This window comes from Reticulibacter mediterranei, from assembly GCF_016587455.1.
In genome coordinates, this window is record NZ_BNJK01000003.1 from 286,718 (window position 1) to 344,388 (window position 57,671).

Here is a 57,671-nt window from a genome sequence, read left to right on the forward strand (position 1 = left end):
TGGCCTTGGAGAACACCGGATCAAAGGCGAGCACTGCGGGAAGTCCACTAGATACCGTCCTTAAAATCAATAACGTGCGGAGGCGTCAAGAACTCGTGTGTTGCTGTCTAGAAGAAGATCAAGAGACGACACATATTGTTCTGTGGGCACGTCGATACCACAGTGAATTCCAACTCAAAACTGCTTTTGATGAGCAGTGGCACCCTGCCACCCCACGCAATGTCTGGAGAATGACGCTCAGACCACCACAACCTACTGCCCAATCTCCCATTTCGTCAGCGAAAGTTAGGTGCTGGTCTTCCCCAATCCTGATCCTGGAGCCTTTTCATGTCCCAGAACAGACCTATTTCTCACCATACTTGCCCTTTTTCTTCCTACAGGTTTCGATAGAGCAAAGTTCAGAACACTATCTACCAGAGAACGACAGAGGCAAACATGGCTCAGCTACTCGCGCCAACCTCTCCTGTAAAAACATCCTCTTTTACGGGAGATCTTCCTCCTATCATCACAGCGATTGAGTTCTATGCAGGTGGGGGCGGCTTTTCTGAGGCCTTCAGAAAGATACTCGCCCAGATGGGATGGAGAGGAAAGCTTCTGCTTGCAGTCAATCACAACGCAGAGGCCATCAAAACGCACAAAGGAAATTTCCCTGAAACAGAGCACCGTCAGGCAAAGGTCGAGCACCTGATTATGGAGGAACTCTACGATGCCCAGGTTCTCTTCGGCTCCCCCGAATGCAAGTGGCAAACAGTGGCACGTGGAAAGAAACTTAAAAACCAGCGACGACGCAAACAGTTCGGACTCTGGTCAGACTGGCACGAGGTCAGCGAGGCCGAAAAATCACGTGCCAGTATGTGGCAAATGTATGAGGCCACAAAAGCAAAAATGAAACAGCAGCGGCCTTTTCAAATTGTACTGATTGAGAACGTCGTCGAAGCCGCGACCAAGTGGGCGGATCACGACGATTGGGTGGAGGACTTCAAAGCGCTCGGCTATCGCTACCAGGGAATTTTCATTAACGCAAAATTCTGCTCTGTGCCATCGAATCGGGATCGCTATTTTGCGGTCTTCACTCACGAAACGCTGCCCGAGCCAGATCTGGACCTCCGTCCCCGGGCAATTTGTCATGCATGTGGTCAGGTAGTAGAGGCTGTGCAGTGTTGGAAGCCAAAGGCTTCTGGCAGAAGAGGCAAGTATGCTAGCCAGTATGACTATCGGTGTCCTCAAATCACCTGTGGTCGCAAGGTGACTCCCTTTTTCCGACCAGCGGCAAGTTTCATCAACTTCGAGGATCAGGGCAAGCGCATAGGGGACCGTAAGCGAGCGCTCTGCGCCAAAACACGCGCCCGCATTCAGGAAGGCTTACAACGTTTTTGTCGAGATGGTCAGCCTATTCCACCAGAAGCCTATGATATTCCAACCACATTACCGAATGTGTTGCCCTTTCTCGTCAAATATAACTCGAACGGCAAGGCAGAAAGTATCTTCCAGCCATTAGGAACTGTTTCCTCAAGGGCCCGTTATGGTCTGGTCTTCTTGCCCAAAACCTGGTCTGCAGGAACGATACCCACGCTGGAAGACTGCACGTTTCGTATGCTCTCACCCGATGAGGTGAAGCTCGCTATGTGCATGCAGGAGGTACAGATCGCCTCCAGGAAACAGGCAGAAATTATTAAGCAATGTGGGCTGGCGGTTCCTCCGCCCCTGGCAATGACTCTGATGATACACCTCTTTCCTATTCTTTTGCACAGGAGCAGCCCCCTTTCAGAAGGAGAGATCTGTCCATCTGATTCGCACAAATTCACGCTTGAGACAGAAGCCTTTCCCATAGAAAGTGCGTCACAGCAGGAACAATAGAGCTAACAATCGACACGCACCTCTTCTGTCTGTAGGACACATCAGGGGACTCAAGCACTCCCGTTGTCTCAGTCAACGGTTTTCTCCTTTATCCAAAAAAATCTCCAAATGTTCTCTTCGTTAGTATCAACCAATAGAGGGAGGATTATGGCTTTCCAGCGCCTCATTATTCCAGCGGATCTTGATAACCGTCTTCGGCATCAAGCTTCCCGCACAGGACTCTCTAGCAACCTGCTGTGTCGGTGTGCCTTCTGCCTCTCGCTTCGAGAGCCTGGTATTCCTGACCTGTCCCTGTATGGAGGAAGTGGAGAAGGTCAAGGGAGGGAAATCAACCGATACACGCTCTTGGGCGAGTACGATCTTTTCTTTTTTGCGCTTCTGCGTGAACGCCTGACACTGGATCACCTGCCGCTCGACGATGAAGAAGCCATCGAGCGGCAGTTCAAGGCACATCTTTTCCGTGGCATTGGATTATTGTCTGTGCGGGTAAAAAGCCTGGAAGATATTGCCGATCTCGTCGGCGAGGCAAGTAAGGGTATCCAGGCCGCCAGTGAGGAGGACAATTTGCCTACATCAGTGCTTCGACTGGTGGGCGAAGGGCCAACATCGGTTGAGCAGGATGACTCACCACCAGCACTCGTCTCATCAGAGACGGCCCCAGTTCTCCTCATGGAACCTGCATCAACCCTGTGGAGGGGAGCACCGCCCCAGCTCCAGCACTCACTTACTACCGGCAGGCCAACGCTCTCGCTCGCTCTGGCTGACGATGTACAGACGCGGATCGCGAACGAAATGGTCGCACGCTATCATTATCTGCGCACACCAGTTGATGCACGCTGCTCCCTGCTGGCTTATCTTGTGTTGTTAGGGGGTCAGCGTATAGGCTGCCTCATTTTCGGCAGACCAGAGGCAACGAGGGTCGGAACATGGTATGGGAGCGCTGAAGATAAACGTACTGGTAGATGCCAGTTCAGTCGATGGGAGATTTTGAATCTTTCGCGCGTCTGGCTTGATCCGATCGTTCAGCCTGGTGGGTTGTGGTATGCGCCAGACATACTTCCTGGCTTTCATGATCGACAGGGAAAGTTCCACTCCACGCTGGCCAGCACTTGTGTCCAGGTGGTACTCGATTGCGTTGTCATCGATTATATGATCGCGTATCCGCCGGTTTGGACTGAGGAACCATACTGCCTGGCTCAATGTTTGAGCTATTGTGATCCCAGATATCATCGCGGTATCTTGTATCAGCAGGCCGGTTTTCAGCTCATGCGAGAAAACGCGCGTGGACTCCAAACCTACGCCAAACCGTTACGTCCCTCACGCCAGGAGAAGATGCCTATGTTTGCTTTCTGGCCGAGCATTCCCCGCGTTCCAAGCGTTTACGCAGCGAGCGTGAGGCTTCAACATGGCACCAGCAATCCTTGGAGCTTGACTAGACCATCCGCGAAAGCGATGCTAACGAGGAGGCCATCCACCGCACTTCCGACTCTCTACCTCAAGAGCGACCAACCGCTTTCGCCTTTTCACTACCCAACAGACAGGTAATCACCATCATCCTGTCCAAGCATACGCTCTGCCGAGAATTACTTCCCTTCGACATGTCCTGCACATAAGCCACACATCTGTTTATAGCCTACTTCTATTCTGTTGTCTCAAAATGTGTCATTATCCATGAAAAGATGACATATAGAAAAATAAGGAGAAATACATGAAATATTCCCGTTGACACTTTATTTCAATGCTAGCAATCTTTTTTTTGGCAAATATACAGAAAGAGAACGTGGAAGGAAAACAATACACTATGAGCAACACCGCATCATCTTTGATCCAGTCGGGCACCACACTGCTCGTCGCTGCCTTGCGCCACTACAGCCTCCTCTCTGGTCTCTTGTTGATATGCTATAATGCTTCAAAAGAGCCAAACATCGTAAGGAGGCAAGTCGAGACAGGCATGATTGAAGAACGTTCCTTGCCAACTGAGCAAATCGAGATACCCAAACTTCGTATTACTTTTGACATTGTGCTGGCAGATGATGGCGAACGCTACATCAGTGTACCAGCACTTTGTGATGCCATTGGCCTGGAGCCTGGTCCCCAAAGGCGCAGAATACGGCGGCAGCAGGAACTTTACGCAGGACTGCGTGTGCTCAAGCTTGCAACGTCTGGCGGAGAACAAGGAGTGAGCTGTCTTCAGGCCAACAAAGTCAGCATCTGGCTTGAAGGCATTCAGCATGCTCGGCTGAATAGCCAGCAAAAAGGGAGACTGAGTATCCTTCAGGAAGAGCTGGTCACACTAGCTCTCTCTACCTTTTCTGAGTTCTCTCTCATGCTCGCGAAAGCCTCAACAGAAGATACGGCTGTTGCCCTAGCGCCAGCAGCAGAGGTCGATGACCTACGAGAAGAGGTCATCGAGGAGGCTCTGCACAAGGCTTCTTCTATTGATCTCCCCCAACTGCCTGAACAAGAGGTTATTTTTGCTCAACTCATGCAGAGGCAACCAGGGTCACATATTGTTATCACGAGTACATCGCAGGATGCGGCATTCCGGGCTAGTTGCCTGGAAGGCATTGAACAATGGGTGACGACAGCAAACCCTCCGTACTTCCTTTCAAGAGAGAAGATCGTTGTCTATCTCGAAAATCCGACACATACCATTGACCGTGAATCTGCAGAGAAACGTATTCGTAGTTTTGGAGAGACCACAGTAACCACCGCTCGGATCGCGTTGGGAATCTGGTTTCTCGAACAAAATAACCCAACCCTCGCACAAAGCAACGGGACAGTCGCCATTCGACCAGAAGATATTCTGCAATGGCGCGGCATTGCAAAACATTCTCGCGAAGCCTATCCCGGTTCAGAAGCGCGTGTGACCGATGGGTATGAGCGAAAATATTATCAGCAGGTTCACCGCGACTTTCTCTACCTGCAGGATTGTTACATGTACAGCGATCAGGGGCTGCCAGTGACATTTGAAGGCCCCTACGCTCACGTTACCGTGATTCGCGGCCAACGAACCCTGTGGAGCAAGCCGAACGAGCCACTCGTGTATTTATTTGCCCCAGCTGGATGGATTACCTCGCCGACTGGACAGGCTTACACGCAGCTGGGCATTGCCTCCAAGCGAGTATTTGAGCTTCGCCCAAACAGGCATAAATACGCATTTCGCATTGCACTCTACTTGATAGAGCGCTGGGCGCAGTTAGCAGAGACCGGCAATTTTGCTGAGCCGATCAGGACAGATGACTTGCTCAGGTCAAGCATTCTCTCGCCCGATGCAGTGGATTTCGCGACGTTATCCCGAGGGATAGAACAGGCTTTGCTGAACATTCTCCCTACCTATCAGATTCTTGGGAAGGTTCAAAAATACGTTCCGCCTGCACACGTTTCGAGATCAACCAAAGAGGAATTTCTCTCCACCTATTGGAGCTTACCTCCCCATGACGAAATCCTCAAACAGTTGAGGATACTGCAGCAGACAACGCTCGGCCGCTTTCTGGGACGTTCCTCTCAGAGAAAACTTCCCTCCCCATGATCAACTGAGGGGGTGTCATCTGTACGCCGGGAAAACGACAGGGAACCGAAAGTAATGGTCTCCCCTTTTCTCTATGGTCCCCCCTCAAGAAAACAGCTAGAGGTGCTTCTCAAGCCTGTGGAACGCCATTCACTATAAATTTGGCACCCCCACGCTTGACTTGGCAATCCGACGCTTGACTTGGCAATCCGACGCTTGACTTTGGTCCCCCCTTACCTCACATTGCACCTACAAGCATAGATCCCTTCATACCGCTCTACAGGCAGTATGAAGGGATAATTCATTGTCTCCAGAAGCAATTTCGAGCGTGATACACGATAGCCGAATTTCCTGTAATGTTGTCACTGCATTGACAGCGATCAACTAGAGTTCTCTAGAAAACACAGGTACAATGCCTCTAGCAAGCGGGATGAGGAGTTCCCATCTTTACCCGTGTTTTTCCCAGGATATTCCCATCTTGTTCCTACCTTTGTCAGATATAGTGGTTCTGTGGAGGCATGAGAGGTGGCGCGCTCAACGTATGGTCTTCTGACGAAGGGAACACAGGACAGAAGGGATCGGCTGAAAACATGACGTGTGCAATGATAAGGGGCGTTGGTCGCATCTCGCAGCAAGGTACGTTCATTCTGAACATCAATAACCAAATACGTTCAGAACTAAACGCACTTGAACATAAATGTGTTATAATCAAGGAGGCAAAAAAAAAGAGGAACCCCCGCGCGCTACCTTGGTGTTCCATCTTTTTTGTTCGGGCCTCCAGAAAAGAAAGAAGGTCTACATCATGACGTAAACCACATGCTTCACTACCAGGTTCATCCGAGAGCAAACCACTTGAATCATTGAGCGTGATTCAGAAGGAAGCATATTTCCACTTTCTGGCAGATTATTCAATCTGTCGATAGTATAACACGCCCACAAAACTGCGTCAAATCTGCTTCCTTCTCTCCTATGAACCCGCCGCACTGCCCCTATATTCACTGCTTCTCGCTCTTCCTGAGAAGGAAGAGGCGAGATGTTTTGCCCAAAAATCACCAGTTGATAGATGTATCGTAGATTGGAGAGAAAGATCATGCAGGCTACTGACTATGCAACTCCAGTGCCCCCAACGAGTGATGCACAGGAGCGCCCCACCACTCTTCTTTATCAGAATTCCCCTGAAGGGATTCCTCTAGAGCGTGTTCATCCACTGATGCGCTCCCTTGTGGAGAGACTCATTTCAAAAACCATCGGAGGAGAACGCTTCTTGGACCATTTATTGCGTTATGCATCTCTTCATGAATCCAGCGATGTTGCGGTCATTGTCCTTCAGAGTATCAAGGCATTGGCTGCGTCAGATGAGTGGGAATGGGGCTTCATGACGACCCATAAAGTGATCCGCGTCCTGGAAGCCTTTGGCCTGCTTCGGCGTATCCGCCATCGAGATTCTATCGAGATCCACTTTTTCCTCGGAGAGCCTGACATTGAGCGCCCCCGCGCGATCGCCAATCTGAGCAAACTTCTCACTTCGCGCAACGCGAAGGTGCGCCAAGCCGCACAACGGGCAATGACATGTCTCAAACAGGGGAATCTTTTCTCCGGTGATCCGACGCAGAACGCTGTTGTCCTTCCACAGCAGGCGCTTGTGACGCAGGTCCTTGCAGGTCTCTTTCAGCTGCAAGGAGTGCATCAGATTGATCCTGGTCTGCTTTCTGAAGCGAGCCAACTGGTGGCTCACCTCTTGAACCCGAAACAGGTTGAGGCTCCAGTTGGGGAATTCGCCCAGGCATTGGGGAATTTTGTCCAGCATCCTGTACCATCCCCTCCTCGCAGATCTTGGAAGAACCGTACAGGATGCCACCAGAAAGGGAATTCAGCCCAACACGAGGGGAATTTTGAGCATGGTCAGGAAGAGGACGAGGCTCTTCCTGAAAAAGGAGAGAGGGGAGAGGGGAATTTTCTCTCGTCTGAATTCCCCTTCCCAAAAATGAGCGCGGTGCATCCTCTTCCTGAAGAGGGGAATTCGGTGCTGACTGCGAGCGTAAAGATTCCCCTTCAGGAAGCGAATTCCCCTCTTCCTGGCACAGAGGGGAATTCGGCAGTGCCAACGTTAAACGTAATAACATACTCTCAAGAGAGTGTAGAAAACGAGAACGTTACGCGCGAGGAGAATTCCCTTCGTGAGCAGCAAGGGAATTCTCTCGCTGAAGCAGTTGAAGGACATACGGCGAATAGAAAAGCCTATGTCCACTATCTGAGCGAGAATGATAAACGTACTATTCTCGCCGCGTTTATCTATACCCAACAGCAAATTCAGTCTCGGCAGTATAGCCGCAGACCGATTAATACCCCCGGAGCCTATTTTGATACCATGATGAAGGCCTGGGGCGCCACGAAATATGTCACCTATGAAACCGCCTGTGCTGCCTATCGGGACGCCTATGATGCCCAGCGTGGAGGAAGACAGAAACTGCCAGGTATTCCCTTCGACATCCAGGAGCTGGTACGCCGGTTCTGGGGGTGGTCCTACCAGGACATTGCGGTAGAGTTGCAGATCCACCCTCTGCCGACTCAGGTGAAGGATGAGCACGGCACCGCGCCGGCTTCGACACTGTGGACGAATCAGCCAGATGCCTTGGAGCCGCGTGTGCCGCATAGGTGGATGGATCAGAAAGAGGAGGCTCTTGCCCTCATCGAACGCATCAGGTGCGAGGCACCGACGGTTCCAGGTCTCAGTTATCAGATCAGCCAGGAACCACGGGCATATCGCATTCGGGGAACGGAACGGATGGTCTATCTGGTTGATGTGGTGATTGAGAACGTTCCTGATGTGTATGCTGAGGCTGCACAATGGCAGGAATACTACGAGAGTGTCCGTGAATAGGCTTTTCTAGCACAGGTATGGGGGAAAAACATGGAACCTACCAACCGCTTCGGTGGTGTGGGAGGGGGACAGAGACGAATCATTGGAGATCATCTGCCGTATTCTACTCCTGAAGGCGATGTGATAGAGGAGGATACGGGGAACATTCACTATCAGGGGACACCAGCGTTGCCACGGCGATCTGTGCCGACTCCAGCTTCCAGCACGTGTCCACGCTGCAAGGGAGCGGGCTATCTGCGCCTCGATGTGCCTTTTGGCCATCCCCATTTCGGTAGGCCGATTGCCTGTGAGTGCAAAGAAGCCGAACGCAAGGAGAAACGGCGTCAACACTTGCACGACCTGTCGAATCTCGACGCCTTCCATCGTCACACGTTCAGCACCTTCAACCCAAAGATTCCGGGCGTACGGGAAGCGTTTCAGGTCTCGGTCGAATATGCGCGCAATCCCGATGGCTGGCTGCTGCTGATCGGACCGAATGGTTGCGGCAAAACGCATCTGGCGGCCGCTATTGCCAACCAGAATCTTGACAACGGTTTGGTTGTGCTCTTCTCCGTCGTTCCCGATCTGTTGGACCATTTGCGCGCTGCCTTTGCCCCCAACGCAACGGAGGTCTTTGACCAGTTGTTTGCCAGGATGCGCGGGGCTGAGGTGCTGGTGCTGGACGATCTGGGGGCACAACAGAGTTCTCCCTGGGCCAACGAAAAGCTCTTCCAGCTCGTGAATTATCGCTATAACCAGAGTATGCCCACCATCATCACGGCGAATCCGCGCGGGCTGGATGCCCTGGATGAGCGAGTGCGCTCTCGCCTGGGCGATGTTAGTCTGGTCACCACGGTCACGATGCAGCATGTCAGAGATTATCGACCTTATAAGGTGGCGAGAAGGAATGTGCCATAAGGCTGCATGAGAAGAAAATGAGGATTTTTAGTTGAATATTAGAGAATCAGGCAGAAGACTATCTGGGAGGTGAAACGAAGGAAATGCTGTCCATGCAGTGGCTCACAGCCTGGGCGAGAGTGCGCCATACCTTTGTTGGCTGGTGACTGCTATCACGAACCTGGGGTCTTGCCAGATGGTGATGGAGGCCACATCAACCAGATGATGGACTCTGTTGATCGCGATCGATCTCTTGGCTGCAAGTAACATGTGTCCACGACTAGAAAGGAGATGGCCGTTCCCTCTGCTCTCGTCTGTTTCATCACGTAGGTCTTGCTCCGTGAATGTGGGCATACTCTTCACTACTCGCCCATCCAGCGGCCTGTCTCCTTCTTGCCATACACTGAGATGCTCACGAGAAAATACGCAAAAAAGCCAAGCGCCAGGCCAATTGCGTAGAGGCCAAAGAGGAGTTCACTTCTGAACAAGGCGGTGACGGCTGCACCGCCAATGGCGCTGATGACGGCGGCGATATCAGAGAGGGCCGCTACTCCCTCTTTGCGTCGCAGCGTCCGATAGGAGATCCACCCGACGACCAGACCAAAACAAATCGCTCCAATTCCGGCAAGTGTCGTTTCCATCGATCTCTCCTCCTGGGTGTATACATGCGTGCCTTTGACGACTCACTTCATGAGAGAGCATCAAAGATGTAAATTCGCAGAACAATAGGGTGTGTACGCTAGGCCAAGCAGGTTTCCTTTCGCGAGCAAATGTAATCGCATGTGCTGGAGTGCCTGGCCGACTGTCTTACCCGCTTGAAAAGCGGCGAAGAAGTGTTCGGCTGCCTCGGCTGCGATGTCTTGTTCGATAGAGATCTCTGTGCCAATCACGCCGGCAGCCGATGCCGTTGAGAAGGCATCGACAAAGTTGGCCAGCAGTTCTGGGGTCAGTTCCGCCGTATGGCAGCCGTTAATAAAGACCAATGGCGAGGTTTGTTCCCAATGTTGCTCCGGCCAGTCAGCGACCCGCCAGGTCGTGATATCGCTTGGCTGAAACCGTTCATCCATACCTACTTGCAGATAGGGAGTATGTTGGCTGGTTCCAACCAGTGACTCGCGGCCGCCATGACAATAGAAGTAGACGACCTCGACAGGGGCCGCTAAGGCCATCACCATTTCCTGGAGCGACGTGTGATCTTGCAGGGTGAACAGCGTGAGCTGCTCCTTCATTGTCTGGAGATGTTTTGCTGTGAGGTTTTGATCGAGCGACTGGCTTAGGCCTGCCACCAAAGTTGGTGGGCGGTTGGTCATGTGGATCAAGACGGGGAGGTTTCTGCCAGCAGACATAGAGGGAGGCTGCTCGATCACATGGCGAAATCCCCAGAACCCAAAGGGGCAGAGTGTATTCTTCGTCTGATGAAGATGTTCATAAGGGCATTGAGAGAGATCTGTGAAGCTTTGACGTTCGTTCCATGTGTCAAAGAGGGGGCAGATGTGATAGGGTCCCTGTGACGCAAGCGGTATATCATAGACCAAGGCCCAGGGGAAGGCCAGGGTACTACTCAGCGTGCGAGCAACTTGGATCGTCGCAGGGGCAAGCAAATTTTTTCTCCATTCCAACCTATCCTTCAGAAGGAGGGTCCAGAGTTGCCATCCGAGCGGTGCTAAATGTTCCAGATCGCGAAGAAAGGCCGCCTTCACTTTGGCATTGTTCCCATCAAGCCGGTTGCGTCGTTGTCGTTGACTTCCCAGCGCCCCACCATATTCTTCAAAGTGGACGTTGCGAAGTGCCTCTCGTGCCGCATCAACAGTGGTCCGGATTTGCCCCTCAGTTAAGTGAAACGCGAGGGGATCAGCGCCTTGACCATTGATAACAAGACGGTGGGAACCGTCGGCAGTATCATTGGTCAGGATATTCACTGTGCGAGGTGGAAGGAAACTGAGATCGCGGAGGTCAGAGGCCAATGTGTAATCAATAATGGAACTCTGACCTGCACCAGCCTGCTCTCTCTCGGCAATCTGTGCCGAGAGGAGTTGCGACTGTAGAAGGTTTTTTTGATAGTAGAGGGCAATACGTACTCTCGCTATTCGTGGTTGTGCTGGTGTTTGTATTGGGACGAACAGGTAAGGACGGCGTTCGTTTTCTCGGCAGTGGTGTTCTTTCCCTGGGGAACAATTACAGACCCAGCTTGGACCTAACTTGGGGAGAAACAGAGGATGGCGATGCAAAGGAATTCCCACATCGTCGCTTATCACAATCACTTCTAGCCAATATCCATGAGTCGTTGACGGGAGATGGGATACTGTTTGAAGCACGCTCTCATCGAGGAAAGGGCTAATATCCAGCCGAAGATCATAGGTCTTTCCTGTCTCCAGACTGGTCATCTTCGGTAGAAATATTTGATCTTTCTGCTTGACGATACACACATGCATGTAACGTTGCTGCGCCTCCTCGTCCGGCACGTTCTCTATCACGATGGCCAGGTGGGTTAGAGCTGTTTGCAGGATAGAGTTACCTCTTGCGATATGAAGCTCTTGCTCAACTGATCCGCTCGATTCATGCACTCCTCGCTCATGAATGGAGCGCTCCCTACATAGTAACGAAGCTATGGCGGCGAGGAAACACAAAGCGGCAGCGAGATAGAACGCGCTAGAGAGACTGGCTGTGAAGAGAGGCGAGATCAGATTTGGGAAGAACATGGATCCGAGAAGATGATCCCGATTCATTGGAGGGAGCGCTTGCAGCACGCTTGGCGGAAGCAGGGACACCATTGGATTGTAGCCCAAGAAGACGGCAAAGAGTGCTGCAAGCGGGGGCAAATGAGAGCTATTTTGGGCGACTGCTGTCGGGACGCCCGCCTGTGTCAATTCGTTGAAAAGCGTTGATGGCAACCCTGCTGCTAGCCCTGCCGTGATAATGCCGAAAAAACCACCAATGCTAATGAGAAACCCCAAGTCCTGGAAGGTTGCACGCATTACAGATGCTGCGCCGAAACGTTCACGGGGAACGCTATTCATGATCAAAAGGACATTTGGGAGGTTGAACATCCCCTGACCCAAGCCCAAGAGCAAAATCAGGATGACGAGCCAGATGGTGTTGGCATAAATGGGCAGTACTGTCAGCAACAAGAAACTCACCATCTGAATGAGCGCCCCGACCGTCGCGGAAAGATGCATGCGAGAGCGATTGAAGAGATAGCCACCGAAAGGAGCCAAAACGAAGCCGACCAGCAATGGGCACATATAGATACCAGCCCATAATGGTATTACTTTATAGGTATAGCCATGCAATGGTAACCAGATACCTTGTAGCCAGATGATGAGCAGAAACTGTAAGCCGCCACGGGTAAGACTTGCGAGAAAATTGCTTACGTTTCCAGCAGTGAATATCCGAATCTTAAAAAGGTTTAGTTGGAACAGGGTATTTTCTACATGGAACTCAATCCAGATAAAAACAGCCAACAGGATCACGCCGATAGTTACCGCTCCAATGGCTAGTGGATTGTCCCAGCCAACGGAACCGTTATATGGCTCAATCCCAGAGGTAATACCCAGTAGAAGAAGAGTCGCTCCCCCTATAAGGGGAATAGTGTCAGCCCTGTCCATTGTATGATTGCCGCCATTGGTGACGACCTCACGCAGCATTATATAAGCCCAGATAGTTCCTACAATACCAAGAGGTACGCTCACAAAGAAAACGAGCCGCCAGTCCACATATGCAAGAATACCACCTAGGATCAGTCCAATGATAACACCAAGCAAAGTGGTGATCGGGGGGATGCCTAGAGCAAGGCCACGCTCATTGACTGGCAATGCACCATTAATGATAGGCATGGTGTTTGCTAAAAGGAAACTAGAACCTATCCCCTGGATGAAGCGAAAGAGAATCAGTTCTAGTGCTCCAGTGTTACCTGTGCTAGGAGTCAACCAGAGAAGAATACTCCCAACAGTAAAGATCGCAAACCCCAGTTTATAGAGACGGACGTGTCCAAACAGAGCACCGATGCGCTCAAATGTGACCAGCAACAGTGCTAATACGGCTCTATACCCTATCAATATCCAAAGGAAATACATTGCTGCATTTGGTGAGAGAGGATTGATATGAATACCATTGAAGATAGCAGGGAGAGAAATGAGGATGATACTCTCTTGCATATTCGTCATAAAGCCACTCAGAGTAATATTTGTGAGTAGAACCCGTTTATAGCGCGGATCGATTGGCCCAGGCGTACGTGAATTTCCTTGGGCCATTTGCAGGGCGTCATGAGATGCAGAAGTCGTCTTCATTTCACCATTCAAATCCCTTCATCGAGCTAGCTGAATGGAATGAACGTCTTTCACAAACGAGTAGAATATCACCAGATACCATGGAATGTCTTCAGTTGAAGACAGGGAAGGAAGATCTTATACGGTTTCAGAAATGCGTCACTGCTCGAAGCTCCATCCAAGATTGTACGCTGTAATGTGAACATTTCAATTATGTTATAATTGAAATGTTCACATTACGTCTGTTGCTACTAGTGATTACACCGAGTCGTCCATCAGTACGAAACACGCGGTTCAGAAAATGAGGATGCTCTTACGGATGCATCCAGAATTTATTGTTATGTAAGCGCTCGGCTCTCTGTTGAGATAGAATTGAGATCGGATGGCTTGCTATTTCCCTTCTATGCGCCCATTCTTTGAGGCGATCCCTGATCAATGCCTACTCTGGAGCGCTCGAGTGGCGGCAGGCATATGCGCTGCGCAAGATCGACCACCGAACCAGCCAGCACGAGGGCCGCTTGAGAAAAGTACGTCTTCCTCTGTTCTTCTTTTTTGATATGTGGTTGAAGATTGGGTAGAAGCCAAATTGCGGGAGAGTTCCCATATGCCTCAAAGCAGGAGGTGAGGTCATGGACAACCATATCACCATCATGATCGCCCAAGATGGACGAGAGAAGCACTGGTACGCTCTATTGTACCGGTGCTTCCCTCGCCTCGGGCTTTTTTGTTGTTGTTTCTCTCTACCAGAGCGATTTTGCATCCATTCTCCCCTGCAATTATTTCCTCCCTATGACCGTGAGCATCGGCAGGATGGCGTGGAAGGTAGGGACATGCATCTCTCGTTGCTGCTGGTGATAGAGTTGTGCGAGATGTTCTGGGGTACTCACTCCTGTTTTGACAAGGAGTGGTTGCGCGCAGTTGAGCAGCAGGAGCAGATTGTCCTTCCACTCGTTATGCAGGGGAGCGCCATAGCTGTAGTTGATCACATGGGAGTGGCTGCGCGTGTCAGAGAACCCTGTCGAGAAGAGGAGCGGCTCCAACTCACAGAGAATCCCCACATGACGTACCCCTGATGAGAAGCCATGCCCTGAACGGTTCATCGCCTGAATCCACAGACTCCATAGTTCCTCATGTGCTGGCGCATTCGAGGAACCAGCCTCGAACTCAGTGAGACGCACCCATCCACCGGGGCGCACCATCCGGTAGCATGCTTGGAGCAACTGCGACCAGGCGTCTTTGGGGAGGACGTGGCTCAAGAAGTGCGCCGAAATGAGATCGAAAGAATGGTCGGGAAAGTCCGCGCCAAGCAGATCTGAGACCTGAAGAAATTGCACCGCGAGCCGACGCTCTCGTGCTTCTTGCTGGGCAATGGCGATCATGCTGTGGCTCGTATCGATACCGGTATAGGTGAAGCCGGGATAGGTGCGAGCCATTTCTAAGGACCAGGTGCCTGGTCCACAGGCAATTTCCAGCACATCTCGCATGCCTGTTCGTTCGGCATCAGTCAGTTCTGGGATGAGGCCGCCAATGGATTGTTTCACGAGCCGAAGCGTCTCCGAGAGATGCTCGATGTCAACAAGACTGTCCGGCCTGCGCTGTTGTATGAGGATCATACTCTTCTCTTTCTTCTCCATGCCACAACATCCAACTCCCGTTGGGATGGCAGGTCGCCAGATGCGTTGTCTGCTGCGGCTTCCCATGGTGATACAGGGTGACGGTGAGTTGGACAGGGGCTACTTCACTGTGCTTACAGGGGGAACGATCAAGGATAAGAACAGCCAAGGGTCTACGATAAGAGGTGAGCAACGCATGCAATTGCGCCCTTTGGGTTGGAGACCACTGCCAGAGGACAAAGGAAAAGAACAGCGTTGATACCCCATGACGCTCACTTCCAAGCAGATCTGGGAGGAGTGCTAATGCATCACCTGCAACCATCGGGATTGCGTCGGCGCGCGCGACTTCTATTGCTGTCTGGACGCGGAGGCGCAGGCCTGGATCATCGGGCGGCAGAAAAGCCATAATCCAGGCACGATCCTGCTCATCCTCGAATGCAAGCGGAGCAAGATCAATCCCCAGCCGCGACTGGACTGATGGAAGAAGGCCTCCCGGCGAGAAAAGCAGCGGACGGCCAGTGACCGTACAGGAGAGATCAAGGGCGGTGGAAACTGAGCTATAGTGCCAGATCTGATCCCGCTGGACATACAGGTAGGCGTATCTATCAAACAGGAGATTGAAGCCAGCGCCGGCCCCTGCCTCAATGAGCGAGAGCGGCTCTCCTATCCAGGAGGCTGCGACAGTAAGCGCAGGCAGAAGCAGGGCCGCACGGCCAGGATCGCTGTATTGTATTTCGCGTGTTCGCATCAGGTGGATGAGCTGTTGCCAATGCTGATCGCAAAAGGCGCGGAAGTGCCGATAGAGGCTCCGCTCCTCTGTGACACTCTCCGGAGACCATCCCGCCGTGCTGGCCTGATACCAGTCTGCCAGCGGATGGCGCGTGTCAGAGGTCGTCAGCAACCATTGCACACCTGCCAGGAGTAGAGCGGTCTTCTTCTGAGGCGGGGCGGCTATCTGCGCAAGCCATGAGAGCAACACCTCATCCTGGTACAGGGCAGAACAAAGCGCGCGATACACCGTGGACGTGCTGTACGCGCGCTCCACAAGGAGGCGAAACTGCTCTGTAAGCTCTCTGTTTTTACTCATAGATGTTCCTTCTTCTTTCTCTGGTCCATCCGCGTGCCTCACACACGCTTCCTCGGTGGTGTCGTGAAGCATGTTCACGCACCGATCCCCCCCACATAGCCACCGCTGATATTCCAAATGCATCCAGTACAAAATGGCCCTGTACTCAGAGTGACCATCACTTCTGCGATTTCCTCCGCTTCTCCCAGCCGGGCCAGGGGGACGCCGCGTCGTTGGAGTTCTAACTGCTCAGCCGTCTGTGGGTCGGTCTGAAATTCAGTAGCCAGGCGCTCCAGAAGCGGTTCGACCAGATTGGTTCGTGTCATTCCTGGGGCGACGGCATTCACCCGAACGTGCGGCGCTAATTCCCTGGCAAGGATCTTCGTCAGCGCGAGCAGTGCTGTTTTGGGTGAGGCATAGGCGGCAAGACCAGCATCTGGTTGTAACGCTTGATCAGACGCAGTAAAAAGGATGCTTCCTTCCGGCTGCTGCTGCATGCGCGGGATGATGGCCTGGCAAAGGGCGAGATGGGAAAAGAAATTGATCTCAAAGCTTTCTCGCCACTGCTCCTCTTTCAGCTCTTCAACGGTGCCGGTCACCAATTTCCCCGCATTGGACAACAGAATATCAATGCGTCGAAATGGCAGCAGCGCAGATGTAACCGTTTCGTGGATATCATCTGAAACAAGGTCAGCCACCACAGTGCTGACCGTACAGGTGGGGGAGGTGTGACGCAGATCGTGGACGAGGCAGGCAAGGGCCTCTTCCTGTTTGTCTATCAGCGCCAGGTCAGCACCTCGTTTCGCAAAGGCGAAAGCGCAAGCGCGACCGATGCCATTGGCTGCTCCCGTAATCAGCACTGTTTTGTGTTCCGCCATCACACCTCTCCTGCTGTTGTAAAGGGAAAAGAAAGAATCACAACCAGGAGTGGATCACGGCTGGATTGGTTTGTGAGGGCGATTTTGACGCCTCGTGGGAGAAAGGCATTGATCCCAAAGTTGTCCGTACCAAAACGTTCCTCAAGTCCCTCGACCGTGAGCGTGGCGTTGCCAAAGGGAACAAGGACATTCTGGTCGTATGCTTGTTCCAGGTAAGGATGAAGACGAGCGCCAGCGGGAAGTTCGAGAAGCGTGAACAGACCCCAGGCCCCTGCAAACAGCGCAGAGAGATCCACCTGGAGCAAACGCACTGGTTTGCTTGTCTGATGAAATGTCCCCTCTCGCAGATGATCTGGCAGCGATGTGAGGACGGTTGCCGGTCGCCGTTCTCCTTGTGGAGCTGCAACTTCAGTCACAAAAAAGGTGAGCGGTACAGTGCTCTCGGTATTGTGAATGCTGTGGAGCGTGCCGCGTGGAGCGATTACCAGATCCCCTGCCACCACACCTTCCTGAGTTCCATTCGTTTGAAGACATCCCTTCCCGGAGAGGAGGTAGTAGATCTCATCGGTGCCCTGGAGGTGTTCTCCCACACGCCCATGCGGAGCCACAGTGACCACTTCCAGGCTGCTCACTGCGCGTCCATAGTGTTTCATATGCCCTGGCGTCACGAGATTGAGATTGTAGACCGATCCCTCGCCATGTAACTGCTCAAATGTCAAACCTGCCTGGTACACACTCATTGCGTGCGGTGTAATGCACAATCCAGTAAATGGTGTTTGCATCGTCTCTTTTTTTCCTTTCCTTATGCTCTTGCGAGTGCGGACAGCCCAAAAAGCACTTCTTGATCTGACACATAGGCCATCGGGATCTGACCATGCATCACTGGACGCCCGAGATGCTCCAACAAGACCATTGCGTGATACCCTTCACGCGCAGGAAGCGCTCCCCGTTTATTGTCCTGCTTCATGATGCTGAGAAGCCTTTGGGGGGAGAGGGATGGGGGAAGTGTTGTCGGTGCCCCATTCTGTTCCACCAGCTCATACAGGTACCGAACCTCTTTGTCACTCTGTAGCCCTCGGGCGCGGGAGATGTGGGCCGAGGCCAGTAAGCCGAGGACGATAGCAAAGCCATGAGGCAACCTTCCAGGCATTTCTAGAAGATCATGGCGCGTCCAGCTCTCTTGTCCAGAAATGCCAGCCTCCATATGCATTTCGGTTGCTGCTGCTTCTATTGCGTGTCCAATGGGGGCATGGCCTGCTTCCAGGACTAAGGCTGTGCCTTTCTCAAAGGCATCGTCTTGCATGACTTGCTGTTTCGCCTGAACACTCCAGGCGAGAATTTGGGCATAGTCCTGGATGGTATAGCCGGCATCGGCTTTGAGGAACGCTTTGACCGGGTGGAAGAGGTCTGGGCGGATGGCGACGACGTTTTTAATGAGTTCGCATACTCCTGAGCGAATCTCCGTAGCTGGCAACGATTGCCAGTACGAGAGGTATTCGAGGACAAATTGGGGGGCAAGATAGTTTCCCACTAAATTTTTGATCAGCATCGTGCCGACATATTCGTTGACTCCTTGCTTGAGAGACAAGACGCTGTCTGTACCAGCAAGCAACGTCGTTGGAATATGGACGAGGCGAATACCCCGTGTGAGGAGTAGGGCGGCAAGCCCGGTAATATTGCCAATGGTTCCACCTCCCAGTGCCACAAAGCAGGATTGTTGTGTTCCTCCCCCATTGGCTCGCGCTGCTCGCCAAATGGATCGTGCGGTCTCAATCGTCTTCTGCCGTTCATCGGCAGGAATAGCGAGCTGTAAGGTCGGGGCAACCTGACACAATGCCTCATAGATTGGCTGGACCATCTCCTGTGGGAGGTGAGCATCAGCGACCAGGGTGATATGATCTGCGTGCAATGCGCGAAAAAGCAAGCGGAATTCTTGCCAGTCTGGTGCTTCTCGGACCAGGATCGGATACCCATAGGGCACCCCTTTTCCTCGCACATCAAAGCGATGTTGTTCACGTTGCGTGAGGATCATTCTCTCGTTCCTTTCCTCTCCAGAGAGCTACAGAGACGCTTCCAACCAGATGGGATGCTGAGCAGCAAGAACATGATCAAGTAGGGCTGATGGAGAGATCATTCGCTGCTCCTTTCCTCCTGGAGAGACACGATGATTTTTCCAGCTGCTTGCTGAGAGAGCAGCCGACCCAGCCCGCGTTCTTTCAGGGCCGTAAAGGGAATCGTCTCGACCACAAGACGGGAAGCAAGGTCGCTCGACGCGAGCAGAGCAAGGGCGGCAGGAAGATCGTGCTGGCAGCAATGTCCATTCGTCGTGATGATATTTTTTTCGCTCACAATGGCCGATCCCAGTGGTAGTAGGACCGGCCCCTTTGGGATGCCCACAAGCAGGAGGGTGCCCCCCTTCCTGACCGATGCCAGCGCCTGCGGAATGCTGGTCGCTGTGCCCGCCGCATCGATGGCAAGAGCAACACCCTGGCCACCTGTCATCATCTCTATCATGTCGTGAGCAGAACGCTGTCTGGCATGGACGGCAAGAGCGCCGCAGTGCTCGGCCCAGGCGAGCTTGCTGTCCTCAAGATCAACGGCAAGAATCCGGTGGTGCCCACGTCCAGCGAGGACAGCAAGGATCAGACTGCCAATCCCCCCAACTCCAAAGATGGCAATTGTTTCGTTCCCCGTGAGCGCTGCACGCGAAATGGCGTGCAAGGCAATAGCGAGCGGTTGTCCGAGGACTGCTACCTCATCAGGACAGGTACTTGGCACGACGACACACATCTTGGCGGGAAAACAGGCATACTCGGCAAGCCCGCCGTGATCCTGTATCCCATAGAGGAAGTACTCATCGCAGATATTCGTCCGTCCGCTCAGGCAGGCGTCACAGTGCCCACACCACCACCCAGCTCCCGGCACTACACGTTCTCCAAGCCTGGGAGCGGTGACGCCTTCGCCAACTGCTACCACCTGCCCGACGATTTCGTGCCCCAGGATAATGGGACCAGGTCTTCTTGGTGGACGTGAGGGATGGGCAACATGCTGAGCATCGGTCCCACATAGCCCGACGAGCGAGACGTGGAGCAGCACCTCCCCTGCTTTCGGCGGGCCGGGTTTAGCAACCTCCTGGAGGCGAAGATCATTGGCTCCATACACAAGGGCCGCTTTCATTATGATCGCTCCTTTCTCGATACGTGTGGGGGAAGCGTTGAAGCTGCAAGGGATGGCATAGCAGGCAGCACAGATGAGGCAAACAGCGCGATGAATAAGGACACCAGGCTGATCAGCGTGAAACAGGTGAATGACAGCGCAAATCCCCCTCCCTGGCTCAGGAGAATCCCAATGAGCGCAGGCCCGCCTGCTGAGCCTGGAGAGGACAGGAGCGAAACAATGCCCTGAGCGGTAGCAGGCCTCCATGCGGTGATTTGTCCCTCATAGGAAGCCTGTTGGAAGACGCCAGCATACGGAAGCGTCGTCCCGATGCTGAAGAGAATCAGCCCGATGATCGCCAACCAGAGCAACGAAGCACGTCCCGATCCCACCAACATGGATAAGCCAGAGGTGGCCAGCGCCGTCCCGACAAGGATCAACTGACTGGAGGCAACGCCATGGGCCAGCAGCCATCCCCCAAGTGGGCGGGTCATCATGCCAATGAGCAGCGTCAGTGCTCCGAGCAGAATTGCCTGATCCATGGGCATGCCCTGATCGCGCATGAAATACGTTGGAAGCCACGGGGCCAGCGCCTGACCAAGCCCCAAGGTTCCTAAATGGACCAGTCCCAATGTCCCCAGGATGCCAACCCGCCTTCTCAGCAGCGCTCTTGTCTGCGTGCTCGGAAGCGATGGGAGGGGAAGAAACTGCAAGCACGACCAACTTACCCCGGCCAGGATCGCGAGACACCCCCACAGCAAGAAGGCATTTTCCCATTTTTGGACGACCTCCATGCGAGGCGTCAGAAAAATACCCAACGCTGCCCCCAACTGCATGCCTCCACCAAAAAGCCCCTGCCAGAGTGGAGCCTGTGGTCCCATCCTGCTCGCCGTTTGAGAAGCGGCGACAATGGCAGTTCCAGCAGCACCTCCCACCACTGCCCGGCACAACAGCACCCAGGAGAGCGTCGGATACAAACCGAGTAGGCAATTGCCCAGCCCAACGATGAGCAAGGCATGGGCCAGAACGCGCTGCGGCCCAAAGCGATCGGAAAGTGTTCCCCCGAGTAAATAGGACACCCCGATCATGGCATAGAGGAACAGCGAGAGCAGCCCCATCCCGGCCTCATTCGTCTGCAAATCGGCCGCCATATCGTGAACTATCGATCCGTAATTTGTAAAGTTTTGCGAGATGACGATGGCGGCCAGCAAGACCGCTCCAAGCCGCAATATCAAGAGGCTTTTTGCTTGGATGGAGGCAAGATGTATATCCACATTTCCAACAGGCAACCCAAGACGATCGAGCATCATTCCACCTCCTTCTTGTCAGAGAGGTGGAATGTCGGTTGGCGAACATCCTTGGAAGCAAATGCCGCCAGGATCGACCAATCCATCTGATGCCATCCCGCGTCCATCGCGTCACGTAAGTGTTGCTTTGCCAATTGAAGAGTGGGTAAATGCAATCCTAACCGCTCTGCCATCGCTTCAATGAGCAGGACATCCTTCATACCTAACATCGTCGGAAAGAGTGCCGGCTCAAAGGTTCCTGTGCCGATCATGTTGCCATATTCTTGATAGACGGGGCAATCGAAGATGCCATCAGCCACAATCGTAAAGAATTGTCTGCTATCGATCCGATAGCATTCCAAGATTCCCGAGGCTTCCCCCATTGCTTCTAGGGCACTGATGATCAGAAAATTGTTGAGCAATTTCAGTACGCAGGCAATTTCAGCACGATCGCCCACCTCGTGGATAGACCCAACATGCGAGAGCATGAGACGCACACGCTCCCAAACAGTAGGCTGTCCTGAGAGCAGGACCGTCAATTGCCCGGCCTGTGCCAGATTTGGACGGCCAAGCACCGGCGCTGAAAGATACGTTGCCCCACGCTGAGCATAACGATGCTCAAACTGCTCTGCCAGGCTGGGCGCAATTGTACTCATGGATACATGCACACCGCCAGGGCCAAGATGTGCAAGGATACCATCCTTCCCTTCTACGATGTGGATGAGCGCCACATCATCGGGCACCATAGAGAAGACAATGCCTCCTGGCTCAACCACCTCCTGGAGCTGCTCTCGCTGCTCGGCCCCAAACTGGGCGAGGGAAGCCGCTCGCTGTGGATCAAGGTCATAGGCTCGCATATGAAAACCGGCGGTGAGCAGATGTTGTGCAATGGGGAAGCCCATCTTTCCCAGGCCAACAAAGCCAATCGTGTTGGAGGCAAGCACAGGAAGAGGTGATGTCATAGTATGCTCCTTTTTGCCGAAAAAACAGGAATAAACAGTAATTTATGAATATCATAGGAATATAAAAAATTATGACAACAATGCTCTGACGAGAGATAGGGGCATAGCTGTCGCAGAAGAGCATCTATGCGCGATTCGCAATGATGCTCTTCGTGTTTCGAGCAGGAGAACTGCTGTGTCTCTTTTCATGGCCTGCTCTCTCTTCTTTGCTTATGCCGAAACACGCTCGGTTTCCTGCTCGATCTTCTGGACAAAAGCAAGGAGTGCTGTTTTGAAATGAGTAGCCTCTTCGCGAAAAGGCATATGAGCGCTGTGCTCGAAAAGGATCAGTTCGTTCCCAAGTCTCTCGGCCTGCGCACGAGCAATCTGGAGCGGCACTTGTTGGTCATAGGCCCCATGGATGACCGTCGTTGGATGCTGCTGCAAAAATACTTCAGGGGCAATGGATGCCGCAGGAATCAAGGCCGGTGTGATTTGACGCCTCATGAGCATGTGCGCAAGATGCATAAAAAAGTCCTGAAATTCTTCGTCTATGAGCGGTTGTCGGGTCAGGATACGGGTGGCTTCACGGCAGGCGAGAGCTTGCTTCTCTGATTGGTCAGCAAAGAGATGCTGGAGCATTGCGATGCGCGGGTGTGTTGGAGCGAAGACCTCTGCTCCGAAATTGAGCGAGGTTCCAACCAGGACCAGTCCCGCCTGCTGCTGCAAGAGTCTGGCGCGCAAATGCTCCTGCATCAGTGCTGCCCCATAGAAGAGGCCGCTCATCGACCAGATGACATGTACAATTGGCCTCCTTTGGAGCCGATAGCGCTCTCGGACCATCTCGATGCTGGCGACATAGTCTTCGATCCTGACCGGCCGCGAATCCGCTGGCCCAGAGGCTCCATGCCCAGGAAGATCCCAGGTATAGCAATCACACGCTGCTGCAATCTCTTGAAGGATCGGTCCCCAACACCCGTGCCACATGCCTCCGCCATGTGAAAAGAGCAACGCTGGACCATGCCCGTGACGCTCGTATGCTTGACTGTAAATGGAAATACTCACGCTTCTCCTCCTTTGATGAATACAGCACAATCTTTCTCAACACATGCGTAGCAGCGTACGTCTGGTGTTGTACAAACGGCAAAGCATCATACGCTCGTCTCTACCTCATGAAGGGAGGTGGATAAGTTGCCATCCTCTCCTTGTTGTGTTGTGGCGTCATCCCTTCCCTCATTGAGCCAGAACAGGAGATGTTTTCCATAGAGACCCTTCCCTGGTGGCACAAGCACTTGGGGATGAACATACAGTCCCAGAAATGCTTTCGCGGCTGGCGCTCTTCGGAGCAATTTCGTCGTGTGGAGCAGGATCGGAAGTTCCTCTGGACCATACAAATGAATCACTGATCCATTGCTTTCATCAAGAGCGTTTGCCTGGGTCATGACATACGACAGATGGCCGATATCGATGCCATCCAGGTGGTCGAGTGGTTTTCTCGTCACTGCTTTTCTACTTTGGACGGCCTGTTCTGGTTGTGCGAGAGCCACGACGGTGCCCAGCAGCGCAGACCAGGCGGGATGCGCTGTCAGCACGTCCAGCATGTTGCTTCGCACGTGGCGTTCACCACACCCAATCCAGTGGCGCAAGAGTTCTTTGAGCGGCGAGAGGGGAGACACTACCCGGACTGTCGCCCCTTGTGGGGCCATCCTGGTAAAGAACGTGGTGATGGCCGTCGCTCGCCGCTCCACGGCATCGAACCACTGCAGCATGAGATGCGGATCAAAGAGGCCGGCCTCGTACACTGAGAGAGCAAACAACCAATATTCTATAGTTGGGATGTGAAAGTGAATCACCATCTGTCGGTTGGGAGGAAGAGCCTGGCGGAGAAAGCTCGTGAAGCGTCGAAGCGTCTCAATTTCGTAGGGATGGAGCTGTGGATTGATCTGAATGCGTGTAATCGGACTGTCAATCGCTGCCATTTCATACGCATTCGTCAGATGATGGCTGGTGTGACGCCGGGTATGGACCAGGACGGAGGAAGCTCCAAATAAACACATCCCGATGGTGATCACTTGACAGGCTGGATCAAAACGCTCTTGGCTCATCGGTGGCATTGCCTGTTTCTGTCCATCCAATTGGCGTGGGGCGAGGAAACAGGGATGCACATACCAGGTAGCAGCACGCTCCGGAATGGAGAGTTCGATGAAACAATTGCCCGAGAGCGTATGGGTGATGTGCGCCTGGCCCAAGCACACCTGCGGTGCGAGGACACCAGCGCGTTGTACCGCACTCAGGAGTCGCACTGCCTTGTTTGCGGCCTTGTTTGCACCTGCATGGAACTCCACAGGAGATGATCCGAAAAGCAACCGTTGCTTTACATCGCCTGTTCTTAGTATCGACAACGGAATGAGTGGCGTTTCATGATGCATGTCCTGTTTCTCCTCCTGGTGTTGCGTGTCGCTGTTCTGGCATAGCGAGCAGTCGCTGAGCAAGTTGGTGGATCGTGGGATTGTGTGCCAACAGCTCGTGATCGAGTGGCACTTCTTCGCGAGCCGCGAGCTGGATAAAATGCTCGATGAGGACGGTGCCAATGGCGGAATCCTGATCAATGTGAGCGTCTCCGACGATTTCTCGGAGCAGGGACATAAGCAGGTGTTCGAGTGCGGTCGTATCAGGCTCCTTGTGCAGTGACATGGCGTCCTTCTCCTCTTGGCAGCATCCTGGGTGCTCGCCTGGCCTCTTCCTGGAAAGATGCGAGGCAGGCATCTCGATTTTCAGCTTGTTGTGTTGTATTGGTGAGATCAGCCAGTGTGTGACAGCGTGATCCGTCAGAGAGTGTCGTTCCCGAAAGCGAAAACACACGGGAGAGGTGCCCTTTCAGGACGTGGGCGTGCCACAGGGAGGCTTCCGCAAGATTGGCCTGCAGGAGCGTCGCGCCACGCATCTCTGCACGTTCGAGAGTGGCCCCCTGCACCTCTCCATTGGTGAGTGTGGCTCCTGTAAGATCTGCTTGGATCAGCTGGGCATCGCGTAGATCAATGCGGGACAGGTTTGCCCTGGCAAGACGGGCATCCGCCAGATCAGCCCCGCGAAGGTTTGCTCCAGTCAGATTGGCATCATCCAGATCCGCGCGTTCAAGCTGTGCGCCGCTCAGATCGATCCCTCCCAGATCGACTCCGCTCAGATCGGCATCCCACAGCCCGATCGTCACGCCAGTCGCCTGCCACATCCCCCGACTATCCATATATCCTCCCTGGATCAGGTGCAGATCGCTGAGATAGGCAATGACCAGTCTGCGATGAGGTGCATCAACTTCCTTGAGGACGTTCAGTGTGCGTGCATGCGCAATATCGCTCACCTCCATGCCTGGAAACGATTGCCTGAGGTGGTGCTCAAGGAGCAGCGTGTCAATCTGTTGAGAATATTGCTCTAGGACGCTTTCTTGCGCGTGGACGTGCACAGTGATGATGCTCTGCCTGCTCATATGTAAGAAGATCATCCAGATCGTGCCATACCACAGCAGCAGAGGAATGAGGAGCAGCGAAAGCCACTGCCAGACTGTTTTTCCAGCGAGACGCTGCTCCGTCCAGGAGACATGTGTCAATGGTTGATCGCTCACTCTGATTTCCTCTCGCAGTTCGCTCAACAACATCAGGCGTTCCTGGGTTCGTTGAAAAAAAAACTCAAATCGCGCAAGACCTGCTCGGGCAGTTCAAGAAATGGCGCATGACCACAATCGTACTCGTAGTAGAGCAGGTCAGGGACCGCCTCAATGATCTGCCTGATATAGTCAACCGGGACAAGACGGTCCAGCCGTCCTTGCACCAAGCAAATAGGCAGGGGCAGCGCTGCCAAGAGTTCTTGAGGAAGCAGGTGCTCAAGGGAGGACGTCGGCATGCTGCCGCGTCGGCCAAAGGAAAACATGGTACTGCCACGGAGTAAATACCAGTCTTCCAGGGCAAGCGGAGTAGAGGTGAGGCTCTCGGTAAATGCGCGAGACGTGAGCCTCTCGATAAACTCGCCGACCGCAGGAAAGCTGATTGACAGGTCAGGAGATTGGAGACGCGTGAGCAGATGGAACAACTTCGGGTCATGTTCGGAAAGATAGGAAAAATAGGCCGGGAGACTGAGCAGCCCAGCGATGAGCACCACACCAATCACGTACTGCTGTGCCTCTGGATGCGTTTGGAGGAAATGGAGCGTCGTGGTGGTCCCGAGCGACCAGCTGACCAGGATGGTCTCACGCTCATGCAGGTGGAAGTGCGAGATAACCGCCTGGAGGCAGTCAGTCGCACAGGTCGCAGAAAATTCCTTGTTCGGTTCCAATGGCCCCGAAAGCCCTTGCATAGGTGGGTCCCAGACGACGATCTGATACCCTTCTTGGGCAAAACGCTTAAAATGGCGGTAACAGACGGTTGCTTGAAAGCCTCCCGGCGTCAGCAGGAGGACGCGGCGCGCCGTGGGCGATCCATAGGTTTCTACATACAGCGCAATGCCTTCTGGTCCTGGAATAAAAGATCCAGGAGCGACTCCTTGATGCAATACCATCTTTTTCTCTTTCTCCATGCGCAGACTACGCGCGAACAAAGCGAACATGTAATGCCTTTACGCCTCCAAATGCGATGCCAGTGCTTTCTAATGCGTTCTCGTCGATGCGCTCAATGCCGCGCAGACGCTCCAGGATCAACTGAAGCGCGATCTTTGCTTCCAGGCGTGCCAGCGGTGCTCCGACACAAAAATGCGCGCCAGCGTGCCCAAAGGCAAGATGATGGGGTTCCAGATCGCGTAGAATATCGAGCTGGTCGGCGTGAGGAAACACCTGCTCGTCGCGGTTCGCGCTCGCGATATACGGGATGACGATACTGCCAGCGGCAATGCACGCGCCATCAGGCAGGGAGACATCGTGGACCGCTCGGCGTATTTGGAATTGGACCGGGGCACGATAGCGCATGATTTCTTCAATCGCCTGCTTCTGCCGGGACGGATACGTTCGTAGCTGAGGTTCTAGCTCTGGAACCGAGGAGAGACAGAGAAAAATCATACTGATCAGCTCTCTCGTCGTTTCAATGCCGGCGGCCAACAATAAGACACAGAAGGATTGAATCTCCTCATCGGAGAGAGCAACCCCATCGATATTCGCTGCCACGAGATGGCTGATGAGATCGTTGCACGCGCGATGCCGACGTTGCCGGATGATGGTCTGAAAATAGGCATGCATTTCGCGCATTGTGGTAAGCCACTCCTCACCCCTTAGTTGCCACTGTGCTGACTCCGAGGCGGCAGCCGACCAGCGCTCAAAATCTGCAAAATCCTCGAAGGGGACTCCAAGCATCTCCGCAATGACCCGGGCCGGGAGAGGGGCAGCGAAATCGCGAACAACTTCCATGGTGCCCTGCTTCAGGAGAGGAGCGAGTAATTCCTGAGCAATGGTGCAGATGCGTGTGATCCACAGAGCAATAGCCTGTGAGGAGAAGGCTGGTTGGATGAGTTTGCGCAATCGGCGGTGATCGGTTCCATCCAAAAAGATGAGCGACCGATCTGACGGGAGCAAGGTTGGGATGTCATCTGTGACAATGTGCGAAGAAAACTCCTCGGAATTGAGGACGCGTTTCACTGTACGATAATCAAAGATCTCCCAAATGCCACTCTGTGCATTGAAAAAGTGGGGACTCTCCGCTCGCATCAGCGCATAGCGAGCATACTGATCATGATCAATGGGTGGAAAACACTGTTGCATCGTAGTTTATCTTTCTCTGTTTCGTTGGAGAGGCAAAGCTCCCTTTGCCTCTCCAGCATTCTTTTTGCCTGCTGATCTGCGGCGGGTCACCACGTTTCCATCAACGATGGGAGGTGACAGATGTTTGAACAATTCCTTGAAGAGAGCGTTTTTGCCAGCTGTCGCGATCAAAAGAGCCAGAAGGACAAAAAGGGCCAGAAGGGCGATCACAATGACGATCGTGAGCCAATTGACCCCGAACAATTCCCAACTCATCGTCATGCCTCCTGCCACTGCCCAGTCACTGCCACGATGGTAGAACCAGGTCCCATCCCGAGGATCAGCCCGTGCGCTCCGTTCGTTGGACGATAGCGATCTTCAAAGTGGCGACGGAGGACGTCGGATACCGTCCCAGATGAGCCATTGCCTATCTGTGCCAGCGATTCCCAACTGGCCGCGAGGAGGTGCCTCTCAACTCCCAAGTGGCGTTCAACTTCCTCAAGAACGCGAGGGCCACCGGTATGGGAAACCACGAACTGAATATCCTGTGGTTCGGAGAAGCCCTGCTCGCCTTCTCAAGCAGTCGAGGAGCAGACAGGATGTATTCCTAACCTGTCTTCATACTCTTCCTTGTTCTGATACATCTTGACGAGTGCTTGTGAGAGACGCTCAGCTGCACCAGCGTACTCCAGGTGCTTGTATGGCTCCATGAGTTCCAATTCCATTAAACGCAGAATCCCCTGATCATCCTTGATGATGTCCACACGCCCGTAGAGCAAGGAGCATCCGATCAACTGCTCGGCGATCTGAAGGATGTGGGTAGCAAGCTCGATTTCCTGTTGTAGGCCAGAAACATCTTGTGGAAGCATCGGTTCTTCTAGAGGGACTCTTCCTCGCGGAGCAAATGGACGTTTGAGAAAAGCATGCGACCATGTGCCGTCAATAAAAACGTGGCTTCTTTCGCGCTCTCTAGAGACATTGGTGATGTAGGGTTGGAGCAGCACATCGCCTGCACACAGAAGGTCGCGTAAATACTGCCCTGCTTCTTGTATTCGTTGCTTCTCGATACGGTAGGTGCCGTTGCTATTGGCAGAACAGGATGGTTTGATCACAGCCTGTGACCATCCATGGTGGGTGAGCAGGGCGAGCAGATCATATGCCTCGTGTTTTTTGAGCGGGATAGTGGAAATAAGCGGAATGCGCGCCGCCGCAAGATCTGCAAAATACTGAAGTTTTTCGATATTCCACTGGATAACAGGCAGCGGATTGAGCAGAAGCGTGCATTGGGAAATAGCCTCGCACCAGGAAAGAAAACGCTGTTTGTGTTCGTAGTAGTTCCACGTCGATGAGAGCAGAACAATATCTGCACGACTCCAATCATAGCAGATCTCTTCCCAGGGAACGATATGTACCTCAGCGCCCTGCCTCACCAGCGCTTCTCGTAGCACGGCTTCGTCAGTGAGAGGTGTAAGACGGAAAAAAGGACGGCTTGTTGCTAACACAACTCGCATAGAGATCTCCTTCATGAACGATGTGCAATAGCCAAAATTGCACACAAGAGAAGGGACAAAAAGACCGTAAAAAATAGGAGACCGACGAGGCCTCCACGCACGGGAGGAGGAAGCGTTTTTATTGCCCCATACCAGAGCGCACGCATCATCCTCATGGTCGTGCGTCTCGTGCAATTTGTTTAGTGGCCAGATGTACGCCATCCAGGGCATGCCAAATATAGATTGAACCGGCGTTACTCTCTGTACAAATCGTCCTGTTCCCAAGCCAGGCGAGCTTGCAAACGTGACCAGGACGATTGTAGACTCCATCTCTATGGAGATAGGAAGTCAACCATTTTTCCCAGCCTTCCTCAGTCGTGTGTCCTTCGCGTAGAGAGGGCAGAGGCAAGCGTTCATTCGTTCGTCGGTAGATGTCAACGGTATTGTGCCGCCCTGCTATCGCCCAAAACTGTCCATCTGGCGATAGGCAGTCTACTGCTGGTAACATAAAAAATCTCCTTCATGCATGACTTAAATACCGGTCAGTTCTTTCAAGAAGCACCTCGACACTTTCTGCAATCACTTGAAAGAGCAAGACGCATGCGAAGCATGTTTCTTCCAGGAGTATGCCTGCTCGCAGCTCTTTTTGGAAGTCAACGAAGCGTGAATTTACCGTCAAGAAAGGGTGAATTTATCGTCAAATCAGTCTCAGAGTAGTAAAAACAGAGCAAATTGATGGCAGAGAAGTGTCTATCAACCTGCCGCAAACGTTATCTTCCTTCTCATCGCTTTTGATTTTCCCTCTACAAGGGAGGGACACACTGGTAGGCTTTTTCGTGGGAAACCTTCTCATGAGACTGAAGTAGCTGGAGGCGCACCTGAGGAAATAAGAAGCAAAGATGATCGGGAGACGAATGTTTTACAATGAATGGAATAGAAATAGAGAATAAAATCAAATATAGCTCAATCAGCTATCCTGAAAGCTGAGATTCTCTTTGTGTCAGGTTGCTTAACGAAGTGGAAGTCCATTTGTCAAGGTTGTTCGGGAAGGAGGAGCTTTTGTATATGAGAGAGGACAGTCTCCTCTGCTTGCGAGTAGGGTATCATTACCCCAACGGTCATACCAGTCTGCAAGAAATGAGCGACTTGTTCTTGGAACGGTTTGAGGACCACACGTTGTTGCTCAGGTGCAGGTGCTATCTGCAATTGCATCGCATCGAAGGGGAAAAAGTCTTGCTCAACGAATGCATCTGCAAGTAAGAGGACATACTTCTCCAACAATTGTTGCCGCGTCGGCGAAAAGAAATATTCCTGAGCACTGACTACCAAGAGTCCTCCAGCACAACAACGGCTCCGTATCAGAGGAAACGCAGCCATGCTTTTTATCTTGTCTGCGTCACAAAAATAGCGGGTTGTTTGCATCGGTTCTGGATCGAGCGGAGAGGAAAGATTCACGGACTGCAGGATTAAAGGATGCCCTCTGACAATACTGAGTCCAACCCATGATTCTCGTCCGGCAAAGACATGATGGAGAAGTTGGCTATTAATCCAATGATGGCTTCCTTGCCCCTCGGCCTGTAAAAACAGCCACTCAACTTTTGATGAATCAGGATGACGGAGACATCGACCAACGATAGCCGCCATTCCAAGGCGGTCCGGGTCAAGATGCTCGATAATCTGCTTCAGTACGAGACTACTCACGGACCATCGTCTTGTGGTGCTAGCGGAGTCTGTCTTCGTCTTGTAGATACGCCAGATAAAATCATCGGGGACAGTTTTATCCAAGTTTAGAAGCTCAACTGGCGTAAAGGCATGTGGAAATGCGCTTTGAAGTTCGCGCTTCATAGCTTTTTGATACTCAGGAGGAACAGCAGTCGCGAGGGCGCGGATGGAGGCTGGATTGGCCGGGTCACTTCCCCCTTGTGATTTGGGTAATGTCCAGCGATAGAGAGACCTGATACTCGTATTGACTTCTGTCGCGATACGTTGTCTTTCCGAAGGCTTCTTTTCAAAAACCTCTCTGAGAATTACCTTCCAATCGCCCTCCACTGTTGTCATTGGTGATCTCCTTTCTCAAAACGTGTGTGTAGCATAGCATATGCTTCTGATTTGTCAAGAATGACAGATGACTGACCATATGTCACGGTGGATGTGTAAGCAGAGAGGCAAGTCAGTAATGCTTGCTTTGACCATTGTCTTACATAATCGCGATAGCCACATTTCAGCTCACCAGTGCATGATATCGTTCAGTATACTTTATCGGATTCGTCGCCTTCAACCTCGCGTTGCATGCATCTGCTGTTGCTTTCGTTTGTGTAAACGGGAATATTCCTAATGAGGAAAGCTGGCAAGGGTTGTCGGCGAATGGTTTGAAGCGCATCTCCCGTAGAGGGACAAGGTAGCGGAGCATGAGTGCCTCGTTTTTGCGACAGAGATGTCCGAGGGGACCCAATTGGCTCAAGACTGAGTCTGAATCTCTCATCTTGAGCCGATACAAGGGAACCACGCCTGATATCTTGTAGCTTACTCGTTATACTTGCAATATGGCATATGCAAGTATGATTCTTCGCCATTCTCACCATTTCTTCTTGTTCACTTCGTTACTTCTTCCACTTCGATGGGCTTGCGTGCTAAAAAAGTGTGCAGAGAAATGAGGCCCTGGAAATCCTTTTGGTGCATGTCAATGATCGCTTGTTGATGGAGGTAATCAAAGTCTTTTGATGAGATCAGGCCAAAATCGACCATCGTCTGCTTGATCTGTATGCCTGATATTTCTATGTTATGATACTGATCTGACCAGGCAGTTGTATTGAAAGAATACTCCAGGCCGTATCCAAATATCTGAATGTAATCATGTCCCAGCGCACGTAACAACTGAGGGAAAGCATGCACAATGCCCCAGGATTCTCCATCTGGCGAGAACCCATATCCAATCTTCCAAAACAATTTAACAATGAGGCGCATGAAGTGATTGACTGCAGCGCTGGACGTCATCCCTTCTCCTACCATCTCCGTCAGGCGCAACTGTCCCCCCGGTCGCAGGACACGCGTACATTCTTTGAGAAACGGAAGCCAGGCTTCTCGTTTGAGTACAGTACCAAGAAACCGTTGGTTGACCAGATCGAAAGAGGCATCTGGAAACGCGAATGGCTGGGTGATATCCATCTGCTTAAATATGACGTTTGGAAGGTCGTGTGTGTCTGCACGTGCATTGGCGTAGTCGATCATGATACGGCTTACATCTACCCCTGTCACTTCAGCTTCAGGAAGCTGAAAGGCTACATCCATAGCCCAGCCGCCAGGACCACAACCAAGATCAAGAACAGAGCGCATATTGGAAAGATCAGCGATATTGGGAAGTGCTCCTCCCATGGCCTGTGTCATCACACGATCCTGATTGATCAAACGCGCCATCTCCGTGGGACTCTCCGGATCGAAGATGTATGTGTTATTGTTTGCGGGTTCTGAGTTCATTGAGTGTTCTCCTCTAGGAGATACTGCGGACAATGTTTTGCCTGTAGTATAGTAGCTTGTACGGTTCTTGTCTAGCAATTGTAACAGAAGAAGCACATGCATAGTTTTGACAGGACGGAGAGATGGTGCTGTCTGTGAACAAAATGATAGAGGGAAACGTATTCTTTGCTCTGATGATGCTTTGAAGCAGGTGGACAGAACTCACGATGCATAATCCAATGCATTGGACTCGTGAGGCGGAGATGAAGTGAGAAAAGGTTGTTGCAGTTGGTTTACTGTGCAGTTCTCCTGCTCCTGGTATATAAGCCTTTCTTCGTGGTTCTCAAGATGTTTTGTAACGCGGTTTTAACATTGTTCTCTTCAAGAAGAATAAATTAATTACTTTTTCTTGACATGAAACCAACAATGTCATGCAAATGTTTGGAATGTGCTAGCGATCGAGTGAAATCTTTCGCTAAAAGCTGTCATATTTGCCAGTTGTCATTAAACTTGACACTTTTGTTCTTGACATTGCACAAGAAATACTATACAGTAGATAAAGATAAAGCCGCATGGTTCCTTATATCCTATTTTTCTACCGGATATTCTTTCGGTCGGACTTATTTCACTTACCGACCCTCTTATGAAAGAAGCAGAACTATGGACACTCTCAATGACAGATGGTTGTTTTGTATTTTCCTTGTTATTGGAAATGTCTGAAAGAAGAAGGATGTATTCAAATAAATCAACTTATGCACCTATTTCATCCGTCCATCCATTCATCATGATGATAGAATGTACCTCGCGAGGAAGCAGCCATGAAAGAAAACGTACCAATGCTCATCCGCCAGGCACGTGAAAAGCTTGGATTGTCACAAGCAGCGTTGGCAGCCAGGCTTGAGGTTTCCACCAACACGGTGCGCAACTGGGAAAATGGACGCTCGACACCGGCTATCTCGATTCGGCCCTTGCTTGAAACGGTCCTGGAAATCTCTTTACAAGAGCAGCAGGAAACCACTCCTGCTCTGATTTCCACACAACCTGATGCGGCTACGAGGGTTCCCTATGAAGTCACTGCCTCCACACAGCAAAGCCTGAAAGAGAAGAATCGCATGCAGATGCTCAATCGCGTGCATTTGAGATGGATCAGGGGGGTGTTGGAAAATTCCCTTTACTTGGCGACGCTGATCCGGCTTGGGTTGCGTGAACGGCCCCATGCCGTTGCAAATCCTTGGCGATTAGTGGTTCAAGAAAGCAGCCAGGTGCCTGAGCGGCATTTGCCACCAGGAACGAGCTTGACAAAAGTGTACGACGAATATAACGAAGAAATTCTCGTATTGGGAGAGCCTGGTGCCGGAAAAACAACGCTCTTACTGGATTTGACGAAAGATTTGCTGCAGCGAGCAGAAAGGAATGATGCGCATCCTCTGCCTGTGGTGTTTAATCTCTCGTCGTGGGCAAAAAAATCTCTTCCTCTGCAAGGGTGGATGATAGAAGAGTTGCAGACGAAATATCAGATCCCGAAGAGACTGGCACAGGAATGGGTGGTCGGTCATCAGATCCTTCCTCTTCTGGACGGATTAGACGAGGTTGTTGCTTCCTCGCTGAGCAGTTGTATCGAGGCGATCAATAGCTATCGGCAGGAACATGGAATGATGGCTATGGTTGTCTGTTGTCGCAAGGCAGATTATTTCCGTCAATCCATGCGTTTACTGCTCAGCACTGCGGTAGAGGTGCAGCCTTTAACTGCGGAGCAAATTGACGCCTATTTAACGCAAGCGGGGAAGGACCTCACTGCTGTGCGCGTCGCATTGCAACAAGATCCTATTTTGCGCGATGTTGCATCAACGCCACTCATGCTCTCGACCATTGCCGCCACCTATCATGATCAGCCTATTTCCAGTATGCTTGCGCTGCATTCTGTCGCGGAACGGCGTCAAATGATCTTGGAGAACTACATCGAACGCGTACTGGAACAGCGAGGATCTTTCAAAAAGGAAGCCAAGCTTCAACAGACGAAATCGTATTTAGCGTGGCTTGCGAAGCACATGCTGCTTCATGGTCAGACAGAATTCTATGTCGAGCGCATGCAGCCAGATTTGTTGGACGATGCATCGGCTCAACGAGGCTATCGCACTACCATCATCCGAAGCATCTATGCGCTCCAGTGTACCATCATTGGAGCGCTCTTCGCCTGGATCTTTGGGGGAAAGCCTGAGCCTGGCAATATGAGAGGCGTTGGTGACGGGTTGCTTGGGTTGCTTGGAAGTGGACCGGGAAATGCGATCCTGGGATGGATGGCCCCCGGACTGGGTGGAGGATTAGAAGGGGGGGGCATGTTTGGAATGATTTTAGGTCTGGTGTTTATCGTGGTCACGTTATTAATAGACGTGAGTGGTTCTTCTCAGCAAGTCTCATGGGCCGCTTTGCGAGCACAACTTGTGAAGAGTCTGCTCATCGGACTGCGGAATGGGATCGTCAGTGGAGGATGTATTGGGAGCCTTTGCGGCCTCTTCTTTTTTGCGATCCGCCAGGATCTCTCCTATGCGTTCTCGCAGGCTCTTGGTTTTGGAGCCTTTACTGGAAATATCATCGGCCTGGTCAGCCTCTTGGTGGTCACACTCCGTGTTTCTCCAGAGCGGGAGGAGGCTTCCTCTCTTTCTGTCGGCCTCGTGACTCGTCTAATAGATGGGATCGTCATTGGGGGATGCGGAGGACTTGGCTTTGGACTCGTGAGTTCCCTGTTGGTAAATGTACAGCAGGGGGCCATCTATGGAGGTATTGTCGGTATTGCCTTCGGCCTGACCTTTGGTTTTGCAGGAGGGACACGGCTCATTCGCGATGTCGGCACCATCTCTCCTGCTGAAATCGTGAGGTGGAATTGGCACCATGCTTTTGCCAATTGGAGTGGGATTCTCATTAAAGGGTTGGTCATCGGACTCATGATTTTCCTCATGGTCATGATCGTCTTGGGGAGTGCAGGATCGCTGTTGCATGACAGTGTTTATGCCTGGAAGTATGGATGCGTATACGGGATCATTGTTGGGGCGAGCGCTACTGTGGCGAGTATTCTGACAGGCATTTTGAATAGTGGGTGGGAAAGCAATACGTTGGACGAGCGTCATTTGATGAGACCAAATGAAGGCATCCGTCGCTCACTGTACAATAGCCTCTTTGCGGCAGGATGCTTTGGCCCTATCGGTGGGATTGCTAGTGGAGGGATGGTAGGCTTTGCATTTGGATTGATCGCGGCGCTTCCTGGCTGGCCTGTGTTGGCACTCGGATTTGCTATCATCTTAGGCAGTGTCTTCGCGCTCGAATTTGCCATGTTACGAGGTGGTATTGCCTTCCTTGCGCATTATCTGCTTCGCTGGTATTTGTGGAGGGAGAAATACCTCCCCTGGCGCTATATCCGATTTTTGGATTATGCCGCCTCCCGTATTCTTCTTCGCAAGATAGGCGGAGGCTACATCTTTCACCATCGCATGCTTCTCGAATATTTCGCCGCTTATGGAGGTGAAGTGGCATCACGCTCGTCTGAAGAGGAACCAGTCATCATCAAACGAGCATAAGGGAATGTTGCTTCACGAGGAGAGGCGCTTCCTCGCAGTTCATTTCTTTGCGATGGGACAACCCATCTCGGTGTGTAGCGATGAACCGCGAGGCAATGGTGCATCGTTTTGATATGCCGTTTCATTGAGCAGCGGCGCTGCCAACACATTGCTTAAAAAATATCAAACTCGTTGATAGATAACGAACACTCTAAGGATAAAAAAAGAGGAATGATACAACCATCACCATCGGAAGGAACCCACGCTCTCGTCATTGGTGGCAGTATTGCAGGATTGCTTGCTGCTCGTGTTCTCAGCAGGCATTTTCAACACGTCACCATTATCGAGCGGGATCACTACCCCACAAACCCTGCTTTTCGTCCTGGAGTTCCTCAAAGTCGTCACATTCACATTTTACTGTTGCGCGGCCAACACGTGGTGGAAGCCTTATTTCCGGGTATCAAAGAGAAACTCCTCAAGAATGGGGCCATCCGGCGCGATTATGGGAACGCAATCTATTATTATGGAGGACGTTGCCCTGCGCTTCCACAATTACCTCAACTACAAGGATGGAGTTGTTCACGGGAATTGCTGGAATGGCAACTTCGCCAGGAACTGGCTTTGTGTGAGCGGATATGCTTCCTTGAAGGTCAGGAGGTCACCGATCTGCTCTTTGAGCATCAAGCTGTTTGTGGGGTCCGATCTCGCGCAAGAAACGATCAAGCAGACCAGGAACTCAGAGGAGATCTCATTGTTGATGCAAGTGGGCGCTTCTCGAAAACACCACAATGGCTGAAAGAAGGAGGATATGTAGCTCCCAAAGAAACGCTTGTGCCGACGGGAATTGGCTATGCAACACGGCTGTATGAAGCTACACCCCACCCTTTTGTTGCCACACAAACAACGACGCCTCCCAGACAGACAGGAGTGGTGATGTCAGTTGAAAAAGGGATGGTGGTGGGGTTGGCAGGAGATGACCCGCCGGAAGACGATGAGGCATTTCGACATTTTATTGAACATCTTCCTGATCCAGCGATTAGGGAAGCCATCAGGGATGTTTCACCGATATCAAAGATCTATGGGTATCGGCATACAGAGAATCGTTGGTGTCATTTTGAGTCGCTACGCCACTGGCCAGAAGGCTTCATCGTGGTTGGCGACGCCGTTTGCACCTTTAATCCTCTCTATGGACAGGGCATGACGGTTGCTGCCCTCCAGATCCAGCTCCTTGATGCTTGTTTGCACGCTTCTTGGACAAGAGGCAGAGGCTTTACACGTCGTTTTCAGCGGAAAGTGGCTCAAGCTCTTGCCCTTCCCTGGATCATGGCAACTGCAACGGAAGCACGGAGAACACATTGGTTGGTTCAACGCTATCTTGATACACTAATTACGCTCCTGCCAACCAATCCCAATGTGTGGCGCATCTTTTTGGAAGTGGTACATATGGTTCGATCACCACGTGCACTTCTTGATCCATCCATTGTATTCACTGTTTTCGCTCGGAGGAGAAGATAGGAGTCGGTCCAACTCCTCTCCTCTCTTTCGTTGATACAAGGTTTCAATAGCACCGAACACGTTTTTCATAAAAAAAGCGGAAAATCCCTCTATATCAGGACATGCTTGTTTTTCTGACATAGAGAGAAAATGCTTGGGGTGGTGAAAAACGAATGGAATAAGCACGATTGTATCATGTCATTATTCTCTAGAGAGGGCAGCATGAAAATAAGATCTGACTTTTCCGCCGTGATTCGTCAGGCCCGTGAAGCAAAAGGACTCCAACAAGAGGCCCTGGCGACCTTGCTTGGAGTTTCTCCTGATACGATCCGCAATTGGGAAAAGGAGCGCTCGACCCCTTCCCTCTCCATCCGACCTCTGCTCGAACAGGCCTTGGAGATCTCCTTACAAGAGGGCGATGAGCAGAAGGCGCAATCTGACACGCATCCATTGCAGGCGGAACATCAGGATGCAAAGAGAACTTCTTTCTCTCCTATGAGATGGATGATCGGCGATGAAAATCGCCGACGCATGCTCAACCGCGTTCATTTTCTTTGGATCAAGGGTGTCTTAAATGCTATCCTTTCCCAATCGACGCTCATTGGAGTAGGTCTGCAAGAACAGCCGTTAGCGCTCGAATATTCCTGGCAGGCCGAAGAACAAGCCACTGCTCGTCTGCCACAACACTATCCTGCAGGAACTTCTATCGTCCAAGTGTATGATACTGCTGAGGGTGAGCTACTGATTTTAGGCGAGCCGGGGGCTGGCAAAACGACGCTCCTCTTGGAATTAACCAACGTGTTGCTAGAGCGCGCTCGTCATAACGAACTTCATCCCATTCCAGTTGTGTTTCACCTCTCATCGTGGACTGAGAAACGGCTGCCTCTCATCGAGTGGCTTCTGGAAGAATTGCAGCAGAAATATCAGGTTCCTTATGCTCTCGGAGCTGCCTGGATCGCAGATGACCGCTTGATTTTGTTGTTGGACGGCTTGGATGAAATTGCCGTGGCGCATCAACCAACCTGTATCTTGGAGATGAATCGCTATCGAGAGGAGCATGCACTCGTCTCAGTGGTGGTGTGTTGCCGGAGTGCCAGTTATTTTGAGCAAACGGGCCGATTCCAACTCAAAAAAGCGGTCGAGATTCAGCCCTTGCTTCTCAGGCAGATTAACCAGTATCTTACCTCCGCTGGCAAACCATTAGCCGGTCTACGAGCAGCGTTACGTACTGATCCTGTGCTGCGAGAAGTGGTCGCAACACCGCTGATGCTCAGTGCATGCGCGATGGTCTATCACAACAAAACACAAAAAGAGATTGCTCTCAGAGGAGATCAAGAAGAGTGGCGGAGAAGTATTCTGGAGCAATACGTGACGCTTGCCTGGCAGCGCGGTTCACGCGCCTCTCCGTCCTATTCAGCAGAGCGTGTCACGTCCCTTTTAGCCTGGCTGGCACGACAGATGAGAGCACATGGTCAGACAGAGTTCTATCTCGAACGACTGCAACCTGACTGGTTAGAAGAAAAGAAGGCGCACATGCTGTATCAAAAGTGGGTAGCCCGTATCCTCTTATGTATTTCTTTCTTCATCCAGGCGACGCTCTTTGCTTGCTTTCGAGGCGATACAGAGCCAGATGTGCCCGGTCTGTTTTTTTGGTTGGGCAGCAGTGCTCATGGCAATACCATCCTCGGGTGGATGGCTCCGGGCGTTGGAGGAGGGTTGGGCGGAGGAGGAAGTTTAGGACTCATTATCTTTGTGGTTCAGGCGCTCGCCGGCTTCTTTGTCGAGCAAAAGGGATCGACGCAGACCTTGCTGGGAGCCATTCTCCATAATCTCTTCGGTGCACTACGTGTCTCTCTCCTCATCGGAAGTGGGACGGCATTGCTGGTCATTGCCGTTTTAGCACTCGTCCAAAAGAGTCTGACCTATGGCATCCAACATGGAATAGGCATTGGGATCTACGCAGGTTTGTCGTTTGGATTGATCTGGTTGATTGGGCGTGGGGATGGACGCGAGAAGCCCGTTTATGTCCTGAAGCGATCTTTGGGTGACCGCCTCCTCGATACGGTACTGTATTTCTTGAGCGGTTTTTGCGGAATGTTCTGGTGGTACGCGTTGCAGGCCGGGTCTCCAGAAGGGAATCCCTTCCGTGCTGCCTTGTGCGTTGGAGTGGGGTTGGCTGTCATGTGGGGACCAACCACGATGACTGAGAGACTGATTAAGGCGGGAATTATCATTCAGCCTGCCGAGGTCTCCCGATGGAACTGGTCGAGTATGGCTAGAAACATCATGCCAGGCATCAAAAGAGGCATGGTGCTGGGCGCAGCTATTGCATTGCCAACGATTGTTGTGTTGGTGATCATGAGCAGCTTATTCAACAATTTCTCGTATGCATGGCGCTATGGCCTGATCTATGGCCTGATCGTTGGATGCATGAATGGAATCGCTGCGCTGCTGACGAGTCTGCTCAATAGCGGTTGGCACTCTGACATGATGCCCGATCCGCATCAACTGACACAACCGAACGAAGGCATTCATCGGTCGTACAAACATGCCCTCTTTGCTGCTGGTGTCTTTGCCCCTATTGGTGGGATCATCAGTGGGATCGGCTGCGGGATCTGTTTTTGGCTCGCGGGGGTTCCTGGCTGGTTTTTTCTCATGGTGGGGTTAGGAGTGGTCAGTGGCATTGGGCTTGCCCTCCAGTTTTGGAATGCGTATGGAGGTCGCGCGTGGATCGAGCATTATCTGTTGCGCTGGTTCCTCTGGCGAAAGGATGACGTGCCGCAGAGGTGTCGTGAGTATCTCGATGAGGCCGTACGTCGCACGCTTCTGCGGAAAATGGGCGCTGGCTATATGTTTTCACATCAACTCTTTCAAGATTATTTTGCGAAGCAATAGGAAGGATCATGGATGACAACAATACGTTTTCAACATGCAATTGTGATTGGCGGAGGAATTGCTGGCCTCCTTGCCGCTCGCGCGCTGGCAAACTCCTGCGAAGGTATCACGATCATTGAGCGCGATACATATCCCGATGCACCGACATTTCGCGCTGGAACCCCGCAAGCGCGCCACGTCCACGCATTTCCCCTTCGAGGACAGCAGATCCTCGAAGCATTCTTTCCAAGCTTTGGGGAAAGCCTCCTGAAGGCAGGGGCGCGCATGCATGACTACGCGAGCCAGGGACTCTACTTTTATGGATCCCGTTGCCCACAAATAGCTCCGGGATTACTTGGCTGGAGTGCATCACGGATGTTGGTTGAGTGGCAGGTGCGTCAGGAGATGCAAAAGTTTTCTCACGTGCAGTGGGTGCAACAATGCAACGTGAGAGGACTGTTGTATGAAAATCACGCTGTCAGGGGAGTGAAATACCAGAAGCAAGGCACGCTGGAGAATCCAATAGACATCTTGGAGGGGGATCTGGTCATTGACGCGAGCGGTTCGTCATCCGAGGCTCCGATCTGGTTGGAAAAAATCGGCTACCAGCCTCCTCGTGAAACCATCGTTAACCCTTTCATTGGCTATGCAACTCGGGTGTATACGTGCCCGGAAGAAGAGGTATACAGAACATGGTGGAGCGGACTCGCTATTCAGGGGACAGGGCAGAATCGGAGAGCAGGAGCGTTGATGGAAATTGAAGGTGGACGGTGGATGGTGTTACTGGCTGGTTCGGGAATGGATTACCCTCCCAACGATCCAGAAGCATATCTTGCCTTTGCCCAGAGCCTGCCAGAGCCAGCACTTTACGAGAGTATCAAAAATGCGACCCCTCTTTCACCTGTTTACGGCTATCGACCAATTGGGAACCGTTTCAGGCACTATGAGCAGATGGACATGCCACGAGGCTTCATCATTGTGGGCGATGCTGCCTGTACCTTTAATCCCATTTACGGTCAGGGGATAACGGTAGCTGCGCTGGAGGCTCAAGCGTTGGAGCGTTGTTTGCACACTTGGCATCGGAAGAAAGATCCCTTCAGTCATTTTCAGCGGCACATTGCTCGCCTGTTGGCATCACCCTGGATGCTTGCAATCACTGCCGATAGCACTCAGGAGGATCGGAAAACACTGCGAGAGCAGCTGGCCAACTGGTACCTCGTAGGTCATGTGATCCCTGCAATTCCTAAAGATCCGAAGGTAGAGCGAATCTTCCTTGAAATCCTGCATATGCTCAAAACTCCCAATGCGTTGCTGCATCCGGCAATGTTTGTCAGGGTGCTGATACAGTCACGCAAGAAAAACTAGAGCAGCTCTTTCCTTTCTGTCTAGAAAGTATATGAGCGGATAAATTGATAGCAAGCAGCAGAAGTAGATCATAATAAAAGACAAGGAGAAATGATATTTCATATGGGGAAGCAGGCAAGAGCTTGGATTTCATTGCTTTTTACCTGGGCAATTCCTCGACCAGTTGATGTCCTGGCAAAAGCCTGGTTCTTCTTGTACGGGCTGGCCGCAACACTTGTCTTTGGTCAGCCTTCGGAGAATCAAACCATGCTGGGAAATGGACTCTTTCATCCTTCTCCCGCATGGCAGGGGAATGAGATACCAATATGGGCAATTGTTACATGTCTCTTCATCTACTTCATTCTAGAAGAGTTGCTTGTGCAACAGGCGAAATTGATCTGGGATGACATCAGAGATAGGGATCGTGACCAGAAACTCTTACACAACAGAGAGCGAGCGATTGCAAAGGGAATCATCTCAGTTCGGCAGGCTCGCTGGAATATGCTGGCCCGGCTTGTCTTAGCGGCTCTATTCATCGTCTGGCAGAGAAGAGTGGATCTGCTTGTCGTCTTCAGCGTGATCTTCCTCCACCAGGCTGTGTATCTGTGGGCGAAACCGAGAGGAGCAACTCATCCTCTCGGTCTGTTGTTTTGGCTATCATTCAACAACTCGCTCAGATTTTTTGCTGGTACGGTCGCCATCGGAGGCTTTCAAGCCTTCCTTCCTCTCATTTTGATGTTCGTGACTTGTTACTTTTGTTCTGTCGGGGGACTCGCTGCTCAGTGGAAAATGGAGGCACAGGACGTCGGCCAGAACATTCGACCACAGAGTGCTTATTTTGCCGTCCGAGGTGAATTTTGGCAACAGGTTGGCTTGCTCGATGCAATCCTCGTCGCAGGTCTCCTCGTGCTGTACTGTCTCTTTTCGCTCTGTGAGGTGCAAGGTGCGCTGTTGTATCTGACGGATTCCCTCCATTGCTCAACAACACCTCCAAATAGAGGATTGCTTGGTGGTATTGTCTCCTTACTGTTGATAGGCGTGTTCTTATTCGTCGACATGACACTTATTCGCCATCTTCAAAACACTGGTATATCCACGTTTCTTGCTCGACGAATCAAACAGAGCAAACAACAAGCACTGCTGTTGTGTGGAGGAATCATCTGTGTATCTGGGGGCATCATCCTTTCAAGCCTTTTCCTTGCATGGATGCAACCATATGCCCCTTTCCTCCTTGCAGTAATACTGTTGAGCATGACCATGCTGTATAAAATCTTGTACGAAGGGATGAGCTACCAGGCATTTGCGCACATCGGAGGGAGGCAGTGAACCCTCTCGTGAAAGCGATTGACTTGCAGATCATCCTTCGACACGATGTTGATGATCTCTCGTCTCTTCTCGTTGGCATGAGACAGGGACAGGTTGAAACATTTGTCCTGCGCTTCTGTTTCCTCCTGTACTGGGAGGAAACGCTGGTTGCATTGGTGTCCTGCTCGTTTGCCCTCATCTTGATCTGTGCCAGTCTAACGTGTTGGCACAGATGACGCTTTCCCTATATCGCAGAAAATGTATGGGATACAAAAAAGCGAAGAAAATAGTGTGAGATTCTTCTCACCTCATTGGAGTATGTATGGGGAATACCATGAAAATACGATCCAACTTTTCTACCGTGATCCGGCATGCCCGGGAGGCAAAAGGCCTCCAACAAGAGGCGTTGGCGGCCTTGCTTGGAGTCTCTGCTGATACAGTACGTAATTGGGAGAATGAACGCTCAACCCCTACCCCCTCCATCCGGCCAAAAATCGAAGAGATTCTTGAAATCTCCTTGTCATCTTCGCCACAGCAGGTGGTGCAAATGGGAGGTATGAGGCCTTTTGCATCAAAAATCCTTTTTCCTCTTAATAAGAATCGTGAGCGAATGCTCAATCGCGTGCGGTTACGATGGATTGAAGGCGTTCTCAAACAGGTACTTCCTAATGAGACGCTAATTACCTTGGGACTACAAGAGCAGCCACAGGCCGTCAGCAATCCCTGGCAATTGGAAGTGCAAGAGTCAAACCTCCCTGCTTATCATCTTCCCGCTGCTACCTCCATCACTCAGGTCTATGATGCCGCTGATGGAGCCTTGCTTGTGTTGGGTGAGCCAGGGGCTGGGAAAACGACGCTCTTGCTTGAACTGACGAAGATTCTCTTAGAACGGGCAAGCGACGATGCGCTGCATCCGATGCCGGTTGTCTTCAATCTTTCATCATGGGCCGTAAAACGGCCAGCGCTTGCAGACTGGTTGATGGAAGAACTCGTGCTGAAATATCAAGTGCCGCGTCCACTTGCCACATCGTGGGTGCAAGAGGAACAGATCCTCCCTCTCCTCGATGGTTTGGATGAAGTGGCTGAAGCCCATCGAGCGGCTTGTGTCCAGGCGATCAATGCGTATCGGCAAGCACATGGGATGTTGCCGCTCGTTGTGTGCAGTCGAACTGATGAATATCTTTCCCTGCGCATACGTCTCCAGCTACAGTCCGCAGTTGTTGTGCAGCCGTTAACTTCGAGGCAAGTCGATGTCTATCTCACTGCGGTACTTTCTCGGACATCGGAGCTGAGAAAGATCCTTCAACACGATTCTGTCTTGCAGGAGATGGTATCCAATCCGCTGATGCTCACGACGATTGCCTTTACCTATGGCGATCAACCGCTGAGTGAGAAGTTAACCGTTGGGACGCTTGCCCAACGGCGGCAGCTTATTCTTGCACAGTATGTTAATCGTCTCTTTCAGCGTCGAAGTTCACAGAAACGGGTGACGCTCTCGCGAACGAAACACTATTTGGCCTGGCTGGCGAGGCAGTTGCTCAAACACAATCAAACAGAGTTCTTTCTTGAACGCATGCAACCTGATTGGCTCCCTGACGGCCCTGCACGCTCTGGATATGACAGGCTTATTTTACGGTTAATTTATAGTGTAGAAATCATTGTGACGAGCGCACTGTTTGCCTGGGTACGTGGGGGAAGAGTCAACAACACGATCCCCTTTGGGGTAGGAGCAGGACTGTTTGGGCAACTGGGGGCAGGCCCAGGAAATACTGTTTTTGACTGGATGGCTCCAGGGCTTGGGGGAGGCGTCGAGGCAGGGGGGAGTCTTGGCGTGATCTTTACCCTGGTCTTTACTGTTTCTGCATTGCTGATCGGTGGGTCTGTTTTTCCGTTATCGTGGACCTCAATAGTGCGGAGCGTGAAGCAAGGTGTGAAGCATATGCTCATTGCTACCAGTATCATCGGCCTGCTGGCAATATGCGTCTTTACCATCTTTGGAGGATGGATGCATGGTCTCCTCTATGGGAGTGGTGCAGGAATATTTGCGGGCGTTGTCATTGGGCTGCTGAGCGCCTTTGCTGGATTACGTGAAACATCAGACGTGCAGCAACACTCATTACGTACGCGGCTTGTCGATGGGGCGATCATTGGGATCTGTGGAGGACTAGGATTTGCCCTGGTCGATTTCTTGCTAGGGATTACCTTGCAGTCTGTGATGATTTATGCGTTTATTATCGGAATTTTTACTTTTTGTGCATTCAGTTTTGCCGGGGCAAGCAAACTGATTCCTCACCTCGGAACTATTCAACCCGCCGAAGCCATTTCCTGGTCTTGGACCACGACCTGGAGCGATCTGCTCCGAATCGTGTTACAAGGAGGAATCATGGTTGGTTTTGTCATGTTCGTCATAGGAGTGGTTTTTGGGGGAGCGAGTGGGGCTTTTTATGGCGTTGCCTATGGGAGCAGGTATGGTCTCATTTTTGGACTCATTACGGGAGTAATTGTGGGAGTGGTTGGAATCCTGTCCAGTTTTTTGCAACAATGGTGGTCCAGTACATTGCTAGCGACAACGCAACTCCTTCGTCCCAATGAAGGAATTCATCGTTCGCTCGAACATGCGGTCATTGTTGGATTGCTCTTTTGTCCTGCGAGCGGCATCGTCATTGGGACAGCCTGTGGCATCGCATTTGGGGCGCTTGGCAACCTGGCGTCCTGGCCGATTCTCGCAGCGGGATTTGCCGTCGTTTTTGGACTCTATGTGGGATTTCAATTTGCGATGAGCAATGGAGGGATTGCTTGGATTGAACACTATCTGTTGCGAGTGTTTCTCTGGCGGCTGGGCACCATTCCGTTCAATTACGTTGATTTTCTCGACGATGCCGTTTCACATGTCGTGTTACGAAAAATTGGTGGAGGCTATATGTTTGCTCATCGCTTGTTGCTCGACTATTTTGCCTCGTTGTCAGATGCAGAGAGCACATCTGACAACGATAGTTAGACGCGAAAAAGCCAGAAGATCAGGACGGTGATCGGGATGGCGAGGCATGTTCCAGCGCATGCCTGAAGTACTGTGTGGGCGCGGACGTGCCACCGCGCCCATCCGATAAGGATAACGAGTGGAACCAGAAAAAGCAAGAGAGGACCAAACAGCAGGACACAGGTCGTTACTGCTCCCGCGCTTCCAATCATATGGAGACTGATTTTAAAACGTAACATTTCTGTGATAGCCGTCGCGATTGCAACGCAAATGAGCGCTGCAATGACGGTCGCCAACAATGCAGGTGAGGCTGCTAGCAAAAATAAGCAGAGAATGACAATTGTCATGCACACCAGCCCAAAAAGGAGAGGGATCAACCGTTGTGATCGCTTACTCACATGAGTATCGGTATAGCGACCTTTGCGAACCCCATCGCGGATAAATAACGCTGGCGCGAGAGTGAAGCCAACGACGATGATCCCCCACCAAAGGAATCCTTTTTGCACATCTGGTGCAGTATGTAGTGCAACGACCAGAAAAAGTGGAAAGGGCAAAAAAATAGGGCTGGTGATAACTGAGATCCAATGAGCAATCTTTTCGCTCAGCGTTTTTGCAGTTCCCCCAAACCCTTTTTCTGTAACATCTTCTGAGGCTTCCAAAGTGAATCCTTCCTAACAAATAGAGTGTGTCAGCAGCGGCATATGGAGATGGTTTCATCGTAGCATATATGCTGATGCATTGTAAATTGATAGGTGACTCTTTGTCTATTTTTGCCTGCTTCTTTGTCACGTACGCTTTGTTTGTCAGATTGGCGAGGTGGAGCTGATGGAGGAGGCTGAGATGGTGCTATGTGTTCCATCAAGGTCGTCAGATGCAATCTGGCACATGCGGGCTACAAAAAGATTTGTATATATCGACCGCATCTGGCAGAATATGGTACCTATTTGCTGAATGATTCAATCATTTCCATTTCATTGTTGTCAAAATAAAGGTGGGGAAGCGCTTTCAACATCGGTATGGTTGTGTTTCGCCGTATCTTCATTAAAAATGAACTTCCATGCGATCTCCAGCCTGCAACAATTCATACTCTATCTGAGCGAAGACCTGCTCTTCACTATGGATTGGGGAAGCTCCCTCGCGAAGTGCTTTTTGATGGGCATCGTTGACTCGCCGCCTGAATGAGTCAAAATACGTGTGTTGTACGTCCCAAGGAGGCAGCACTCCTAGTTCAATACAGGACATAAATTGTGTTTCGGAAAAGGCGAGACGAATGGTATCTGCAAAAATCTCCAACATCGTTATGCGCTCTTCAGTAAAAAAGTTCTTTTGGGTAGAGAGTGCGAGCAAAGCACCCGCAGTGCCATGCGTTTGGGTAAGAATAGGAAACGCGGCAGCACTCCCTGCATCTGTTGCTCGCTCAACTTGGAGTTGGAGGCTACTGCTGTCAGAAAGATCAGCAATGACCTCTCCATGCCCCTTTGTCACGACATAGCCTGCGAGCGATTCAATGCCCATGAGACTATTTAAGGTGTGTTGGTGATCTGGCCAGGGTGAAGTTCCCATGCCGACGGAAGCACGCAAACTACGAACTTTGCCGTCTTTGGGAGGCATGCAGGTAGCCACAATGATCTCAAGTCCTGTGTTTGGGTGAGACTCCAGACGCGTGAGCGCTTCCTTGAGGATGGCTCCAGTGAGTTGACGATACGGTTTTGGGGTATCACGCTGGAGGCGGAGCAACCTGTAGCAAAACGAATCGAGCCATTTTGGTGGAAGTGGTGGCAGGTTGGCGGGTTCTTCCGACACGGTTGCATGTAGTTGTTCCCAGAACTCAGGGTCTTTCCGGGCCAGGACAAGAAATTCCTGCTGTTGCTCCTCTGTTAAAATCGCGAGCAGCCTTTTCACATTGTCGGGTCTTGGCCAACCCTTCTCTCCCCTGATCCATCTATTGATCGTCGTTCGAGTTACCCCGACCGCTTCTTCAAATTGTGTTCTTTCCGTGAGATTCATTGGCCGAACCAGCTCTTTTATAAAGGTTCTCCAGGTCTTGCTCATACGCTCAAGTCCTCGCAACATAATCTACGTGCCTGTCAAACAGGAAGGCACAGGCTTGGGATGATCTCCGTCAACTCTCGTGATCTAATAGTACGCTATTTTTCTGAAAACTGCATCAGTATTTTTGAGGAATTGGAAAACACGTGGCCACTTTGGGAGGAAGCTCAGCTATGCCATGTTTGCCCGTCTTGTTCCCAGGTTTTTCCCAGGTTGTTCCCACCTTGCTCCTATGTTGCCTTGTTACACTTCCTCTACTAGCATGTCATCGAAAAGAGGAACGACGCAAAAAGGAGAGATTATGACTACGCAGCTTTCTTCAGACAACGAACAGGATCTCATACAAGATCCCCCGAATATCCAGCCCAGTGCTGATACGATGCTGATCCCATCCTTTCAACCTGTTTCTGCAACAGCACAATCGCCTGGCGCACCGTCACCCTACTATATCCAGGAAGGAGATGATGTCCCAGATGTAGGCTCCGTCAGTTCGGCGTTTGCTACCCCTTTCCAGTACTCTTCGGCGCTGCCAACAATGAATGAAGTGCAGGCAACAGGAGGAGAGCACGTCTATACAGCAACTGCACCCACGCCAACTCCTTCGTTCGGAGAGAAAAAAGCGGGGCGATCCTCCCTCTTCAAGATCGCGCTAGTGACGATCGTCACGGTCGTGGTGTTGAGTGTGCTCTCGCTCACCGTCTTCGCGCAGCCTACGCAACCGCTCGCGACAACGACGCCCCAGCAGACCCCGGCTCCTGCGCCAACGACGAAAGCCGTCCCACCAGCCCCAACCGCCAAGCCGACTCTTGTGCCAACAGCTATGCCCCCAGTTGGAACGCAGAATGGAATATGGGTGCCGCAACAATTGCCAGCAGGCTGGATGGACGCCGGGCTGACAACTGGTGATGCCATCTTTGCCGAGCGCACTGCCTGGACCTTCGCCGACCGCGAAGAAGCAATTGACTTTCGCAGCATCGGGACGATGACGGCGGCCCGATTCATTCTCACGCCGGGTGGCAAAACACGATTCGCACAAAATGACAGACGCGTTGCTAATGATGACTTCTTGAGAGTAGTACAGAAAAAAGATCTCATCCAGTCCGCTGTAGGCTTAGGCCCACACCTGGTGAAGTTTCAAGCCCAGGACAAAAATCAGTTTGTCTGGTTTGATGTCTCTTTCCAACTGTATCAGTCACAACGAGCCAATCCAGATAACCCCAAAGATCAACGGCGCATCGATGGGCTAGAGGTGGATGCTACCCATCAACCGCGCATCCATCATATGAGCATATTGCTCCATCGTATTGATCCAAAAAACCAGGGCGCAGATGCCCCTATGGGAGGAAGTGGCTGGTTAGTCTCGAATTACGGGTTGGATCTGCCAGGCAATACGCCTTTAGAGATTCTTCAGCCCATCTAATTGTGCATGCCATCCCGCCACCCTATCAGAAGGCGGGATGGCGTTCGGCATCGCTGATAGTGATACGAGAGGAGACCATCATGACAGCATTTGAGAAAACACTCCCGATTTTGCTTATCTTTTTTGTTGGATTGGCTTTGAAACGGATGAAGATCCTCAAACGAGAACATGCTCCACTGCTCAGTCAGATCATTCTCAAGGTGGCGCTGCCAGCGACCATTGTGAACTCGCTTGCTGGCATGGACCTCTCACCACACTTGTTCTTATTGCCTGTGAGCGGCCTGATGATTGTGACGATCCTACTCGGCATTGCTTATTTCGTGCTGGCCCCCGCGCTCGGTCTTCAAGGGAGAACCAGAGGAGCTTTTTTGATGGCCTTTCCAAGCCTCGAACTCGGTTCTATCGGGTACGCGTATATGCTTGCGTTCTACGGCGGAAGCGACGGTGTGGGCCAAATAGCCTTACTGGATGTTGGGAATAGTTTTTTCTTTTTTACTGTTGTTGCTTCTCTTGCACGATACTTTGGCCACTCCACCGAACAGTTTCGGTTGCACGATGGATTCCTGAATTTTCTCAAGAATCCGGTCAGCTGGGCCTATGCGCTTGGACTCGGCTTGAATCTGCTCCACATTCACAATGAGATGTTCTCGACGCTCTTTGCTGCTCTCGCGCAAGCGTTGTTGCTGCTGATCATGCTCTTGATCGCAGTAGAGTTCGAGCTAAGACTGTCCTCGTTCACGCTGCCGTTGCTCGCGATGTATTTCAAGGCCGCTCTCGGGGTGATTGTGGGCCTGCTGGTCTCCCTCCTTTTTGGCTTCACGGGGATGACGAGAGTGGCTGTGGTGTTAGGGGCATCGCTTCCATCGAGCCTGATGACCGTCGCATTCGCGCGGGAGAACGAGCTAGACACACCATTTCTGGCCTCCCAACTCTCGCTCGCGCTTCCTACTGCCATTGGTTTCAGTTCCGTGTTGATGGCGCTGATGCGCTAACAGAAAGGATCTCTTGTATGCATGTGCACAATTCATACACCATGCTCAACGATCAGGCACACAGTGGGGGGCACTGTCAGGAGGGAGCCAAAAGTACCTCTCTGTTTCAACAAAACGGAGCTGTGGCGGGACACGGCAAACAAGCAATGACCGTCCCATCTACTCGTTCCTTTGGACAGGTGCTTGCGCTCGTGATGGTATTGAGCATAGTAACGCTTGGTCTGGTGGGATCTCTGTTGTATCTCGCCTCAACGCGTTCTCCCGCCGACGCCAAATCGATGGAGACGCTGCTTGCACCTGTCTATCACCTTTCCTTCCTCTCTCTCCTGCTCGTAGGAGGACTAGTGGTGGTAGGATGCAGCGGGCTGTCCCTGGGCGGACTCTCTTTCTTTGTAGTGGACCAGCTCATTCGCCCACAAACACAGGAGACATTTGTTCCGCTCAGCCCGTTTGACCTGGATCTCCCGGCTGAAGCGGTTCAGTTCCTATCAGAGAAGGGTGATCACCTGGTTGATGGCCTCTTCATTCCGAGGCAAGGTGCCAGCACGACCATCATTGTGTGCCCTGGCTATCGTCGATCCTATCAGGATGTTCTGTGCGTGTGCCGGCATCTCTGGTTGGCCGGGCACACTGTGCTGGCCTTTGAGTTCTTTGGGCATGGCTCTATCGTAGGGAGGACGGTGACGCTCGGCTATCGGGAAATCAACGATTTTCTGGGTGCGGTGGCCTATGCGAAAAAGCGTCTGCCCGCGACAAAGCTGGGAGTGCTTGGATACTCGATGGGAGCAGCTATCTCTATCATTGCGAGCGCGCGTACGCCTGAAGTCGCGGCGATCGTCGCTGATAGTGCTTTTGCGACGCATTGGAGCATCGTAGAAGGGATCATACATCGCAGGTTCAGCTGCTCGCGTGCCTGCCCACGCATTGCTTTTCGCCTCCTCCGCTGGATGATCGATCAGGTACTGTGGTGGCGTGCTGGCTATCGGTTCCACGAGGTAGAACCGCTACGGGAGATCGCGAGGCTTGCTCCCCGACCGGTGTTGCTGATTCACGGTCTCTCCGATTCCATTGTCAGCCCTGCTGACGCCCAGCGGCTCTATCAAGCGGCCCACAAACCAAAGGCACTCTGGCTCATCCCGCAGGCCGAACACAGTCGAGGCTATTTCATAGATAGCCCCTTATATGTTGCACGCATTACAGAATTCTTTGAGCAACGACTGAAAAGCAGTGGTTCAAAGAACACATCCCACAATGATGCTCCGAAGGTCGAGACCGGCAGCGAGCGTCCGTCGGAGGAAGGCATGCTCAAGACGACGCTCGCTGCTCTTGAGCAGATCCTGATCCGCCTCTTTGCGCAAACACTGAAGCTTCCGCAAGTGCAGGTACACGCAAAGAGCGACTTCTTTCAGCTTGGTGGTGACGCTGACGCATTGGCAGACTTGCTGGACGCAATAGAACAGCACTGCAAGATCCGCCTGACCCCCAACGATGTCTTTCATCATCCAACTGTCGTTCAGCTGGCGGCCAGAGTCTCCACGAGACAACAGGCAGCCATACAAGCCTGCGTGGCGCTCCCTGTCTAGCGCCAGTGCATCGTTTGAGAAATGTTTCTATCTGAAGAAAAGAGGTAGCTCCTATGAAACGTTTGATAAAAAAAAGATGCAGACCGTTCCTCCTCGTCGTGTGTTGCTTCGCCCTCCCGTTGCTGGCGGCGTGTGCAACGCAGCCAGCAACGACTGGAACGACAGCGTTTCAGATAGGGATCAAACTCCTGCACGCGCCGCAGGGAACAGCTGATGTGGTATGGGACGCAAATCTTCAGCAACTCTCTGTTTCTTTGCAGGTGAGTGGACTTGCCCCCGGGCGTCACCCTACGCACCTGCATCTCGGTACGTGCAAGGCGCCGGGGGCCTTGTTGTATCCGTTACCGGATCTGCAGGCAAATGACTTCGGCCAGGCTACGATGAAGCCGGTGATCATCAAAAATGTTGCGCATCTCCCACAGGAATTTCTGATCAATGTGCATAATGGTCCGACGATGGCAGAGACGCAACAGCAAAATATCGCCATCGCGTGTGGCATGATTTCCAGGAAAGACGCTCGTGCGCCGCTCAAGGCACACGTGATCTTGCAAGGAACCACGGCTGCCAACGAGTCGGCCAGTGGAACTGCCCAGGTGGCCTGGGATGTGACAACAGGCATATTGAGCGCGGCCGTGAAGGTTCATGGCTTGCAGCTAGGCAGTCGGCATGCAGTGCATATCCACGCTGGACGCTGTGAGCAGCAGGGGAAGATGCTCTATCCACTCCCTGTCCTGGTCGCCGACAAACATGGAGATGCAAGCTCCAGTGCCACCTTCCATGTCACGAGCCTGCCCGCGGAGCATGTCTACCTCAATGTTCACTATGGTGAGCAGATCACTGACGCTCAGGGGAAGATTATCATACCTGCGTTTAATCCTATTCTCTGTGGCAACTTCTTCTAACGTCAAGAAGCGGGAGAGGCTCTGGTATGATGTCTCTCCCGCTTGTGAGCGTTGACACCAGGAAAGATGGTCAGATCTGAACGTGTGAGTGTTCAGATCTGTTCAAAATTCGTTGACGGCTGTTCAATTCTTGTGCTACAGTAATGAAAAAGGGGAGGACATCGATGCGTATAGAGGATGCCAGCCAACATGTACTGCTCCAAATCGAACCAGAGGATTCCTCGTTAGAGGTGGTGTTGGCCGTTCTCCATCAATATGAAGGGCAGCCCGTGATTGTGTGTTTACCACAGCGGGATTCGCTCTTTTGGGGTGAGCTCGATTTTGCTCGTCTGAGAGAAGCGCATGCCACTATCATCAGCATTGTTCTGCCGCCAGAACGGATGGCAGATGCTGGGAACTGGGCGCGTGCTGCTGGGTTCCATTGTACATCCCGGCTTGAAGAGGCATTTCAACAGCGGCATGTGGAAGAGATGCTCTCTCATGAGAGTTCTCCTCCCTTTTCTCCTGAAGAGGGTCTGGACCAGGCAGAGTCACCTGCTCGTCTGGGGTATGATCCAGTCACCCCACTGCCAGATTCATGGCAGCTGGAGACGGCTGAAGTGTTACCCAGGCGAGCAGGGAAACCACAATGTCTTTTGCTCCTGATTGGAGGGATTGCAGCGCTGCTGATTAGCAGTATGGCCGTCTTGCCATCGCTCCTCTTGCAGCCAGGAACGGTAGCTCTCACCATCCCTCAGCAAGACGCTGTGCCCAAAGGTGGAACGCTCTCGTTTTCCAGTAGTGGTCAATTAGATCCGACGAGCAGCAAAGGCCTCAACGATATCGTGACGCTCTCCCTATCAAGGAACCAGTTAGCACCTGGGATGAGTGCGTATGCCTGGCTGCTCTCTGACAAGACCCAAGATGGTATTCCTCCGATCCTGCTTGGCACACTCCAGGGCACGCAACTGACTTACCAGGACCAGCAGCATCGCAATCTCCTTGCCTCGTATAGTCGTTTGTTAGTGACTGAGCAAGCAAGTCGTGTGACGCCGAGCATGCCATCCCCTGATACGCATGCCTGGCGTTACCAGGCAGTAATACCGGATATCCCGACGCCCGGGGATGAAAACAAGTATAGTTTGTTGTCGCACATGCGACATGTCTTGGCAAAAGATCCGGTGTTGAGCCAGATTGGTTTGCAAGGAGGCCTGGATATCTGGCTGTATAGGAATAGCGGCAAGATCTTTGAATGGGCAAATGCCGCGCGTGATGATTGGGCGATCGGCAATGTACGAGATATGCGTAATAACGCTATTCGCATCGTAGATTATCTCGATGGGCAGGTCTACGCATTTCGTGATCTGCCGGCTGGTGCACCCTGGTTGGTTGATCCCAAGGCGGGCAGGCCCGGGATCATTGATTTCACCACGGAGCTGGAAGAACAAGGTCCTTCCAGCTATCTCTCGCATGTCAAGCTGCATGTGAATGGCATGGTCAACGCACCAGGTCATACGGCCGAACAACAACAACTCGCTGCTCGCATCGACAAAGCGCTCACCAGGATCGAATCGCTTTTGAAGCAAGTACGCAGCAACGCTATTCAGCTTGCCCAGATGAGCAATACCCAACTCAAAGAACAGCATGCGCTTACTGTCCTCAACGATATGCAGGTAGCCGCGAGTAATGCGTACGTCGGCCAGAACGATCCCGCACTCGGTGGTACACAGATGGGTGAAGTAGGAGTGCATCGGCAGCTGCAAACGCTGGCGACGATTCCGATCACTGCGGTCATTTAGTCGGGAGAGAGGAACCGATTGCCTCTCTCATGAGAAAGCGAGCAGAGCATGCAGAACGTAGGCAGAGCTCCCTATCCGCGCTAGGTAACAAGGTATGATGTTATTGTACCCATCATGCCTGTTTGTACTCTATAAGGGAGAGAACAACCGTAATGTACCTACAATCTTGCGTATTTGTTCTCCAAGAACTGATGATTTACTGGAGAACCTGAAAGAAGAGATGGCCCCAGTGAGAACCAACAGTAAAATCAAGCTGATTATTTTGGATGAGTGGTTGCCATTGTGCTCCACCAAGGTAGTTGCTCAGAAGATCAGTCCATCTCCCATTTTGGGGAAAAGGAACATGGACGTGTTGATCGTTATCCGAGAAATTTAACACGACAACAAATACCATGTGTTTGTTGATGTGTTGATCGACTCCTGAACGTTGGTAGATCATCACTTGCTGAGTACAATCTATCCCCAAGCCATCAGCATTAAACTGTGTTTGCCACTCCTCCAAGTAATCCGGGGTAAATGCGCCCGTGCGTAACACTTCGTATTGTGCTCGAAGTGAGGCTAAATGTGTATAAAGGGCACGTATATTGATGCCAATAGAATCCCAAAAGTATTTCCATTGAAGTGAACGAGGCACCACGCGTCTGCCAGTTGCCTTATCATCTTCAGGAATCCAGTGATCCTCCCCAAACTCTGTGCCATTTTGTGTCAAGGGAACAGCTGTACTGGTATAGAGGGCAATGATGTAGGGCTGTGTTCGATACCAACGCATGGAACCACAGTTTTCGCGTGCTCCGGCTTGCCAGGAAACATGCGAATGGTCGTGATTGCTCAAATAGGCTGTCGGAAGTTTCCCTGGGGCGGTCAGATAGCGTTTGTTGTTCAACGCATTCAGCAGTTGTGGAGCAATGTTGCCTGACCAGAGGGCTGCAAAGGTTTGTTCGTATAATGCATTGTCCCAGTAACTCGTCGCAGCTGTCGCATCGGTCACGGCTGGAGCATTTGTTGCAAGATGCTCCAACATCAGCGTAAAGTTCTGGATGTGTTGTTGTCCCAAATAGTTTTGAAGGTCAGCGAGCAAGTCCGGCAACCCTCGCAAATCACCTGCGACATAATAATTAATACTATTATCAAAGCGAATTCCATCAATATCAAAGGTGTCTATCCAATAGAGGCAGACATCGCGGATAAATACTTGTGTGCAAGAATTATAGAAATCTAAGTCCTGTAATCCTGAGAAAGCTCCCCCAAAAATCTTGGCAGTATACGGACAATTATCCGGATTACGATAGAACTGGGGATAAGGAAAATCCATGCTCACGTGGTTATAGACGCCGTCCATTATCACGTGAATGCCTCGATCATGACACGCTGAGATCAGGTTTTTGAGGCGCGAAATTTTTTCTGTTGCCAATGCTGGATTGGGAAGGTCAGTAAAATCCGTCGTATAGCGATACTCAACGGCGAAATATTGAAAGGGTTCATAGCCCCAGTCAAAATCCTGATTTTTCCAGGCTGTCCAGGGGAGAAAGAGGATCGCGTTAAAGCCTAATGCCACTAAATCGTCAAGCTTCTCAACGATGGCGTCGAGCGGGGCGCGAGCCAAGCGATACTCGCTGGTAAAATCATCAATATTCATCTCATAGATAATGAGATCTTGCAATGGCTTGCGTCCCCCTTGTAATGGATTGACAACATTGTCGGCTGGCCTACTCCCACCAACAACGAGAGCGGCATTCTGGTTCTCGGTTCCACTGTAACGGCAGTAGGGATCAGAAACCTTCCGAAACGATCCATCAGGAAACTCAACATAATATTTATATTGGTAGTAGTTTTTGGGGAGTGCGTCTGGTGTGGTGTACTGCCAGATCGTTCCTTCTGGAATAGCATGTGGGTTGAGTGCATAACCATGGGCAAAATCCCAATCATTCCCATTCAGGATGTGCTGGAAGTCTCCTGCGACACGAAGAGAGACTATTTCAGGATCAACGCCAGCAGGAAAGAAGAGTGTAAAGGAAACCCTTCCGCTCTCTTCATCACCATCTATCTGCCATGCGCCAAGCTGGTTTTCTATGAAAAAGGTTGCCATATATTTCTCCTCGAATACAAGTGCATGCAGTCTGCTTTGGGGTTTACGAGAAGCAGATATCCACACATGGTCTTCGTCGATAAGACTTCGAGCTCGGATAAAGCGCTTCGTTGTTGATCTGGTCTCTGCATCAGGTTCTTGCTGTTCTTTGTCGGCACCCCTTCTGATTTCAAATAGTCTCTCAAAGGCGACTGTGGGGATGGTTTGGCATCTCTTTGCATCATCTCTTATCAGATTGCTCATATCTTGAAGCGATCACTTTTGTGACCTCTTTTCCTCTTCGCTCTTTCTTGCGCCAGATCCGTCAGGGCTTTGTAGGGGTGGGAC

41 protein-coding genes and 1 pseudogene (1 of these 42 cut by a window edge) are annotated in these 57,671 nt (G+C 51.7%); 16 read left to right on the top strand and 26 right to left on the bottom strand.

The window, feature by feature from the left end; translation table 11 throughout:
• Positions 1–435: 435 nt before the first annotated feature.
• The 5 genes from K3T83_RS54125 (at position 436) to K3T83_RS54145 (ending at position 9,146) form a co-directional block, all read left to right on the top strand.
• The gene (locus K3T83_RS54125) at positions 436–1,857 is read left to right on the top strand and encodes a DNA cytosine methyltransferase (protein ID WP_220211439.1); all 1,422 of its coding nucleotides are present in this window, start codon (positions 436–438) and stop codon (positions 1,855–1,857) included.
• A gap of 147 nt (positions 1,858–2,004) precedes the next feature.
• Entirely contained in the window at positions 2,005–3,402 is a 1,398-nt protein-coding gene (locus K3T83_RS54130) for a DndE family protein (protein WP_220211440.1), read from the top strand.
• A gap of 256 nt (positions 3,403–3,658) precedes the next feature.
• Positions 3,659–5,389, top strand: coding sequence for a phage antirepressor N-terminal domain-containing protein (locus tag K3T83_RS54135; protein WP_220211441.1), 1,731 nt, complete (start codon positions 3,659–3,661; stop codon positions 5,387–5,389).
• Positions 5,390–6,632: 1,243 nt separating this feature from the next.
• Positions 6,633–8,249: a hypothetical protein gene (locus tag K3T83_RS54140; RefSeq protein WP_220211442.1), complete on the top strand. Its 1,617-nt coding sequence runs from the start codon at positions 6,633–6,635 to the stop codon at positions 8,247–8,249.
• A 30-nt stretch (positions 8,250–8,279) separates the two neighbouring features.
• The gene (locus K3T83_RS54145; protein ID WP_220211443.1) at positions 8,280–9,146 is read left to right on the top strand and encodes an ATP-binding protein; all 867 of its coding nucleotides are present in this window, start codon (positions 8,280–8,282) and stop codon (positions 9,144–9,146) included.
• A 341-nt stretch (positions 9,147–9,487) separates the two neighbouring features.
• On the opposite strand, the gene K3T83_RS54150 is transcribed toward K3T83_RS54145, so the two are convergent.
• From K3T83_RS54150 to K3T83_RS54255, 22 genes and pseudogenes are all read right to left on the bottom strand, one after another.
• Positions 9,488–9,766, bottom strand: coding sequence for a hypothetical protein (locus K3T83_RS54150; RefSeq protein WP_220211444.1), 279 nt, complete (start codon positions 9,764–9,766; stop codon positions 9,488–9,490).
• A gap of 60 nt (positions 9,767–9,826) precedes the next feature.
• A complete protein-coding gene (locus K3T83_RS54155; RefSeq protein ID WP_220211445.1) occupies positions 9,827–13,411 on the bottom strand; it encodes an MFS transporter in 3,585 nt (1,194 codons plus the stop codon).
• 755 nt (positions 13,412–14,166) lie between these two features.
• On the bottom strand, positions 14,167–15,003 hold the full coding sequence (locus K3T83_RS54160) for a class I SAM-dependent methyltransferase (RefSeq protein ID WP_220211446.1): 837 nt from the start codon (positions 15,001–15,003) through the stop codon (positions 14,167–14,169).
• On the bottom strand, positions 14,963–16,090 hold the full coding sequence (locus tag K3T83_RS54165; protein ID WP_220211447.1) for a DUF2332 domain-containing protein: 1,128 nt from the start codon (positions 16,088–16,090) through the stop codon (positions 14,963–14,965). Before K3T83_RS54165 ends, K3T83_RS54160 begins: the two co-directional genes overlap by 41 nt.
• A 74-nt stretch (positions 16,091–16,164) precedes the next feature.
• Positions 16,165–16,947 (bottom strand): SDR family NAD(P)-dependent oxidoreductase, encoded by a 783-nt coding sequence (locus K3T83_RS54170; protein ID WP_220211448.1) that lies wholly within the window; start codon positions 16,945–16,947, stop codon positions 16,165–16,167.
• Positions 16,947–17,729 (bottom strand): cupin domain-containing protein, encoded by a 783-nt coding sequence (locus K3T83_RS54175; RefSeq protein WP_220211449.1) that lies wholly within the window; start codon positions 17,727–17,729, stop codon positions 16,947–16,949. The genes K3T83_RS54170 and K3T83_RS54175 overlap by 1 nt, the downstream gene beginning before the upstream one ends.
• A gap of 20 nt (positions 17,730–17,749) precedes the next feature.
• Positions 17,750–18,979: a 3-dehydroquinate synthase family protein gene (locus tag K3T83_RS54180; RefSeq protein WP_220211450.1), complete on the bottom strand. Its 1,230-nt coding sequence runs from the start codon at positions 18,977–18,979 to the stop codon at positions 17,750–17,752.
• Positions 18,980–19,077: 98 nt separating this feature from the next.
• Positions 19,078–20,124: a zinc-dependent alcohol dehydrogenase gene (locus tag K3T83_RS54185; protein ID WP_220211451.1), complete on the bottom strand. Its 1,047-nt coding sequence runs from the start codon at positions 20,122–20,124 to the stop codon at positions 19,078–19,080.
• Positions 20,124–21,413 carry an MFS transporter gene (locus K3T83_RS54190; RefSeq protein WP_220211452.1) on the bottom strand — a complete coding sequence of 430 codons (1,290 nt, stop codon included), beginning with the start codon at positions 21,411–21,413 and terminating at the stop codon, positions 20,124–20,126. Before K3T83_RS54190 ends, K3T83_RS54185 begins: the two co-directional genes overlap by 1 nt.
• Positions 21,410–22,351 carry an NAD(P)-dependent oxidoreductase gene (locus K3T83_RS54195; RefSeq protein ID WP_220211453.1) on the bottom strand — a complete coding sequence of 314 codons (942 nt, stop codon included), beginning with the start codon at positions 22,349–22,351 and terminating at the stop codon, positions 21,410–21,412. Before K3T83_RS54195 ends, K3T83_RS54190 begins: the two co-directional genes overlap by 4 nt.
• A 210-nt stretch (positions 22,352–22,561) precedes the next feature.
• On the bottom strand, positions 22,562–23,395 hold the full coding sequence (locus tag K3T83_RS54200) for an alpha/beta fold hydrolase (protein ID WP_220211454.1): 834 nt from the start codon (positions 23,393–23,395) through the stop codon (positions 22,562–22,564).
• A gap of 86 nt (positions 23,396–23,481) precedes the next feature.
• Positions 23,482–24,759: a hypothetical protein gene (locus K3T83_RS54205; protein WP_220211455.1), complete on the bottom strand. Its 1,278-nt coding sequence runs from the start codon at positions 24,757–24,759 to the stop codon at positions 23,482–23,484.
• Positions 24,749–25,024 (bottom strand): hypothetical protein, encoded by a 276-nt coding sequence (locus tag K3T83_RS54210; protein WP_220211456.1) that lies wholly within the window; start codon positions 25,022–25,024, stop codon positions 24,749–24,751. The genes K3T83_RS54205 and K3T83_RS54210 overlap by 11 nt, the downstream gene beginning before the upstream one ends.
• On the bottom strand, positions 25,002–25,949 hold the full coding sequence (locus K3T83_RS54215) for a pentapeptide repeat-containing protein (RefSeq protein ID WP_220211457.1): 948 nt from the start codon (positions 25,947–25,949) through the stop codon (positions 25,002–25,004). The genes K3T83_RS54210 and K3T83_RS54215 overlap by 23 nt, the downstream gene beginning before the upstream one ends.
• A gap of 32 nt (positions 25,950–25,981) precedes the next feature.
• Entirely contained in the window at positions 25,982–26,878 is an 897-nt protein-coding gene (locus K3T83_RS54220) for an alpha/beta fold hydrolase (RefSeq protein ID WP_220211458.1), read from the bottom strand.
• 25 nt (positions 26,879–26,903) lie between these two features.
• Positions 26,904–28,067 (bottom strand): cytochrome P450, encoded by a 1,164-nt coding sequence (locus K3T83_RS54225; RefSeq protein ID WP_220211459.1) that lies wholly within the window; start codon positions 28,065–28,067, stop codon positions 26,904–26,906.
• 6 nt (positions 28,068–28,073) lie between these two features.
• A complete protein-coding gene (locus tag K3T83_RS54230) occupies positions 28,074–28,322 on the bottom strand; it encodes a hypothetical protein (protein WP_220211460.1) in 249 nt (82 codons plus the stop codon).
• Positions 28,323–28,324: 2 nt separating this feature from the next.
• Positions 28,325–28,597 (bottom strand): annotated as a pseudogene (locus K3T83_RS54235) (type III polyketide synthase); the annotation flags it as partial.
• Between the two features lie 24 nt (positions 28,598–28,621).
• Complete coding sequence (locus K3T83_RS54240) at positions 28,622–29,557, bottom strand: ATP-grasp domain-containing protein (protein WP_220211462.1); 936 nt, start codon at positions 29,555–29,557, stop codon at positions 28,622–28,624.
• A gap of 151 nt (positions 29,558–29,708) precedes the next feature.
• Positions 29,709–30,044 (bottom strand): hypothetical protein, encoded by a 336-nt coding sequence (locus tag K3T83_RS54245; RefSeq protein ID WP_220211463.1) that lies wholly within the window; start codon positions 30,042–30,044, stop codon positions 29,709–29,711.
• A gap of 524 nt (positions 30,045–30,568) precedes the next feature.
• Complete coding sequence (locus K3T83_RS54250; RefSeq protein WP_220211464.1) at positions 30,569–31,594, bottom strand: hypothetical protein; 1,026 nt, start codon at positions 31,592–31,594, stop codon at positions 30,569–30,571.
• Positions 31,595–32,128: 534 nt separating this feature from the next.
• Positions 32,129–33,010: a class I SAM-dependent methyltransferase gene (locus K3T83_RS54255; RefSeq protein WP_220211465.1), complete on the bottom strand. Its 882-nt coding sequence runs from the start codon at positions 33,008–33,010 to the stop codon at positions 32,129–32,131.
• Positions 33,011–33,807: 797 nt separating this feature from the next.
• On the opposite strand from K3T83_RS54255, the gene K3T83_RS54260 reads away from it, so the two are divergent.
• The 6 genes from K3T83_RS54260 (at position 33,808) to K3T83_RS54285 (ending at position 46,555) form a co-directional block, all read left to right on the top strand.
• The gene (locus tag K3T83_RS54260) at positions 33,808–36,561 is read left to right on the top strand and encodes an NACHT domain-containing protein (RefSeq protein ID WP_220211466.1); all 2,754 of its coding nucleotides are present in this window, start codon (positions 33,808–33,810) and stop codon (positions 36,559–36,561) included.
• A gap of 210 nt (positions 36,562–36,771) precedes the next feature.
• A complete protein-coding gene (locus tag K3T83_RS54265; RefSeq protein WP_220211467.1) occupies positions 36,772–38,055 on the top strand; it encodes an FAD-dependent oxidoreductase in 1,284 nt (427 codons plus the stop codon).
• Positions 38,056–38,256: 201 nt separating this feature from the next.
• Complete coding sequence (locus K3T83_RS54270; RefSeq protein ID WP_220211468.1) at positions 38,257–40,929, top strand: NACHT domain-containing protein; 2,673 nt, start codon at positions 38,257–38,259, stop codon at positions 40,927–40,929.
• Between the two features lie 12 nt (positions 40,930–40,941).
• Positions 40,942–42,273, top strand: coding sequence for an NAD(P)/FAD-dependent oxidoreductase (locus tag K3T83_RS54275; protein WP_220211469.1), 1,332 nt, complete (start codon positions 40,942–40,944; stop codon positions 42,271–42,273).
• A gap of 102 nt (positions 42,274–42,375) precedes the next feature.
• On the top strand, positions 42,376–43,578 hold the full coding sequence (locus tag K3T83_RS54280; protein WP_220211470.1) for a UbiA family prenyltransferase: 1,203 nt from the start codon (positions 42,376–42,378) through the stop codon (positions 43,576–43,578).
• Between the two features lie 313 nt (positions 43,579–43,891).
• Positions 43,892–46,555 carry a helix-turn-helix domain-containing protein gene (locus tag K3T83_RS54285; protein WP_220211471.1) on the top strand — a complete coding sequence of 888 codons (2,664 nt, stop codon included), beginning with the start codon at positions 43,892–43,894 and terminating at the stop codon, positions 46,553–46,555.
• Here K3T83_RS54285 and K3T83_RS54290 read toward each other — a convergent pair.
• Both K3T83_RS54290 and K3T83_RS54295 read right to left on the bottom strand, forming a co-directional pair.
• On the bottom strand, positions 46,552–47,193 hold the full coding sequence (locus K3T83_RS54290; RefSeq protein ID WP_220211472.1) for a hypothetical protein: 642 nt from the start codon (positions 47,191–47,193) through the stop codon (positions 46,552–46,554). The two genes, K3T83_RS54285 and K3T83_RS54290, sit on opposite strands and share 4 nt — an antisense overlap.
• A gap of 382 nt (positions 47,194–47,575) precedes the next feature.
• A complete protein-coding gene (locus K3T83_RS54295) occupies positions 47,576–48,586 on the bottom strand; it encodes a helix-turn-helix domain-containing protein (RefSeq protein WP_220211473.1) in 1,011 nt (336 codons plus the stop codon).
• 298 nt (positions 48,587–48,884) lie between these two features.
• Here K3T83_RS54295 and K3T83_RS54300 point away from each other — a divergent pair, with 298 nt between their 5' ends.
• From K3T83_RS54300 to K3T83_RS54320, 5 genes are all read left to right on the top strand, one after another.
• Entirely contained in the window at positions 48,885–50,003 is a 1,119-nt protein-coding gene (locus K3T83_RS54300) for a hypothetical protein (RefSeq protein WP_220211474.1), read from the top strand.
• An 80-nt stretch (positions 50,004–50,083) separates the two neighbouring features.
• Complete coding sequence (locus K3T83_RS54305) at positions 50,084–50,995, top strand: AEC family transporter (RefSeq protein WP_220211475.1); 912 nt, start codon at positions 50,084–50,086, stop codon at positions 50,993–50,995.
• Positions 50,996–51,012: 17 nt separating this feature from the next.
• On the top strand, positions 51,013–52,578 hold the full coding sequence (locus tag K3T83_RS54310) for an alpha/beta hydrolase (RefSeq protein ID WP_220211476.1): 1,566 nt from the start codon (positions 51,013–51,015) through the stop codon (positions 52,576–52,578).
• A gap of 53 nt (positions 52,579–52,631) precedes the next feature.
• Entirely contained in the window at positions 52,632–53,480 is an 849-nt protein-coding gene (locus K3T83_RS54315; RefSeq protein WP_220211477.1) for a CHRD domain-containing protein, read from the top strand.
• Between the two features lie 164 nt (positions 53,481–53,644).
• The gene (locus K3T83_RS54320) at positions 53,645–55,258 is read left to right on the top strand and encodes a hypothetical protein (RefSeq protein WP_220211478.1); all 1,614 of its coding nucleotides are present in this window, start codon (positions 53,645–53,647) and stop codon (positions 55,256–55,258) included.
• A 196-nt stretch (positions 55,259–55,454) separates the two neighbouring features.
• Here K3T83_RS54320 and K3T83_RS54325 read toward each other — a convergent pair whose 3' ends face one another.
• Together K3T83_RS54325 and K3T83_RS54330 are read right to left on the bottom strand one after the other, a co-directional pair.
• Positions 55,455–57,344 (bottom strand): alpha-amylase family glycosyl hydrolase, encoded by a 1,890-nt coding sequence (locus K3T83_RS54325; RefSeq protein ID WP_220211479.1) that lies wholly within the window; start codon positions 57,342–57,344, stop codon positions 55,455–55,457.
• Positions 57,345–57,648: 304 nt separating this feature from the next.
• Positions 57,649–57,671: the 3' end of a hypothetical protein gene (locus tag K3T83_RS54330; protein ID WP_220211480.1), read on the bottom strand. 265 nt of this gene lie beyond the right edge of the window; the window shows 23 of its 288 coding nt (coding positions 266–288); the start codon falls outside the window, past its right edge; it ends in the stop codon at positions 57,649–57,651.

Excerpts from the sequence above, each read along its gene's own strand:
- K3T83_RS54255 (WP_220211465.1), bottom strand. The coding sequence starts at position 33,010 with ATGAACTCAGAACCCGCAAACAATAACACATACATCTTCGATCCGGAG.
- K3T83_RS54240 (WP_220211462.1), bottom strand. The coding sequence starts at position 29,557 with ATGCGAGTTGTGTTAGCAACAAGCCGTCCTTTTTTCCGTCTTACACCT.
- K3T83_RS54310 (WP_220211476.1), top strand. The coding sequence starts at position 51,013 with ATGCATGTGCACAATTCATACACCATGCTCAACGATCAGGCACACAGT.
- K3T83_RS54180 (WP_220211450.1), bottom strand. The coding sequence starts at position 18,979 with ATGATCCTCACGCAACGTGAACAACATCGCTTTGATGTGCGAGGAAAA.
- K3T83_RS54315 (WP_220211477.1), top strand. The coding sequence starts at position 52,632 with ATGAAACGTTTGATAAAAAAAAGATGCAGACCGTTCCTCCTCGTCGTG.
- K3T83_RS54165 (WP_220211447.1), bottom strand. The coding sequence starts at position 16,090 with ATGAGTAAAAACAGAGAGCTTACAGAGCAGTTTCGCCTCCTTGTGGAG.
- K3T83_RS54305 (WP_220211475.1), top strand. The coding sequence starts at position 50,084 with ATGACAGCATTTGAGAAAACACTCCCGATTTTGCTTATCTTTTTTGTT.
- K3T83_RS54250 (WP_220211464.1), bottom strand. The coding sequence starts at position 31,594 with ATGACAACAGTGGAGGGCGATTGGAAGGTAATTCTCAGAGAGGTTTTT.
- K3T83_RS54275 (WP_220211469.1), top strand. The coding sequence starts at position 40,942 with ATGACAACAATACGTTTTCAACATGCAATTGTGATTGGCGGAGGAATT.
- K3T83_RS54205 (WP_220211455.1), bottom strand. The coding sequence starts at position 24,759 with ATGCATCATGAAACGCCACTCATTCCGTTGTCGATACTAAGAACAGGC.
- K3T83_RS54230 (WP_220211460.1), bottom strand. The coding sequence starts at position 28,322 with ATGAGTTGGGAATTGTTCGGGGTCAATTGGCTCACGATCGTCATTGTG.
- K3T83_RS54225 (WP_220211459.1), bottom strand. The coding sequence starts at position 28,067 with ATGCAACAGTGTTTTCCACCCATTGATCATGATCAGTATGCTCGCTAT.
- K3T83_RS54125 (WP_220211439.1), top strand. The coding sequence starts at position 436 with ATGGCTCAGCTACTCGCGCCAACCTCTCCTGTAAAAACATCCTCTTTT.
- K3T83_RS54295 (WP_220211473.1), bottom strand. The coding sequence starts at position 48,586 with ATGAGCAAGACCTGGAGAACCTTTATAAAAGAGCTGGTTCGGCCAATG.
- K3T83_RS54210 (WP_220211456.1), bottom strand. The coding sequence starts at position 25,024 with ATGTCACTGCACAAGGAGCCTGATACGACCGCACTCGAACACCTGCTT.
- K3T83_RS54170 (WP_220211448.1), bottom strand. The coding sequence starts at position 16,947 with ATGGCGGAACACAAAACAGTGCTGATTACGGGAGCAGCCAATGGCATC.
- K3T83_RS54320 (WP_220211478.1), top strand. The coding sequence starts at position 53,645 with ATGCGTATAGAGGATGCCAGCCAACATGTACTGCTCCAAATCGAACCA.
- K3T83_RS54145 (WP_220211443.1), top strand. The coding sequence starts at position 8,280 with ATGGAACCTACCAACCGCTTCGGTGGTGTGGGAGGGGGACAGAGACGA.
- K3T83_RS54245 (WP_220211463.1), bottom strand. The coding sequence starts at position 30,044 with ATGTTACCAGCAGTAGACTGCCTATCGCCAGATGGACAGTTTTGGGCG.
- K3T83_RS54130 (WP_220211440.1), top strand. The coding sequence starts at position 2,005 with ATGGCTTTCCAGCGCCTCATTATTCCAGCGGATCTTGATAACCGTCTT.
- K3T83_RS54265 (WP_220211467.1), top strand. The coding sequence starts at position 36,772 with ATGATACAACCATCACCATCGGAAGGAACCCACGCTCTCGTCATTGGT.
- K3T83_RS54325 (WP_220211479.1), bottom strand. The coding sequence starts at position 57,344 with ATGGCAACCTTTTTCATAGAAAACCAGCTTGGCGCATGGCAGATAGAT.
- K3T83_RS54300 (WP_220211474.1), top strand. The coding sequence starts at position 48,885 with ATGACTACGCAGCTTTCTTCAGACAACGAACAGGATCTCATACAAGAT.
- K3T83_RS54270 (WP_220211468.1), top strand. The coding sequence starts at position 38,257 with ATGAAAATAAGATCTGACTTTTCCGCCGTGATTCGTCAGGCCCGTGAA.
- K3T83_RS54260 (WP_220211466.1), top strand. The coding sequence starts at position 33,808 with ATGAAAGAAAACGTACCAATGCTCATCCGCCAGGCACGTGAAAAGCTT.
- K3T83_RS54195 (WP_220211453.1), bottom strand. The coding sequence starts at position 22,351 with ATGACATCACCTCTTCCTGTGCTTGCCTCCAACACGATTGGCTTTGTT.
- K3T83_RS54220 (WP_220211458.1), bottom strand. The coding sequence starts at position 26,878 with ATGGTATTGCATCAAGGAGTCGCTCCTGGATCTTTTATTCCAGGACCA.
- K3T83_RS54155 (WP_220211445.1), bottom strand. The coding sequence starts at position 13,411 with ATGAAGACGACTTCTGCATCTCATGACGCCCTGCAAATGGCCCAAGGA.
- K3T83_RS54285 (WP_220211471.1), top strand. The coding sequence starts at position 43,892 with ATGAAAATACGATCCAACTTTTCTACCGTGATCCGGCATGCCCGGGAG.
- K3T83_RS54190 (WP_220211452.1), bottom strand. The coding sequence starts at position 21,413 with ATGATGCTCGATCGTCTTGGGTTGCCTGTTGGAAATGTGGATATACAT.
- K3T83_RS54175 (WP_220211449.1), bottom strand. The coding sequence starts at position 17,729 with ATGCAAACACCATTTACTGGATTGTGCATTACACCGCACGCAATGAGT.
- K3T83_RS54280 (WP_220211470.1), top strand. The coding sequence starts at position 42,376 with ATGGGGAAGCAGGCAAGAGCTTGGATTTCATTGCTTTTTACCTGGGCA.
- K3T83_RS54135 (WP_220211441.1), top strand. The coding sequence starts at position 3,659 with ATGAGCAACACCGCATCATCTTTGATCCAGTCGGGCACCACACTGCTC.
- K3T83_RS54185 (WP_220211451.1), bottom strand. The coding sequence starts at position 20,124 with ATGAAAGCGGCCCTTGTGTATGGAGCCAATGATCTTCGCCTCCAGGAG.
- K3T83_RS54150 (WP_220211444.1), bottom strand. The coding sequence starts at position 9,766 with ATGGAAACGACACTTGCCGGAATTGGAGCGATTTGTTTTGGTCTGGTC.
- K3T83_RS54160 (WP_220211446.1), bottom strand. The coding sequence starts at position 15,003 with ATGATCCTCATACAACAGCGCAGGCCGGACAGTCTTGTTGACATCGAG.